The sequence below is a fragment of the Peribacillus sp. B2I2 genome, assembly GCF_041261685.1.
Taxonomy (GTDB): domain Bacteria; phylum Bacillota; class Bacilli; order Bacillales; family DSM-1321; genus Peribacillus.
Genome location: NZ_JBGCCB010000002.1, coordinates 173015 through 230685, shown reverse-complemented (window position 1 = coordinate 230685; position 57671 = coordinate 173015). Strand labels below are relative to the sequence as shown.

Below are 57671 nucleotides of genomic sequence, written 5' to 3'. Positions count from 1 at the left end.
GGAGCAAGAAACATCATTCCAGCCTCTAAAAATACTTGGAACGAGTTTAGATATCCGAATACTTGATTGCCTAACGATTCAGTCGGAAATAAAGAGGCGTAATAAAGAGGGAATTGCTGATCATAAACACTGTATACGCATGTCACCCCAATAATGTACATCATGAAAAACCAGAAATCTTTTAATAAAAAAAGTTGTCCAACGTCTTTTAATTTAATAGAATCAGCTTTATTCATCTCTTGATCCGTCATTTCTATTTTCACAGACATAATAATGGCCACTAATATGATTGCTGAAACAGATGCAACCCAGAAATTGATATTTGGATTAATATTAAACAACTGTCCTGCAAAAAATGTAGCTGCCGCCCACCCTAAAGAGCCCCACATTCTCGATTTTCCATACTCGAAATCATATTTACGGCTAATCTTCTCAATATATGATTCAATCGCTCCAATACCAGCTAGAAAAGCAACTGCTAAATAGATTCCTCCAACAACCGCGCCCCAAAAGACATTGTATTTTAATAATGGTCCATAGATGAAGATATAAAATGGTCCTACAAATACGAGAAGCAAACTAATGAAAGATAATATTTTTTTCTTTAAACCTATTTTGTCAGATATATAACCATATAGTGGCTGCATACATAAGGCGAAGATAGCGTTTACAGAAAAGATAATACCTGTAGCTGACCCACTTAAATTTATTTCTTGTCCTAACCAAATGGAAAATAAAGAGTAACTAGAAGACCAAGTAAAAAAGAAAAAGAAAAAATACGCACTTAACATCCAATACAGATTTTTTGAAACTTTCAATTTAATTGCTCCTTTTACTAGACATGTGTAAAGAAATGAATAACTAGTTAACAATATGAAAAAGAAGAATTAGAAATGTGAATTTAAGTCCATACATGGTTGTTAATGATGATACACTCTTTATTTAATGCCTGTACCTGAACCACCAATCCCCTCTAAAATATAACGTTGAGCCACAATATAGATAATAATCAATGGAACGGTGGATATCGTCAGTACAGCCATGACTTGGTTAGTATAAACCGGATCTGTACTATTAATTGCTGTAATCGCTACTTGGATCGGAAATTTCGACTTGTCTGTCAAGACCATCAGAGGCCAGATATAGTCATTCCAACTTCCGATAAAAGCCAATGTTCCAACAGTGGCAACGGCTGGTTTAGACATCGGTAGCATGATCCGCCAGAAAACTTGCCATGTATTTGCCCCATCCAATTTTGCCGATTCAATAATCTCTGTTGGAATAGCCATAAAAAAGTTCCGGAACAAATAGATATTGAATGCCCCTGCCAACGCTGGCAAAATAACCGCAAGACGTGTATCCACTAATCCAATGCTATGAATAATGGTAAATTGAGAGATTAAGATAGTTTCAAATGGCACGATTAAAATAGCCAATAAAAGACCAAACAGCACTTTTTTTCCACTAAAATTAAGTTTAGCAAATGCATAGCCCGCCATCCCATTGATAATTATGGAACCAACTGCTACGCACAAACCATAAAACAAACTGTTGCCGATATAACCTAGTAAATGAAATCGTAACAGAACTTGCTTGTAGGATACAAACCAGTCCGATGGATGAAATGATGGCAGGAAAGCCTTAATGTTGCTCATGTCGTTATAAATTTCCGCTTCTGGCTTCATCGAGGATGCGACCATCCAAAACAGTGGAAAAATAAATAGCACTGCGAGCAAAACCAGGCAAATGTATTCTAAAATCGTTAGAGGCCCAAATTTCCGTCTCATTAGTCTTCATCCTCCTTCACCAGTTTACGTTGCGTAATCGTAACAAGTCCGATAATCGTCCCAAACAAGAGAGCAATTGAACTGGCATAACCCACCATACGGTCCGTAAAACCAGTTTGATAAATATAATAGACAACCGTCATGGTGGAATTCACTGGTCCACCTTGCGTCATAACCATTGGTTGAACCAACAGCTTGAATGCGCCAATTAATGTGGTAATAAATATAAATATTGAAGTTGGTTTCAACAAAGGTAACGTAATGTATATAAAACTTTGCCATTTATTCATTCCGTCTAACTGTGCCGCCTCATAAACATCACCAGGGATATTCTGCAGTCCTGCTAGAAAAATCAGCATCTGAAAGCCAGCTCCTTGCCAAGCTGAAACCACAACAATTGTAAATATCGCCTGCTTAGGACTTGTCAAAAACGGTTGGGCTGAAATTCCGAAGTATGTGAGTACGTTGTTAATAATCCCTTCATTTGGATTTAACAAATACAACCATAGAACAGAGATAACGACAAGTGACATGACAACTGGACTAAAGTAAGCTACTTTAAAAAACGTGTTTGCTTTACGTTGTTTATTTAATAGGAGGGCCAGCCCAAGAGCTGCCCCTATCTGTAACGGAATCACCCAAACGACAAATTCCAGTGTGTTCACCAAGCTTTTCAGAAAAATTGGGTCCTGGAATAGATTGATGAAATTGTCCAATCCGACAAATGTACGCATATCTGGTGTCAATAAATAGTAATCCGTAAACGAATAATAGACTGACATAATAGACGGAATAACAAGGAACATCGATAAAATTAACAACGCCGGTCCCAAAAACGTATATGCAACTACATTTTCTTTCCACCGAATTCTATTCTTCGTTCTTCCCTCTGGTCTCAGAAATGTATAGACATTCCTATTTTCTTTCCATCCAATTTTACTCATAGTTCCTCCTTTTAATTGGCCTTATCGATAGCTGATTGCATTTCTTTCGCATGTGTATCCAATACTTTTTGGATATCTTTATTTTGATCATAGAAGCTGATGTCATCGATTGTTTGTTGGAAAGCACGCGTGACTTGCGGATAAGCCGGTGTAACGGGACGTGCGTGTCCTGTTTCTTTCAATTGTTTCAGGAAAACATTCATTTGATCTGAGAACTCTTTTGCCATCACTTTTTCAGAAGAGTATCGGACTGGCAGTGCTGCAATCGTACGGCTCAGTTCCACATTCGAATCTTTGTTTGTCATCCAGTCAACTAATTTTGCAGCCCATTCTTTATTTTCGGACGTTTGGGTCATCGCAAATTGCCAACTACCTGAAGGAGAAACTAGTTTCTTTGTTTTTGGTGATACTGGATATGGCATAACGCCATAATCTACCTTTTGGTAGTTTGTTTTCATATCAGTTACTGTCCATACTCCACTAAACTTCATTGAATATTTTTCCGTTTCAAACGCTTGTTTGACTGGCGTTCGTGTCGTATAACCTTCTTTCAACATTGTTTGAATAAAAGTCATCGCTTCAACAGTAGGTTTTTTATTGAAGACACCTTCTGCTTTCTTTCCATCTTTCGAGATGATATCCCCATCAGCTGACCAGACAAACGGAGTTAGCGCATACGTCAACATTTCGTCTTTCGACTGTAATTGCATATCAATAGCTGGTTTGTCGTATTTATCTTTCAACGTTTTACAAAGAGCAAGGAATTGGTCCCATGTCCATGGATTATCAACTGTTGGTAGCGTATTCAAATCTACGCCCGCCTCTTGTAACATTCTTTTATTGTAGTAAATCCCAACAGATGATTCACTAACACCAATTGCATACAGCTTGTCTTTATAAGTTCCTTGTTGCTTAATACTTGGCAGCAAATCCTCTTGATCTTTTACATACTCATCCAATGGTGCAATGACACCAGATTTCGCGTAAGCAGCTGTATTTGGTCCGTCCAAAGTAATAACATCCGGCAACGTGCTAGTTGTAAGGGCCGCGTTTACTTTGTCTTCATAACCACCGCCATTTCCGCTACGTGGAATAAATTCAATTTTAGCTTTGATATTGTCAGAAGAATACTTCTTATTGAAGGCTTCTAGCCGTTTTTTATACACTTTTCCTTCTTCATTATCATCAGATATGTGTACCCACATCGTAATCGTTTTTTTACCATCACTATTAACGCTTTCGCTTTTGCTGCAGCCCACCGCAGCAAACATCAGTAATAAAGATATACTTACTAGTAGCCATTTCTTCATACCTTTCACTTCCCCCTCATATGTCTTTCGTCTTAAAAAAACTCATAAAAGCGCTTTCAACAGTAGTTTATGTCAACCGGTTACATATGTCAACCGATTGACAGTTATTTTTTGAAAAATCAGACAATAATTTTCGTGTAATCTGTCTCTAACTCTTGCACATATTAGTACTTTTCTCTAAAATGGGTGCGTGATCAGACTAATCTGAAATTATTTTATTATAGGGTTTTCCTAGTAGGTGACAGATTATGATATGCTATTAAACAGTTTATTAATGGATTTTTCATTTTTAAAACCTTCGCTCTTTATACAATATTGATGCCAATGTTTAATAACTCTGTGAACCAACTGAAAAAATCTCAGTATCCAATCAATGGACAAAAACATGAAAACTTTATTCAAATGAGTATAAAAAATAAGGTAGGAGGACATGAAATGAAGCCTAACATTCACGATGTGGCAAAAATAGCAGGTGTTTCATCAACAACAGTTTCCCGTGTATTAAATAACCGCGGTTACATAAGTGAAAAAACAAAAGAAAAAGTTTATAAAGCGATGGAGGAGATTAATTATTTTCCAAACGATTTAGCCCGTTCTTTATTTAATAAACGAACTAATTTAATAGGACTAATTATCCCAAATTCAAGTAACCCATTTTTCGGTGAACTTACCTTTCATATTGAAAGTATCTGTGCTTCATTAGGCTATAAATTGTTACTTTGTAACAGCTTAAACCGTATAGATAAAGAAGAAAAATATTTAGAAATGCTCATACGTAATCAAGTAGATGGAGTAGTCGTAGTGACATATAACCGAGGTATACTAAATTATGAGAAGCAGAATCTTTCTGTCGTGGCAATTGACCACTACTTATCGAAAAACATCCCTGTTGTTGGCTCTGACAATTATAGCGGAGGGAAAAAAGCTACAGAATTATTAATAATGAAAGGTTGTCAGTATATTGTTCATATAAATGGACCAATTGAGCTGCAAACACCAGCAAACTTAAGAAGAAAAGCGTATGAGGATGTTATGAAGGAACAGAGTAGACTTCCAATTACATATGAAGTTTCACATGGTCAAAGTCATCAAGAAGTAATCTCTAAGCTTTTTGATGAACATCCAGAAGTAGATGGGATCTTTGCAAGTGATGATTTAATCGCGGCATCTGTTATAGCTGAATCTAAAAAGCGCGGAAAAGATATACCAACGCAATTAAAAGTTGTCGGTTATGATGGAACAGAAGCAGTTCAAGTTTTACTGCCAGAATTGACAACCATACAACAACCAATTGATTTAATTGCCAAGACAGCAATTGATATTTTATTAAAAGAAATTAAAGGTGAATTTAACGATTTTCCGTTGGAGACATATCTGCCTGTTAAACTTTTAGAAGGTGGAACGACTTAATTTATTGTCTTTGTATGATGTTTTTTAGTGTGGGAATTTTGTGATAACTCCAATTAATCTCTCTTTTATTTTTAACGAGACTGAAAAGTCCCTTTAAATGGAAAATTTCCACTAACCCCTGTGAAGCCCATAGAATGCATTAACTCCATGGGCTCTTCTTGTTTAAAAAACTTCTCATTCTTTGCTGATTGATCGACTGTTAACTCTCGGTGACCAGTTGGTGATTCTGCGGAACTCACAATTTTAAGCTGCATTTCAAATTTTTATGTCACTTCTTTAATAGTGACAATTGATCCAATCCCTACTTCTTGTATATTTGTATTTTTAATTGTTGCGAAATCATCCACTGAAATTTGATATTCCTTTTCGTCAAGTAGTAAATATTCCTCTTCTTTAAAAGTGATAGTATTTGAAAACTTTAACGCACGTTAAAAATAGGTGATTTAATAAAAAAACAAAACGTTCGTAAAAGTGTTCTTTTACGAACGGGACTTTTCTTCCCATATAGGTAAAACAGTTGAATATTTTATTTCTCTGAGAGCTAGGCTAGTTTGAATTTTTGTAATGCCTAGTTTATTTAACTTTCTAATAAATATTTCTAATTCCTTCCGATCTTTGTTAGCCACTTTTAGAAGATAATCATACTCACCTGTTAAACAATGACACTCTAATACTTCTGACATAGAAGCTAATGCCTTTTCCAAAACTTCCAGTTTTTCAGCTTGATGTATATTCGTACTAATAAAAATGAAACATAATAAATCAAAACCTAGCTTCTCCTGGTTTAAAATTGCTACTTGTGCATTAATAAACCCTTCATTTTCCAAACGTTTTATCCTTGAATGTATAGCTGGTGGAGATAATTTGACACGCTTTGCAAGCTCAGTATTGCTTAACTGTGCTTGCTTTTGTAGTAAATCTAAAATTTGAATATCAACATTATCTAGAACCTTGCTTACGATAGATTCCACTTATAGTCACCCCTTTTACAATTGTTCCAAAAATAGTATCACTCCAATAGCAAAACAAAATTTAATTCTGTTTATCGGCAATATTTCTTTATATTATTTTAAGTTTCTTCTATTATACAAAATAATATATTAAGTAACGATCTAAAATGTTAAAATTATTAATAAATAATTATGAAAATTGAAATGTCATTGTGCACAATGGCTTCGATCTTTTTACTTAAACAGTGAAAGATGTAAAGGAGCAAAATGAAATGCAATATTATTATTTTTCGTTATTACTTTTAACAAGTTTGTTATGGGGTGGAAACTTTGTCGTTGGAAAGTCGCTTGTCGAACATGCTTCTCCGATGACGTTGACGACTTTAAGGTGGATCATTGCTATTAGTTGTCTTTTGCCCATTGTATGGTGGAAAGAAAGAAAGATATTTCCACCTCGTAGTGCAATCCTTCCATTATTTTTGATGGGGATTACAGGTGTCGTTCTATTTAATCTATTACAATTTGTAGCATTAGAGAAAACTTCCGCCACTAATGTTGGGTTAATATCAACATTAAACATGATTTCAATTGCAATTTTTTCATTTTTCTTTTTAAAAGAAAGAATTAATATTCTACAAATATTTTCTATGTTTTTTTCGCTTTTTGGTGTAATACTTGTACTTTCAAAAGGAAATATTAATCTATTCCTTTCATTGAGTTTTAATACAGGTCATTTATATATGATGGCTGCTGTATGTGTTTGGGGGATATATTCCGTTTGTAGCAAATGGGCAATGTTAACAACAACACCCATGATGTCAACATTATATTCTGGTATATTTGGACTTATAGTTATTCTCCCGTTTAATTTTTCTAATTTTGCAGTGTCAAATATAAATACTTCTTTCATACAATCTATTTTATATACAGGTGTTATCTCAACTGTAGCATGTATGGTACTTTGGAACATTGGTGTACAAAAGTTAGGTACAACTACATCAGGTATTTTCTTGAATTTCAATCCTATTTTCACTGCAATTTTAGCTTTTCTCTTATTAGGTGAAAAAATGACGTGGGTACAAGGAATTGGTAGTTGTATTGTGATTATAGGTTGTTATATGTTCTCACATTTTAAAGCGAAGGTGATTTTCAAGAATTCTAGTCAATCGCAATTGCAAGCATGATTTTTAATCAAAGTCCTAAAACGTAATATTTATCGTGATTAATTTTGTTATATACAAAAAAGCCTGATCCACGGTGGATACAGGCTCGTTTGTTCATTAATAATACTAGAAGGCAGCCTCCCCTTACCCCTACTTCAAAGTATTCAATGAAATCGAAACGAAATCCTAAATGCCGTATACCAACTCAGTCTGCAATGTATGAAGCATGGTCAATGAATTGGTCAATCCCCGGGCGTGTAGGATCTACATTACTCAGAATGCATTTAGTCCAATCATTCCATCCCGTTCAGCAATTGCTTTGACTTGATCGTCCGAAAGATTTCGCGGAAGTTGCACAAAGATCTGGCATTGGGGTGTGAGGCAAAGTATAAAAAAGAACCGTTCCCTTGAAAAAGGATTCATATTTGAACAAGCCGAAAAATAAAGGTCGGCTTTTTTCTTACTATTTTTATCAAAAGGGGACATAGCAGTAACGCATCCGAATCGAAATAAGAGGTACTTAAATTGGTTATTACATGTTATGCTCTAAATTTAAAAATGTCAGCAATATTACAATTTATGAGTACTTTTATATTGGCTCCTAACATGATGAATCTACATTTTAATTGTGCGATTTCCTTTATCCTTCAACGTCCGATTTACCTCCTTTACCTTTCCCCCGTAAATATTTGACTCCTTGATCCGCAATGTGATTTCTGCTTGTTTTTCCTCAGATGTCACCTCAATCTTTTCTCCCCGTTATCAAGAGAGAATATGTATTTAAAAATGTTCTGTGTTTAAAAATGGGTGTTGTTATTTGGTTTTATCTAATCCAAAAAAATTCTAGATTCATAAGATAAAGTAATGTTTTATAAAAGGAGGGTACAAAGTTGGGTAAGGTAAAAAAGTGTAAGGATTGCGGTCATAGTAAATGCAAATGCTCATCTAAACAAGAACAAAAGGTAGAGCAAAACGTTGAAGTGAAAGTAAACGTAACTGATAATGATAAAAAAGGTAATCAAGGACCTCAAGGTGGTGGAGCAAGTACTATCTATTTAGCTTCAGATGACACACTTCCCAATAATCAATTCTTTGGACTAGGTGTAGATGACCCGGATCCTACACGAACAAATGTAGTTATAGCACAGACATCAACTATTACAGGTTTCGTTTTCAGTATCCGTGATGAACCATTAACCGCAGCACAATCTATAACTGGTACAATATTTAGAAGCACCGATTGTGGTGTTACTTTTGTCAACACAGGCATTAGTGTAACGATAACAGGTCCAAATCCAGGCAATTGTTGTGGATCTACAACCGCTAGTTTAGTTGTCAACCAATGCGATCTATTAACTGTACAGGTCACTAGGGTCGGCTCAGCGGCAGCCTTAGAGGAGGGTGCAGCAGCCACCATCTTATTATCTACCCCTTAATGACGGAAAAGAGAATCTCTAACGTACGCTATGGTTTCAAAAACAAAGGGTTAAGTTGCGTAGGTGTTAACGACGCCATATTTACTGGGGTACCGCTTTATTCGGTTTTACACTGTTGATGGCATTCTATCGGTTAATCTACTCGACATCAATGGTCCAATTGTATTTGCTGGCAGGGTTATCCAGTATAGATATCAAATCTGCAAATAGGTATTAGAAAAAACCTTTGTTTGCAGGATAAACAAACGTTTTTTCACATTTTAGTTCATTTATAGTTTTCCACAATAAATGAAAGTACAGCTTTAAATCATAGGCTAACTGCCATTTCAGGTGTCTTGTTCAAAATTCCCACCCTACTTCAGGCACCTTTTTTATATCTAAAGGAATAAAGTATGGAGCGAATGGAATGATTGCACTAGCGCATTGAAGTCCTTGGTCTCCTATTTAATTATTTAACTATTCAGAATTTCTTCATAGACCAGTTATCATTAGGATTATTTTACATTTTCAAATGGTTTTAATGTAACGGTATATGTATGCTGTTCCATGTTCTAGTTTTACTTTTTGAGACTTCACTCTTTTAAGGCACTTTTCTTATAGGGCATTTCTATTGGAGATGGCCTATAAAGGGGCGCCATAAGGACCCTTTAAAAAACCTCCCTATTTAGCACCTTTCATAAGGCCCATCCTAGGGCCTGTACAACTGTACTACGCAACGTCATACGGTATCAGCAAGGCTACTATCATAGGGGGTATTGGAAGGATTGGAATAGTATATTATATGCTCAATGCTCCAATCAGTGCCGAATAGTAATACATCTCAGCACCAGCCCGCGATACCCGACACCCTCATACTCAACCATGTTGGGGTAAGTACCCTGTTCAGCCCCGAAAGGCAAGACGACCTACGGGAAATCTTGATTTCTAAGAAGGGTATTTATGACTCCGAGAGGCTGGGCGCTAGATTTAGAAAGCAGTAATAACCTATAGATAGACAAAAAGGGTCCGCATTTCTTTACATAATGAATGCTGACCCTAGTTATTTTACGAAGATCCTCTGAATGAGAGTCTTTAAAGCAAATTATTGATTCTTCTCATAAAGTCTTCCATAACGGTGGATAATTTCCCCTTGGCTTCGTTCATTGAGTTTCCTTGAACACCGAAATAAAATTTAATTTTAGGTTCAGTTCCGGAAGGTCGTAAACATACCCATGTGCCATCTTCAAGAAAGTATTTTAATACGTTCGATTTTGGGAGCTTTATGGCCTCTTCCCTATTTGCCCCAAACGTGTATTTTTTCCCACTGAGATAATCCTCTTGAACCACTACTTTTTGGCCAGAAATTTGATCTGGTGGATTTTCACGGAATTCATTGAGAATCGCTTGAATTTGTCTGGAACCTTCAATTCCTTTTAAAGTCAACGATCGCAAACCTTCCAAGTAATATCCATATTTCTCAAAAACATTCAGTAAACCTTCGTACATCGTTTTCCCTTGCTTTTTGTAATAGGCACAGACTTCCACTGCCAGAATGGTCGCCTGTATGGCATCCTTATCACGAGCAAAATCTTTGATTAGATATCCATAGCTTTCTTCATAACCAAACAAGAAAGAATGTTCTCCACTTGTGTGGTATTCATTGATTTTTTCAGCAATGAATTTAAATCCAGTTAAAACATCTACCGTTTTTAAACCATTTTGCTCAGAAATCGCCCGTCCTATTTCTGAAGTCACGATGGTCTTTAATACGACTCCATTTTCTGGAAGGGTCCCTTTCTTTTGTTTTTGGGAAATTAAATATTCCAAAAAGAGAGCGCCTGTTTGGTTGCCTGTTAATACGACATAATCTCCAGCATTATTTTTCACGCTAATTCCGAGCCTATCCGCATCCGGATCGGTGGCAATCAATAAATCAGCGTCGACACGGTTTCCAAGCGTGATGGCTAATTCAAAAGCAGCATGTTCTTCTGGATTAGGCGATTTAACAGTAGGAAAGTCAGCATCGGGCATTTCCTGTTCTTTAACAATATGGACATTTCGATATCCTAAATCATGCAAAGCACGTTTTACGGATTTATTGGCTGTACCATGCAGCGGTGTAAACACAAGCTTTACATCGATTTCATCTGCTAACTTTGGATCTTCCGGAATAGTGAGCAAATGCTCATTATAAGCAGTATCCAGCTCTTCCCCAATGATTTGAATGAGCCCTCTGTCCTTTAGGATTTCTTCTTCCTCCACTACAATGGAAAGCTCATTTTCAATCGCGTTCACGTAATTAATGACCTGATCCGCCGCTTCAGGAGGTAGCTGTGCCCCGTCTGATCCGTACACTTTATATCCATTATATTCAGGCGGATTATGGCTTGCTGTAATGACGATACCGGCAAATGCATTCAGTTTACGTACGGAAAAAGAGAGCTGTGGGGTAGGCCGTAATTCATCAAATACATAAGCTTTAATTCCCTTTGTTGCCAAAGTCTTGGCTGCCTCCAATGCAAATTCTGGAGACTTATGTCTTGAATCGTAAGCAATTACGACTCCTCTGGATTTTCCCTCGTTTCCAAACGATTGAATATACTCAGCAAGTCCTACAGTCGCTTTTCGTACGGTATATATGTTCATCCTATTCGTACCTGGACCAATTTCCCCTCGCATCCCCCCCGTCCCGAATTCCAAATTTTTATAAAAGGCGTCTTCAAGTGCTATTTCATCATCCTTCATTTCTTCAAGCATTAAACGCATTTCATTATCTAAATTTCTGTAACTTGTCCAAATAGAATATAAAGACTTCCAATCCATTAAAAAACATCTCCTTCCAGCCTGTATGTTTTGCTTTGTTTGTCACGTCTTCGATCTTTAACCTTAGTAGACATTGTAGGCGATCAATTGAGTATGGTTTCCTAAAGGACATTTTAGCTTCCTTGTGTAGTTCTCCATCATGCAACTGAGTTGTAGAATCGCCAAACATCCTCCCTTCCAAAGTAGGTTGATTCATTCATATTCCCAACCAGTACTTTGGAAAGAGCGTCATTTGTTCTTCATTAATTCTTTGGAAGAAGAGCGAAAATACGGCTGGTTTCGAAAAAATTCATTTGCCAAATCTTAAATAATTACAAATTTCTTTTTTAATATCGGGATCCATATCTTTTGGCAGCTGATTGATTGGAAAAAAGTGTACAGCACTTCCTTCTTTACCATCAGGTTTCAAGGTTCCTTCGATAATTTCATTTGTTGTATAAAAAGCGTTAACAGAATAGAATTGATCTTCATTTGGTAAGTGAATAAAATAGTTTACGCCTGATAAAACTTTTAGAAATTGTAATCGGCCAATCGTTAAACCTGTTTCTTCTTTTACTTCACGCAATGCTGTTTCCTCTAATGATTCACCTAACTCCATTAGTCCCCCTGGTAATCCCCAAACCTTTGTATCTGTTCGAAATTGCAATAAAATCTGCCCAAGTGGATTAAACACTAATACTTTTGCACCTGTTAAAATGACTGGCCTTTTTCCCACAAGCTTGCGTAAATCTTCAATATAGCCCATGTCACTCCCCTTTCTACTTAAATGATAACTATTGGTATCCGCTTGTTTTTTCGTTATGATAAATATTGTTTTTAAATTTTCCTTACTTGATTTATTTTTTCTTTTTCTTTTTTTTAGTTTTTGTTTTAGTTTCCGTTTTCTTTGTATTAACGAGAGAATATAATCTTTGTTGCTCAATAATTTGTTTGTTTACATCAAATTTTTCTTCAATGACTTTCCGTGCTCTTTCCGTATAGTCGTTCCAAATCTCTGGATGTTCTAAAAAGAATTGTATGCCTTTCGCTAACTCAATATCATTTTTTTCTGGAGCTAGGTATCCTGTTCTCTGGTGTTCAATCAATTCAGGGATTCCCGCGTGTTGAGTGGAAACGACAGGTAAACCGCTAGCCATTGCTTCTTTTAAGGCGTTAGGAATGCCTTCGATATCACCATTTTTAGCTGTTTGACTTGCTAGACAAAAGATATGAGCTTTTTTTAATTCGTTCGAAACTTGTTTTGAATCCATAGCTCCTCTAAGAATCACAACATCTTTAAGGTTATATTCTGCAATGGCGGATTTAATTTTTTTCTCATCTTCACCTGCTCCAATAATATGGAGTCTAGCATTCGGATATTGTGTATAAATCCGTTTAAATGCTTTTATAAGAGTAACAAATCCTTTTTTGTCTACAAGTCTACCTACAGATAAAATTCTTATTTCGCCTACTATAGGAAGAGTGCGGTTAGAATAGGGGAAAAGATCTAATTCGATACCACCATATAACACATGCATATTTTTAGCCGGAATTCCTAAACTTCTTAATCCTTCTGCAAGATATTGGCATACAGGGTAATAGTGTGCACCATGTTTATTTAATGCTGAATATCGCTTAGCATTTTTTTCGAAAATTTCTGGTCTGTCAGAACCATCACGTCCTCTAATGCTAACAATCAAAGGGATATTATATTTTTCACATACAGGCAAAATTTCTTGTCCGTGTGATCCGTGATGAGCATGAATGGCTATGATATCTTGTTCTTCGAAGAACTTTTTTAGATCTTTAATTTTGTTTAAATTATAGTAGTTTTCAAAGGGGAATTCTGTACGGTTGGTTTTGTCGAATGGGCCGATTACGATTGAGCGATATTGACTAATTTTTACGATTTGATTATATATAAAACGTTGATGTGTTTTGATGTTTTCACTCACAAAAAAAGCAATGGTTTTCATCCCACCTCACTCCCTTTCATAAGATATTCATATTTGCTTTTCTCGGCTGCTAATTGAACTAATAGTTCTTGATATCTACCTAATTTTTTAATTTTTTCTTGATCTGCAAGTTGTTTCACTTGCTTGTGAAATTCATGTGGGAACATAGAATCAGCTTTATAAATGACTTTGTATGGTAGGTCTTCAGAACAAACTTTAAAGGAGTTTTCAAACAGAGGATTTAATTTGGATAGAGGATCTTTTGTAGAATTACGTGTAAGGGACATCGTGAGAAAAACTGACAATTGATACTCCTTAAGAACTACCACTGAAGTTTTCGTTTTTTTAGGGTTCAAATTACTTTCTCCTTTTATTAACTTACATATTTTAATATTCATTTTGCTTGCATGTAATTCACCCGTATACCCATCTCTTTTTATTTGATTTGGGGTTTTTGCTCATTATATTGATTTGCTGTCATGTACTCTTCAAATCCACTAATATCGAATCTGTCGTCAGCAATCTTTTTCACATATGCACTTTCTAATAACAGCATTTCATAAATGGGATTGATCTGTTATTTTAATTTTCCCATCACCAATTCGAGGATGTATCATTTCGACAGCTGAAATTTGACGGTGGTTCTCTTGATGGTTTTCCTCGAATTCTTTATTACTTCTTTTTTCCTTATTTATTGTACTTTTTGTACCAATTTACAAAATGAGTTAAACCTTCTTCTATTGTTGTTGAAGGATAGAATCCCACTTCAGCATGCAAATCGGAAATATCTGCATAGGTCTCCTTAACATCTCCAGGTTGCATTGGTAAAAATTCAATTATTGCCTTTTTGCCGATTAGTTTCTCTAATGTATTAATGAAATCCATTAATTTAACTGGATTATTGTTACCGATATTATAAATTTTGTATGGAGCATAGCTTGAACTTGGATCAGGATTAGCTCTATCCCATTCACTGTTATATATCGGTGGATTATCGAGTAATCGGATTATTCCTTCAACAATATCATCAATATAAGTAAAGTCTCTTCTCATTTCGCCATTATTAAAAACCTTTATTGTATTCTTTTCAATAATATTTTTAGTAAAAGAGTAATAAGCCATATCAGGTCTCCCCCATGGACCATACACCGTAAAGAAACGGAGTCCTGTGGTTGGAATATTATATAAATGACTATAAGTATGAGCCATTAATTCATTAGCCTTTTTAGTGGCAGCATATAAACTTACTGGATGATCCACTGGGTCTTTGGTTGAGAAGGGGATATTGATATTTGCTCCATATACAGAACTAGAGGATGCATAAATTAAGTGCTTTACATTATTTTGTCGACAGACCTCTAAGATATTTACAAACCCAACTAGGTTTGAATTAACATAAGAATCCGGGTTGTCTATGCTATAACGTACTCCAGCCTGAGCAGCTAAGTTGATGACTATATCAATCGTTCTGTCTTTAAATAATCGATTTAATTTTTCTTTATTTGACAAATCCATTTTGTGAAATTCGAAATTAGTGTTTTCTTCTAATAACCTGAGACGATTGATCTTTAAAAAAACATCATAATAATCATTAATATTATCTACACCAATAACATTGATATCTTGAGCTAACAAACGTTTTGTTAGATGGAAACCAATGAAACCTGCGGCTCCTGTTACTAAAATGTTCATATTATTAATTCCAATCCTTCCTTTACAATAGAATCTTTATATTTTTTCTGGAACACGAAGTAAAGTTTCATATTCATTGATACATTCGACACTTTACTGCGACAGAGTAAAGTTCAAGTAAATCATAGTCCTCTGTCACTACATGGGCAGTACAATACAATGAGGGCCGTATACTATTCCCGACTGAATGAGGAAATGAAAAACAAGGTTTTCCATTTTGGAAATGATGAACATAGCGGAACAAGTTTTTCACCTTGTTTTTCACCTGGGTTATAATTTTCTCTTTAAAAGGCAAGTGTTGCCTTTCATTCAATTCTGACACCATGGAGATTTATTTTAAAATCAATTCCTACAACTAAATAGGCATGATACTCTCAAGTTACATAACTATGACTCTACAAGCGTATTATCATTTTCATCTAATGGAATTGGGGTTTTTGTCCATTCAGCATGCGTATCAGGATCTATCCCCCTCACTTGTTCTAGAAAAGAATCTAAAAAATTTCTTTCTCTCAGGTCTTTAAATAACTCGAGAGGTCTTTTTTGTTCACGTGTGAACGAGTAGACATGATCGACTAATTTAAAACCATCCCTAGTAACAATAATATGCCTTAATGGGGCATCAATTTGTTTGAAACCTGATTTTTCCATTGTTTTCAATATATAGAGTAATCGTCTTGTAATCTCCTCAGAAAGTACAGACTGTTTTTTTAGAAACGTGTTTAAATCTGGTCCTAATAGATATTCCATTAAAATATAATTGGGTCCAGTTTCAAAGACTTTCGGGATAAAAGGCAAGTCTTGACTTGATAAAAGAACCTTTTTTTCTTCATTTGCATGTTCCGTTTTCCCGTAAAGTTTTACGCATTTGTCTTCAGACACTCGATAAACAGCACCTTGATGCCCTTTTCCAATTAGTGTTTGTGTAATAGCGCTATCCACTTTTACTCCATTACCTGACCCTCCAGAGAGGACGGTAATGTTTCTAAAGTCCAAACTATTTTGATTGAAATAATTGTCCCACTCATTGAAGGTGTCCGGTTCGAGCTTTTTCACTTGGGCTAAGAACGAGTCCTTTAATAGGATTATTTTTAAGTCTCGTAATAATTTTAATGGTACGGGGTGCATTCTTTTGAAGGAATTAACATGATCAATCACCTTAAGTTCCTCATTACCAACGACAAATATATGGCGTAGAGGGGCATCGATCATGGTGAATTTTGCTTGTTTTAATTCCTTTAATATATAGAGAAGTTTCTTTACTATAGAATCAGGGATATACGTACAATTTCTCAGGTATTCTTTTAAAGTTGGAGCATTAAAATATTCCATGACTATATAGTTTGATCCTGTATCATACACCACAGGCATAAAGGGTAAATGTTGTCCAGCTTTAAGTGCTTCTTCCTCCATTTTCGCTTGTACCGGGTCTGAATAGATTTTCACACATTTATCTTCTGATAGTTTAAATACTGCACCTTGAGCACCCATTCCAATCAGTGCATGGGTAGTGGGATTGTCAATTTCCAAAGATTTTTCACCTTTGGTTACAGTAATGGTTTTAAAATCCTCCATAATCTCCTCCTAACTGCTCATCTATAGACTTCTGTTGAAGCTGTTGAATTTTATTAAGCGCTTTTTTGATTTTTTCGGCTTTTTGAACCTTGTTTTCCTTTTTACGAGATGTTATTGTTTCATCCACAACTTTAGCCTTCTGATGAATTTTATCTTTTTTATCTTTTTTGTCTTTTTTATTGGATGCTACAAGTTCATCTTTGACTTTATCTTTTGTCTGCTGTTGAAGCTGTTGCATATAAACAAGGGCTTTTTTAGCTTTTTCGGCTTTTTTACTAGGTTTTATTGATTCGCGATCATATATAACTTGTTGTTTAGTCTTCTTATGGGTTTTTTTATCATTTTTATTCTTTTTATCTTTTTTGCGAGGTGTTGCTGAATTTTGTTTACCTTTTTTATAAGGGGCTACAAGTTCATCATAAAATTCAGCTTGTTGTTGAAGCTGTTGGACGAGGTCAAAGTTTTGTTCGATTTTTTTACGGGCTGCTACTGTAAATGTTTCCCACAACTCTCTATTTGTTAGCATAAATTCAAGCGCCTCTGCCAGTTCATCTACATTGTTTTCTTGTACTAAAACTCCCTCTTTGTGATTTGTTATTAATTCAGGGATTCCGGCATGATTGGTCGAAATCACTGGTACGCCAACCGCCATAGCTTCTTTTAATGTATTAGGTATTCCTTCTACATCTCCATCGGCAGCTTCTAAGCTCGCGGCGCAAAATATATCGGCATTGGTCATTTGATCTCGTACTTGATCTTTAGGGAGATGTTTTAATAAACGAAAGGAATCTCCTAAATTAAGTTGATTTGCCAAAGAATTGAGATGTTCTTCAAGCTCCCCTCTTCCGATAATCGTCAGGGTTGCATTTGGAAATTTACCTCTAATCTTTTGAAAAGCTTGCATTAAGATGTGATGTCCTTTTTTTTCCACCAACCTACCGATGGATAAAATGTTTTGAGAGCCACCTTTATGTGGAGTTCGGTATTTGAATTGGTTAAGGTCAACCCCCCCATATAACACTCTAATTTTTTCTGGAGGACAACCCCAAGCAATTAACTTATCAGCTAAATACTGACAAACTGGAAAAAAACGCTCCCCTCGATCAAATAGCATTTTCATGTTGTCTAGATAGCCAATGGGCTGATTAGCCAGGGTTGCATCCCTGCCTCGAATACTTGTTACCAACGGAAGGTTCGTTTCCTCTTTAATCGGAAGTAATAACATCCCTAATTGACCATGATGAGCATGTAAGAGGGAGATATTATTTCTTTCCACATATTCTTTTGGGGAGAAAATTTCATTGAGATAATGAACCTTCTCATTCAAAAGGGAAAGATCTATCATATACTTAGGTTGTCGTACCATATGAATATAATCATAATCAGGAACTTCTCGAATCTGTGAGATATATTGGGTCGGGTCAACCCTTAAATTCAAATGCATAACTGTGTGCAAGTAAATGCTCTCCTTTCAAGCATAGTAAATAAATTTTCTGGTCCTTTTCAAGTATATTATGTATGAATCTATAGGTACGCATGGACTAAATGGAATCGAATTTCCTTGGAATCATTAAAATTGAGATGGAAGTTGTGGAAGGTCATTAGCTATAGGCTGATAAAGCTAAATGACAGTGAGTATGTGTTTGAAACATACAAAGAGGATTAAAGTAAGTGAATGACACAACATTATTGGCAAGCAATGATAATCATTCTACATGCATAGTTGAAGTTGATCTATGGCTCTAATGGTCGGTGTAGATTTTTCTTTAAAGAAATATAAAAAGCACCTAAGAACGATCAAAGGTGCTGCATTGAGGTTTGCCCGCCTATATAACAACCCACCCTTTGAATGCGTGAGCTTTTATCATATGGCTTTAAAGAATCATGTTCGAGTTAATAAAGATGTTAGTAAATGCTAACCATTTATGTCATTCCAATAACAATTGCTGGTCTTCCTATTGGATAATATTCAATTTTCTTGCAAGCTCTGATTCGATCTTCCTCAAGACAATTTCTACCATCAAAAATAATTGGTTGGCTCATTGTGTTCATCAATGTCTCCAGATCTAAATGTTTAAACTCATCCCATTCCGTGACAATAAATACAGCATCCGCATCCAATGTCGCTTCGCGGACTGAGCTGGCAAATCTAATTGTATCCCTTAATATGTTCTTGGCATTATCTATTGCAACTGGATCATAAGCTACCACTTCTGCTCCCAGTTTGGTTAATGAACGCGCAATTTTGATTGATGGTGCTTCCCTCATATCGTCTGTCTCTGGCTTGAAAGCAAGACCAAGCATTGCAACCTTTTTCCCTTTTAAATCCCCCAAGCGATTTATCGCTTTCGTTACAAGGAGTTCCTGCTGAAAATCATTTATCGCTACTGTTTCTTTTAACAGGGAAAAATGTACTCCATTTAAATTGGCAGTATGAATCAAAGCTTTAACATCCTTTGGAAAACAAGACCCTCCATAACCAATACCGGGCTGTAAAAACGCTTCTCCAATCCTTTTATCTTTTCCCATTCCCTTTGCTACATCTTTAACATCTGCACCGACTGCTCCGCATAAATTGGCAACCTCATTGATAAAGCTAATCTTAGTCGCCAAAAAAGCATTAGAAGCATACTTAATCATTTCCGCACTTCTAATACTTGTTAGTATAAATGGTACATTTAACGGACGATACATTTCTTGTACTTTCTTAGCCGCCTCTTTATTTTCAGAACCTATGATGATTCGATCTGGTTGCATCGTATCCATAACAGCTGACCCTTGTCTTAAAAATTCAGGATTCGAAACCATATTAAAGGTTACCCTTTCGTCACAATGTTCATCTATAATTTCCTTGATGAAATCATTCGTACCAACTGGCACAGTACTCTTTATAACGACTACAGAACTCTGTACTAGGTTCGCAGCAATATCCTTCGCGGCTTGCACAATATACGATAAATCTGCTCCCCCATCCTCCATTTGCGGTGTTCCTACAGCAATGATGATAATCTCGGCACCATTTAGCGCTTCTCGATGAGATGTTGTAAATAGCAGTCTACCCGCTGTAGCATTTTGAGCAAGCAAATTCTCCAGACCCGGTTCATAAATTGGAGAAATCCCTTGACGCAGACTTTTAATTTTCTGTTCATCAGTATCGATACAAATGACACTATGCCCTATTTCTGACAAACAAACACCAGTGGACAGCCCGACATAACCTGTACCCAAAACAGCTATTTTCATATTATTCAAGCTCTCTCGTTATAATCTGGTTTTCTTTCTTATTTACATCCCTTAAATAGGAAAGTACCTCGTCTCTTATATCATCCCTGCGCAAAGCAAAGTCTATTGTTGCCTTAATAAATCCGACTTTATCACCAATATCATATCGATTTCCTTCAAAGTTATATGCTAATACGGCCTGCTGCTTATTTAGCTCATTTATGGCATCGGTAAGTTGTAGTTCATTACCATGTCCAACTGGAAGCTTTGATAGTGTTTCAAAAATCTCAGGCCTTAAAACATAACGCCCCATTATCGCATATCTGGAGGGAGCCTCTTCCCTTTTCGGCTTTTCCACCAAAGAATCGATATGGAAAAGGTTAGGCTCAATCATTGTCCCTTTTGGCTTAATAATGCCATATTTACTGACATCCTTTTCCGGTACGTTCTGAACAGCTACGACGGAGCTGTTGCAATACTCAAAAACATTGATGATTTGTTTCAGACAAGGTGTTTCAGACATAACGATGTCATCTCCTAACAAAACAGCAAAAGGTTCATTTCCAATGAAGCTTTTCGCGCAAAGAATTGCATGTCCTAGCCCCTTCGGTTCCTTTTGGCGGACATAATAGATATTTGCCAAACTAGATATTTTCTGAACTTCCTCTAAAATATCGAGCTGATTTTTTCGTAAAAGTGCATCTTCCAACTCATAGGATTTATCAAAATGATCCTCTATTGATCTTTTTCCTCTACCGATTATGATAATAATTTCCTCTATACCCGAAGCTACTGCTTCTTCTACAATATATTGAATCGTTGGTTTATCAACAATCGGCAGCATTTCCTTGGCCTGAGCTTTTGTTGCAGGCAAAAATCGAGTCCCGAGGCCTGCGGCCGGAATAATGGCCTTTCGGATTTTCATAAGCTGCCTCCCTTTTGTCATTCATTAATCCTTTATATGCAAAAGGACAACTTCCGGTCTAGTTAGTAGCCCTATTAGTCTCATTTTTATTTAACAGGGACTAGAGGCTGTACATAAAGAATCCCAATCTGGCTGTGACCGAGCCTCTCAACCTGTTAGTTACGTGCCAAATTAAAAAATCCATTACACTTTTCATGCAATGGAGTTACCATTCGTTTTGGTGTAATGGTCGATATACGGTTTGAATAAATATCTGTGGTGTGAGCTTTGAAAGAATATTTTTTGCAGCGGTTTGGGTACCGTCTAACACTAAATAAACTAGATTTGATTTCACATTAAAAAGGTCCACATTTGAACACGGGCATGCGTTACCTCGCTGAAGTGTTTATAGATGTAGCAATCTGAACAAGCACCCGACTTACAACGGAGCATAAACTAAATGGTAATGCCTTAAGTAACGCAAAAGTAAGCACAGCGACTTACAGGATAATAGAACGGAAATGTGATGAAACCCTTTCTAATTTAACTAATTCCACAGATTCCTAATCACCGCAATGCAGACGGTACAAGAAGGTAAGAATGACGAAGCAAGAAATTGGTTGTATAAAGCTAATGCAAATCGCCACAAGGATGCTTAGAACTGCACAATTTATGATTTTGGTGCAATAAACTGTTAAAAATTTGTGGTTTTTTCAAAAGCTATGAATTTGCAAAGATTGATGCAGAATTAGCACCGGATATAAACGATTAAAAAACAACCTAAAATTATAGAAAAAGAGTGGGTTTTAAAGAAGGCTCAATAGGGGTGATGGTAAATATGTATACAATAAGTCTTTGTATAATAGTTAAAAATGAAGAAGAAGTATTAAATCAATGCTTGAATAGTGTAAAGGAAATTTGTGATGAAATTATTGTTGTTGATACTGGTTCAACAGATCGTACAAAAGAAATCGCTAGTGAATTTACAGATGAAATTTTTGATTTTGAATGGATTAATGATTTTTCAGCTGCAAGAAACTTTGCTTTTAGTCATGCAACGATGGATTATATCTTATGGTTAGATGCGGATGACATTTTACTTAAAGAAGACCAACAAAAATTTAAAACATTAAAGAATGATCTAGATGCTTCAATTGATGCAGTTTCCATGATTTATAATATTGCTTTCGATGAATATGGTAATCCTACCTTTAGTTATAGAAGAAACCGTTTAGTTAAAAGAGAGAGAAACTTCAAATGGGTGGGTGCTGTCCATGAATATTTAGATGTTTATGGAAATATTCTTCCTGCTGATATAGCCATAACTCATCGTAAATCCGATAAATCGATCCAATCTGTTCAAAGTGATCGCAACCTTAAAATTTATGAACAACGTTTGGAAAAAGGAGAAGAATTTTCACCAAGGGATTTATTTTATTATGCAAATGAATTAAAAGATCACGCTCAGTACCGAAAAGCTACAATTTATTATCGAGAATTTTTAGCTACCAAAGGGTGGGTAGAAGATGAAATCCGTGCTTGTATAAATATGGCGGAGTGTTATAGAAATCTTGAGATTTTAGAAAAAGAAAAAGAATCACTTGTTATGTCAATTATGTATGATATACCACGACCAGAGGTTTCTTGTCGATTAGGGGACATTTATAAATCCCAAGGACAAATTAAAAAGGCCATTATATGGTACCGCTTAGCTATTGACGTAGAGGAAGATAAACATCAAGGATTTAGACAAGAGGCTTATTCAACATGGTATCCACATCTTCAGTTATGTGTTTGCTATTGGGAAACTGGAGACAAAGAACGATCTGTAGAACATAATAATAAAGCTAAAAAATATCGTCCAAATGACTCACAAGTGTTAATCAATGAGGAGTTTTTTAAAAATCATTTTAAGAAATAAAGAAATTTAAGATTTAACAAAAACATGGTCCCTCCTTTGTTCAAGTGAGGGTTAACAGCAAATAACATGATAATAGAGAACAGTTTGTCTCTACAAACTGTTCTCTATTATCATTTTTAACTAAATACTAAAAAAGTATTTATGGTTTTATTTTGGATTTTTGTCATTGGTTTGTTCCTCATTAAGAATTTCTTTAATTATTTTTATGAAATCCTGAACTCTTTTTTTCGTTGAGTGTTTTTCGTGGGACATTCTCATTCCGTTTAACGAGATAACTTTTCTCTCCTCTTCATTTTGAAGATAATAATACGCTTTTTCCTCAAAATCATTTTCATTTATAGATACAAAATTCACACCAGGGATAAAGCCAAGATCACGTAATTCGGCAGATAAAGGGGCCAATAATAACGTATTACATGCAGTTATTTCGTAATACTTATTGACAGGGTACTTATAGATAGAATCGCAGGTTAAGAAAATTTTTGCTCTATTAATTTCCATTGCATACTTCTTCCCGACAAACACGTTCTTTTCATCTTTTCCGAAATCTCTATAACCTGGATGGCCATGAAAAACAAACTCTGGTCTACTTTTGAACCGCAATAAAATACTTTCCCTTAAAGGATAATAATCTAACCGCGTAGCCCCCATCATTAATAATTGAATATCTTTTTTTTGGCCATAATCTTTATATATATCTGTAGAAACATGGTGGGGCAGCCATCTCATCCTTTGAGAAAACTCTGGAAACCACTCTAAGAATTTATCCCTGTAACATGTAAAAATATACTTTACTTCTTCTCTTGATAAGTCCTGTTTTCTATTTTGATAATTATAATGTAAATCATATAATCCAACACCAAAAGGGATTCTCAAATCCTTTAATCCAGTTATGGAGGGGAAGCCCAATTCTCCGTACCCATTAATGTATATAAATTCCGGGGAAAAATTAATATTTCCTATAATATCATCAATGTGGCCTGATTGATGATATACCCGTAAATCTGTAAATTTACTCAATTCGTCTATAAAGTATGCAGAAGCTGGAACAATATAGTTACTTTCATCTCTGTTTATATACAGTAGTTTTATTTTATTCAATCCTTACCATTCTCCTTTTTTGTTACATTACTCAAAGAATGCAATTATCGGAGTATTCAAATCTTTACCTAGTATTGGTCCCACAGCAACAACAGGCTTGAAGTAGCAACTTGGGAATACGAAATTAAGATAGAAGATTGATAAACGTCTTCTAACCTATGTTACCTTCAGTAGAGGGCTACATCGTTAGCATCGAATCATAAAGGTTGCTCTTTCCTGTTGTCTTACTCATGTATTTACTTCTTCATTTTAATCACGTATTCAGTCATTTACTCCCTAACTTTCTTTTAAATGTTGAAACCTCCTATGGAAACTATGTGTAGTCGTCGTAATTTTAAACCCTGTAGATAAATAAGTCCTTATAGCATTTAAATTATTCAGTTGAGTACCGACGACCATCTTATTTAATTTTTTCGAGTAATGATTTAGGGTGAATTTAATTAATTTTTTACCTATTCCTTTTCCCTGATGGTCCGGATGAACTCCGACCAATTGAATGGAAGATGTACCTTCTAACATATGTTTACAAGTTACAAACCCTACTAAAGTATTGCTTTGTTTTAATATTAAAATATCACAATTTTGATCTTTACTTTGATTCTCTATCCAGGAACTATATAATTCGTCACACTTTTTATTATCCAAATTCGGATCTGTATGAAATCTATCTGTAGTGTATATTTGCTCGGATAATTTCATAATTTCGGCTATATGATCAACATCCTTCGTACAATAGAAATCATAAATGTCTGGAACTTCATATGATTTGTTTTTGTCAAAATTATGTTCAAATGTAATCAATGTGTCCATTAAATTAAAATTTATATTTTCTAACCCATGTATATATGAATGCATATGTGTGTTTACTTTACAGAACAAGATATCGATTGATAATTTTACACATATCTCCTCTAAAGGAGACATAAGATGGTTAACCATGGAAGGTTCTAGCTTTTGGTTATTAACATGATAATCCAAGCACCATATATTGTAATTAAAATGATTACTATCCCATTCAAGCTTTTTTAAAGATATAAGTTCTACAAGTTTGTTATCTACTCTTAAAAAAATATAGATATTGGTTACACTTTCATTTATCTCGGTACTTAGTGGAATAGGATCATCAGATATTAATTTACCAGAAATATCATCTGCTGCCCCCCATGTAACTTCCACTTTATTCATAGTACACTACCTCCTTTGAAGCTGCTGGTGCTTCTTGTCTAGGTGAGTTTAAAGGTTTCCAAGAATGGATGTGTTTTTAATAGGAAAAATAGTGGTGGCCAACAAGTGGAATATTGTAAAATTGGACGACATTTCATTGTAAAATTTTCTTTATACAATGAATGACTTTTTGTTGATCTCGATCTGTCATTTTTGTATATAAAGGCAAACTTACTACATTATTATAAATGCTTAGAGAATTAGGGAAATCACTTGCCTTAAGCTGATAGGTGTTCTTCCAATAAGGGTGAAGATGTAAGGGTATAAAGTGGACGCTAGATCCTATACCATTTTCGGACAGCTTCTGTATAAATTCATCTCTTTTAATTTTCAGGGTATTAAGTTGTATCATATATAAATGCCAAGAATGTGTATCATTTTTTGATTTTGGCGGTAATATTATCGGTAATTCCGCTAATTCACTGTCATATAAAGCTGCCATTTTTTCTCTGATCCTTTGAAATTGCCAAACTTTCTTCAATTGATGAATTCCTATTGAAGCGGCAATGTCAGTCATATTGTATTTAAATCCTGGTGCAATTACTTCATAATACCAAGAGGGTTTTGTTGAGGTGTATCGATCAAAAACGTCTCGATTAATTCCGTGTAGACGCATATGCTTACATCGCTCTGCAATATTTTTGTCCTTTGTTACAAGCATTCCCCCTTCACCAGTAGTAAGGGTTTTAGTAGCATAAAAGCTAAATACCGTAGCGTCGCTATCTAATGTACCAATCAGGTTGCCATTGTAACTAGTTGGTAATGCGTGTGCAGCATCTTCAATTACTTTAAGATTGTATCTTTTGGCTATGTGTAATATCTCATCCATTTCACATGATAAACCTGCAAAATGAACTGGCATGATTGCTTTCGTTTTAGAAGTTACGGCCTTTTCAATTTGATTTACATCCATATTAAAAGTTTTAGGGTCTATATCTACAAATACTGGGTTAGCACCGAAATAACGGATTACTTCAGCAGTTGCAGTGAACGTATAAGGTGTGGTAATGACTTCATCTCCATTTTTAATCCCGATAGCCTCCAACGCAAGATGCATTCCTGCAGTAGCAGAGTTCACAGCAACACTATACATTCCCTTTCCTAAAAATCCAGCAAACTGATCTTCAAATAATTTAGTCTTTTTCCCTGTGGTTAACCACCCAGATTTTAATGAATCTACAACTTCATCTATCTCTTCCTTCCCGATATCTGGCAAATGAAATGGTAAAAATTCCTTCAATAAAATCACCTTTCTTCCTTTTACCAACTTAAAATGCTTCATCATTCCAAATTTATATCCCGTTTCTACATTATCAGGTTATTAATATGAACATAATCTTTGTCCGATACCAAAGAAAGTTGTTTATTTCTAAAACAACTAATGAAGCAAAAAAAGATGTATTAGATTTAAGATGCTGCTGCAACATCCATTTTCTATAAGAATAGATAGCACAAAAAAACCGATAAAGTTATACGTTATCGGTTTTTTTGTCTTCTCAAACAGGGATCAATAAGTACCTTCATGAAGGATTTTAAGAATTGTAAACTCCTGACTTGCTTATTTTACTTCATTTTGCAATATTTCACTTAGTATTGGGCGTATGGTCCCCGGTTCAATCTGTTCTAATTTTTCAATATTCATATCTAAATGTACCATTTTATTATTGTGGGGAATTGCAATCACAATATTAGGGTGATTCGTAGGCTTTATTTTTTCATCCTCATAAAATAAAGATTCATTTAATTTTTCACCCGGCCGAATTCCTGTGTATTTAATGGGGATATCGAGGTCTGGTTCATAGCCGTATAAACGGATTAAGTTCTTGGCTAAATCTGAAATCTTTACAGGCTCGCCCATGTCTAATACAAATACTTCTCCGCCTTCTGATAAGGCCCCTGCTTCCAAAACAAGTTGAACGGCTTCTGGAATTGTCATGAAATAACGGACCATATCTGGATGTGTAATTGTCACTGGCTCACCACGCTCAATTTGTTTTTTGAAAATGGGGATGACGCTGCCTCGGCTTTCTAGAACATTTCCAAATCGTACAATCGAAAATTTGGTTGAACTTTCTTTTGAATAATATTGAACAATCAGTTCCCCTATTCGTTTAGTCATTCCCATTATATTTAAGGGGTGAACTGCTTTATCCGTCGAAATTAATACAAAACGCTCAACACCAAAACGGTTAGATGTTTCTGCAACAATTTTTGTACCGAATATATTGTTTTGTACAGCTGCCCCTTCGTTTGATTCCATTAATGGTACATGCTTATGTGCTGCTGCATGGAATACAATTTGAGGAGAATATTGTCTAAATACCTGTTCAATAAGGTGTTTATCTTGAATATCCGCAATAACTAATTTTGTATCAATATTAGGAAACCTATCCTTTATTCTCAATCCTATGTCGAAGATGCTGTTTTCCCCATGCCCTAGCAAAATGAGGAGTTTAGGTTCACATTGAGCAACTTGGTTGGCCAGTTCACTCCCAATCGATCCACCAGCACCCGTAATAAGTACGGACTTATTTACGAGGTATTCTTTTAATCTCTTTGTTGGCTGAATAATTTCTCTTCCAATAAGGTCCTTTAAATTAATTTCACGAATTTGTTTAAGTGATATTTGGCCGTTAATTACTTCTTCTACGGGAGGCAAGATATTAATTTTAGCTTTTGTTTTTTTGCATATTTTTACAATTTCTTGAATCTCAGATTTAGCTACTGTAGGCATCGCAATAATTATATCCGTTATTTTATTCTGACTTACCACATTCTTTATATCGGATCTTTTCCCTAACACCGGTATCCCTAGAATTAGCAAGTTAAGTTTTTTAGTATCATCGTCAATGAATCCAATAGGGTTATAATCTAATTCCTTTGATGACATAATTTGATCAACTACTCTTGTACCTGCTTCGCCAGCACCAATGATCAATGTTCTTTTTTGAGAAATTTTATGAGGAAAAAACATTTGATTTTTTGAAATCAAAAAAACCCGAAATCCGCTGATGGCAGCAGTGGAACAAAGATATAGGATTAGCATGAAAGTAAATGGCCATTGGTTATTTAAGAAAAACAAGTAATAAATAAAGTACAGTAAATTAGCAATTATAAGGGATTTCACTACTGTTAGTATTTCCCGAAGACCGGAGTAACGCCACAATGTTTTATAAGACTTTGAGGTTAATAGAAAAAAATAACAAGTAACAACATATACAAACATACTAATTGTATGAAAACTAAATGAGGTAAACCCTATTTTTTCCCCTTGCACAAAAAAGAATGATAATAAAAAGGTTCCACTAAGTATAATCATGTCAATCAAAGATAATAAAGTAATCCTTAAAGGATAATATTTCATAATTTTATAAACCCCCACCTTAAAATTCCAGATAAAACATACTATTCAGAATTAAAATTTACGTACAGATTTACATCAATTTTAATAAAACAAATAACCCTCCATATTGATTTCAGTTTTTTCAGTTAGATTAATGGATAGGTTTAATAAAACTCTCCATGGATTTTCAACCTTTCATTTGTGGGATAACCGTTCCTCTATACAGGTCTAGAGTAAAGTAATCCCATTATTGGAAGCAAACATAGAACTAGCCGTTTCAGACGGTCCTTTTACAGTTACCTCTTGATGTGTTGGGGCTAATTATTATGTGCATGGTTTTATTAAGTTAGGAATAATTCCGTCCATTGCTTGATTGTTCGGTAACCTTTAGCGAAGAATCCGATAAAAAAAAATAGAAGGATTACTCAAGAGTAATCCTTCCTCAATATAAAACGCAGTTACTTTGCAACTAAATTTAAATGTTTTCCTATTTTTAACAGTTATTGATTTTTACTCGATGTTAAGACCCGCGCTTGCAAAACCTTCAACAGTAAGACCTGTAGTCGTCGCTGGATCTATATCAAACACAACTAATATTTTATCACCAGCAAGAACCGGGATTGAAATCGGCGAAGCAAGACCAAAGCTATTGGATAATGTGGTTGCAGGGGGTGCTAATGTCTGAGTAAAAGCAAGGGCAAATGAGTTGCTTAATGCTGGTGATGCAATATATATACTTGCTCTAATTGGTGCAGCTATTACAGCCAACACAGTACGGAAGTAAGCTGCAAATGATGTGATCGTTCCGGCCCGTGGAACAACAAAAGCAAAATCAAATAGCAACGTTCCGACACCAGCACCCAAAATGATAGGATTAGTTACACCAACAGGGGTAGAACTTCCAAACCCAATTGCTGCTCCTGTGTCTAAACCAACACCTAGTATGTCGTTAATGAGTGTAACCGGTCCACCGGATGCTAATGGGATAATCGCACCACCACCTGTGGCTCCTGTTGGTCCTGTTGGTCCTGTCGGTCCTGTCGGTCCTGTTGGTCCTGTTGGTCCCGTTGGTCCCGTTGGTCCCGTTGGTCCTGTTGGTCCCGTTGGTCCTGTTGGTCCCGTTGGTCCTGTTGGTCCTGTTGGTCCCGTTGGTCCCGTTGGTCCCGTTGGTCCTGTTGGTCCCGTTGGTCCTGTTGGTCCTGTTGGTCCTGTTGGTCCTGTTGGTCCTGTTGGTCCTGTTGGTCCTGTTGGTCCTGTTGGTCCTGTTGGTCCTGTTGGTCCTGTTGGTCCTGTTGGTCCTGTTGGTCCTGTTGGTCCTGTTGGTCCTGTTGGTCCTGTTGGTCCTGTTGGTCCTGTTGGTCCTGTTGGTCCTGTTGGTCCTGTCGGTCCTGTCGGTCCTGTCAGCCCTGTCGGTCCTGTTGGTCCTGTCGGTCCTGTCGGTCCTGTCGGTCCTGTCAGCCCTGTCGGTCCTGTTGGTCCTGTCGGTCCTGTCGGTCCTGTCGGTCCTGTTGGTCCTGTTGGTCCTGTTGGTCCTGTTGGTCCTGTTGGTCCTGTTGGTCCTGTTGGTCCTGTCGGTCCTGTCGGTCCTGTTGGTCCTGTCGGTCCTGTCGGTCCTGTCGGTCCTGTTGGTCCTGTTGGTCCTGTCGGTCCTGTCGGTCCTGTTGGTCCTTGAGGTCCTTGAGCACCTTGAGCACCTTGAGCACCTTGAGCACCTTGTGCACCTTGAGCACCTTGAGCACCTTGAGCACCTTGAGCACCTTGAGCACCTTGAGCGCCTTGAGCACCTTGAGCGCCTTGAGCACCTTGAGCGCCTTGAGCACCTTGTGCACCTTGAGCACCTTGAGCGCCTTGAGCACCTTGAGCACCTTGAGCACCTTGAGCACCTTGAGCGCCTTGAGCGCCTTGAGCACCTTGAGCGCCTTGAGGTCCCTGAGGTCCCTGAGGTCCTTGAGGTCCTTGAGGTCCCTGATTACCTTGATTACCTTGAGCAGGTACGTTTACTTTCACTTCAATGTTTTGCTCTACCTTTTGTTCTTGTTTAGATGAGCATTTGCATTGGCTATGTCCACAATCCTTACACTTTTTGTGATCACATTTGCATTTACTATGTCCGCAATCCTTACACTTTTTGTGATCACTTTTATGATCACATTTGCATTTACTATGGCCGCAATCTTTACATTTTTTATCTTTTTTATCCTTACCCAATTTTGTATCCTCCTTTTCACAAAACATTACTTTATTCTATGAATCTGGAGTTTATTGGATTGGATAAAGTCCGCCCAATTGTTAAAATCAAAGAACCATTTTAAAATCCCTGAGTATATCCGCCTAGAAACATGAAAAGACAACAAGGCTTCTTGAAGAAGAAAATTGCTGCCTTTTGTCTCTTTGTTACTGAGGGAAAAATCAATAGTGTTTTCTTAGGAATTTATAACGTGATACAACTTCATCCATTTACTCTTATTTTGAATTACGTTTCATTTGACTTTCAGGAGTCATTTGATGGCCAAGATTCGATGTACTCCTTCATCTAATTTCGTCCCCATTATTTATCGTGAAAACGCTCCGGTTGCTCCCTTGGCCCCGTTTCCTTGGTACACTAAATTTGCTGTACAACAATATATTCAGTTCTATAATCAAAAGGTTTCAACAAAAATTAAACAACCTGAGTCCTTTTAATAGATCTCAGGCTGCTTAGTTTGCTTTTTTATAAAGAGTCACTCAAACTAGACGGATATGTGAGGTGACACTTTCAGGAAAAAAATCTTAAATCACATAAATCAGCTGATTTTTATTGCTATGCCTAAACCTCTTGAGAAAAAGTAAGGTTCATATTGAAATAGTCAAGTATGGGCAATTTTTGTTAACCTATAGCAGCAACAATTATCATCCTATAAGTGGTTCAGGTAACACGACAACTTTCTCCAAACATGAAGAGCAAAATTTGGCATATTGGATACACGTTTCTAATGGATCATTAGGCTCCATTGGCCACCACCGGATGGCTCCCATAGGCGCCTTCGCCGCAAAGGTTTCGATTTCTGCAGGAACACGACCTACAACAACTACTTCGATCTCTTTAAAGTTGGTTTCTATACCCTTTTGAAGAGTCTCAAATAATTGGGTATGTTCATTTGTAGGACATGAGTGGGGAATAGGAAATAGGATCGAAACTCTGGATAATTCTTCATGAATGATATGGGCAGTTTTCCGCGCAGGATTATCTGTAGTTGTCTCCCATACACGACTATATGGCACATCCTCGGGTAAACCCAGTTCTTTCACCCTTGTGTAGATTCTGTGACTATAATAACTGTTTAGTTCTTTTACAAGGATCTGAATCTGCTGATTTCTACTAAAAGTAGAGTTATCTCCATTTTCATTCCGATATTGAATATAGAGTAAATCGGGAATCGCTACATACTTTGTACAAAGAAAAGTCCGAACTAGCATGTCGTAATCGTCTGCAACTAAAAGCTCTTCGCGATGTCCTCCAATCAGATGATAAAAATCCCTCGTCCACGCACGTGGATGATTTGGTAAACCGACCAAATGACGGATGGTAATCCCATTGATGGTAGTGTTTTTTTGCACATTCTGCCATCGATTCATTTCATGTACCCAGACTCGATAGTACATACAGGATCCAAAACCACAATCCCAACCATACCAATGTGCATGGTGGCTCCCTACGTACACCTCTGAACAATCTCCATAAGCGAAGCCACATTCGGGGTGTTGTTGAAATGTATCGACAATCTTCTTTAGACAGTTAGGAGTTAGCTCATCATCATGATCTACTTCTACTAAAATTTCCCCTGTACATAGACCTGCTGCATACCGTTTGATTGCCCCTATGTAACCATTGCGGGAATCTTGGCGATATCTCCTTACACGGGGATCGTTTAGAGGGAGTAAGTCTTGATTGTATGTCTCATCCTCATCACCAGAATCATCTACAATAACCCATTCCCAATTGGAGTACGTCTGATTTAATAGAGAGCGATAAGGTCGTTGAATCTTTTCTTTAGACTTGTAGCTAGCTGTGAAAATGGACACTAAGGGAGTATCTGAAGAAAAACGAGTAGAAAGTATAGTTTTATTTTCAGGGAGTGGATCGGTCCGTCTGAGCCAGCAGTAAAATAATTTGGATGGTTGAATTTCTGCAGGAGAATTGAAATGTAACCAACGTTTTCTCTCGTGTACAGGTAAGCCATTTAGTGTACTAAATTCTTCCCATCCCGTTCCCAATGAGACATAGACGCGAGGATTTTTAGGATTTATATCCAATAATGCATCATCAGGTCCATACAACTTCACAGTGATGCCACTTTCAGCCAATCTCATTAACATTTCTTCAAATCCATCCCTTTTATTCTGGTTTGAAACAAATAGATGAGTTGTCAATAGTGGAGTTTGATCCGATGACATATTCATCCCCCTTTTATCCAACACGACCATAGATTCGTGTTGATTCTTAAGTGAATTTTATAATCCTTACCCATTTCCTTCATCATCTCAATTTTTTATATCGATTTATATATATATAGTAAAAAATAGAAAATATTACTCTATGAAAACTCACCATGTTGAACAACAACATTACAATATAACAGAGGCTATGTTCAGCCCCGTTCCCTCTAAGAACACCGAGCGAAGAACGCCTACGGTCACATTCAACGCGACGTCACGAGTGAGTTTGGACTCGGTGGAAGAGAAGCGTTCATTTTCATGGAAGATCTATATAATTTTTCATCTTTTGGGATCGTTCTGACTACTCCTCTTATTTCGAGTCGGTGTTTTAGCCCTAAATATTTATTCAATGTTTTTCTAACAAGCAAAAATTCTCTAATCAAACACGATTTGCTGACATTCTCATTTTAGATAGCGAGCTTGTACATGTTGAATGAGTTCCCTTTTTTCTTGATCACCAGCGGTGAGTGTTTCTGTTCTTACCAAAGGGGGTTGGTGTTCTGAATTGACGTTATAGAACGAGGAAATGGCTGTTTTAAGTACTGTTCCACTTTTTTTGTCAGGTTATGAAACAAATTGCAGCGATCGGTAATCTGAACAGCTTGAGGAAAATCCTCAAGAATTTCTTTTTTTCATATTCGCCAGAACCATCCCTCATGGCTTTGTAGCCTTTTCATATTCATAAACCTCGATTTCGTAAGAAATCTATATATACCTTTAAAAATCGCACTCCATTTGAACAAAATCCAATCACATTCATTCTTCGCGCATATGATGAAAAGGATCTTTTTTTCCCATGAAATTAGAATCCGTTAATATTTAAATTCATTTTGTTTTTTATCATACTGTTCGAGGAGTTGAATAATAATGAAAGGAATCATATTAGCTGGCGGATATGGCACTAGATTATATCCGTTAACGAAAGTTGTCTCAAAACAATTATTACCTGTTTATGATAAACCATTAATTTATTATCCATTGTCCGTACTTATGCTTGCTGGAATTAAAGATATTTTAATTATCTCCACTCCTACTGATTCACCTAAATTCGAACATTTATTAGGAGATGGATCACAATTAGGAATTAAACTAAGTTATGTATCGCAGGAAAAACCAGATGGCATCGCACAAGCTTTTGTAATAGGAGAAGATTTCATAGGAAAAGATTCGGTATGTTTAATATTAGGAGACAATATTTTTTATGGACATAATTTCACTAAGATACTTAAACAAGTCGTTACTCGAAATAACGGTGCAACTATATTCGGCTATCATGTTAAAGATCCTGAACGATTTGGTGTTGTAGAATTTGATGAAAATCACAAAGTAATATCCTTGGAAGAAAAACCTGTTATCCCTAAATCTCACTACGCCATTACGGGCCTTTACTTTTATGATAATAATGTTATTGATATTGCTAAAAGTATTCAAAAATCTGATCGTGGAGAATATGAAATCACTTCAGTCAATGAATGGTACCTCAAGAAAAAATCAACTGAATGTCGAGTTACTTGGCAGAGGATTTAGTTGGTTAGATACAGGCACTCATGAATCACTACTTGACGCTTCCTTATTTATCCAAACTATTCAAAATCGGCAAAACGTTCAAATTGCATGTTTAGAAGAAATAGCATTCCGTAAAGGGTTTATAACACCACAACAACTTCTTGCCTTAGCTAAACCATTAGAGAAAAATGAATATGGGCAATACCTTGTAAGATTAATAGAAAATTAACAACGACTCAATGAAAGGAGGGCAATTATGAATCTTCTAGTTACAGGCGGGGCTGGTTTCATCGGTCTCAACTTTGTTCACTATTTGCTAAAGAATACTTCATACAATATAACGGTTATAGATTCTCTTACGTATGCAAGTCATCCTAAAGAGATACGTACCTTAACATCTGATTCTAGATTACGCTTTATTAAAGGAAGCATTGTAGATGAGAAAGATATTGAAGCTGTGATGGATCAAAATTATGAAGCAATCATTCATTTTGCCGCGGAGTCTCATGTTGATAATAGTATTCAAAGTGCAGATAAATTCATACAAACAAATATTGTAGGTACTTATCAATTATTACAACAATTAATCAAAGGCTATGCTAAAAAAATGATCCATATTTCCACAGACGAAGTATATGGTACTTTAAGCCCGACTCAACAACCATTCACAGAAGAATCCCCTCTTTCACCAAACAACCCCTATTCAGCTACAAAAGCAAGCTCAGATTTATTGGTGCGCTCTTACAATGAGACATTTAAATTACCTTTAATTACGACAAGATGCAGTAATAATTTCGGTCCTTTTCAAAACATGGAAAAATTCATCCCAACCATTGTAAATAGGGCACTTCGTAACCTTAAAATCCCTGTTTATGGGGATGGTCTACAAATAAGAGATTGGCTGTTTGTAGAAGATCATTGTAAAGCAATTTCTCTTATTCTTGAAAATGGAACATGGGGTGAAGTTTATAATATTGGTGGCGGAAAATGAAAGAAAAAATATCTATGTCGTAAAACAAATTTTAGGAATAATGGGTAAGCCTGAACACTTGATTGAATTTGTTGAAGACAGAAAAGGTCATGACCGAAGATATGCCATTGATTCTTCCAAGTTACAAAACGAGTTAGGCTGGAAACAAACCTCTAATTTTGATCAATCGTTAGAAAAAACAGTGCGATGGCACATGAACAAATTTAAAGGGACTCCCTCATGAAGATTGTCATTACGGGTGCAGGCGGCCAATTAGGAAAAGAACTCATTCAGCTATTTAAAGAGGAAGGTTATGTGGTATATCCATATACTAAACAACAATTAGATATTACCGATCGTACGAAAATAAAAGAAATGATTGAGAAAATCCAGCCGGATTATCTTATTAATACTGCAGCCTTTACACACGTTGACCTTTGCGAAGCGGATATAGATCAAGCTTATTTAATTAATGGTATTGGACCTTATTATTTAGCGAGTGAAGCAAAGGAGAAAAAAGTGAAGTTTTTTCATATTAGTACTGACTATGTATTTGATGGAGAAAAAAGTGAACCTTATGAAGAAGAAGATGCTGCTGACCCCCAAACGATTTATGGAAAAAGCAAACAACTCGGCGAAGCATTAGCACTAGCTGCTAATGAAAGTTCCACAATTATTAGAACGTCATGGTTATACGGACATGAGGGGAAAAATTTCGTCAATACCATAAAAAAGTTAGCCCGTCATTCACAAGAAATCCGTGTTGTTCAAGATCAATATGGTTGTCCTACTTACACGAAAGATCTTGGAATAGCGATTAATAAACTACTAACAAAACCGCATGGCATTTATCATGTCACAAACTCTGGAAGTTGCAGCTGGTTTGAGTTTGCAACCGAAATTGTAACATTCTTAAACTCACAAACTGTAGTCATCCCTGTTTCTACGGAAGAATACGGTCTTAAAACACCCAGACCCATGTATTCGGTTTTAAGTCAAAAAAAGTTGAATTCCAATGGGATCTCTTTGCGAAATTGGAAAGAAGGATTACATGAATACTTAAAAAAGGAAGATGATGAAAATGGCCATTGAAGGTGTCATTTCTAAGAAATTGATTAAGCATTGTGATGATAGAGGATTTTTTGCAGAAGTGGTAAGAGATGATGACCATCTTTTATCTCATTTTGGTCAACTTTCATGGACTACATCTTATCCAGGCGTCATCAAAGCATTTCACTACCATGAAGAGCAAGACGACCTTTGGTTTTTCCCATCAGGTAATGCTCAAGTCGTTTTATATGATTTAAGAGAACACTCTGCTACCAAGGGTGAAACCAATGTTTATTATATGGGCGAAAACAATCCTAGTATTTTACTTATTCCCAAAGGTGTGGCTCACGGTTACCGTGTGCTTGGTGAAAATCCAGCAACAGTTCTGTATTGTACGACAAAGTCGTATAACCCTTCCCAACCAGATGAGAAAAGAATTCCTTGGGATGATAAAGAAATTAATTTTGATTGGGAAACAAAACATAGATAAGTACCTATATGAGCTCATACAACCTACAGGGAACCAGCGATTACACCTGGAAAGCTGCTCAATAAAGAGCAGCTTTCATAATTGACGCTGGTCTATAAAAGCCTTGGGATTATCTCCCTGTGGGTACGTGAATCATAACTTAACACGTGAGGCTCAATTAGCTAAAAAAGGGTTGGACTTCAAGGGATATTCGGATAAATGAAGAAATCAGTAATGATATAGAAGGAAAGTAGGTTACTAGATAGATTGAACGAGTACTTGAATATTTTTACAAGAGTTAACCCTTATGTGAGATCATAGATCCTATGTGACTGTAAAGAGATTTGCTGGCGATAACCTAATACAAAATGTGCTAAAGGTAGTAAACAAAAACCGTGTCCTTTTAGAAAAATGATAATATGCTATATTACATTGGTTTTTTAGACTTAAAAAGACTAGTCTCCACAACTAATGATTATATAAAAAGGATGTGCTATATATGAGTCACGAAGAAAGTAGCTCTTCGGAACACTTTGAGATTCTTTCAACAGGAGTATTAAACACAGCTGTAGGACAAGCCGCAGCCCATATAGAAATAGTTAACCTTAGTACGACTGCTCAAACTATTAGATTCCAGATTATCAACTGGAACACTGGAAGTCCTGTCGCAACTACCCTGACTGTAACGATACAGCCTAACCGACTAGAAACGCGTAGTATCCCGGTAGTTCCGTTCCATTATGAATTAAGAGTTGAACATCCTGGCGATCCTGATCTGTTTATTAATCACTTTGCTGTTGATGCTGGAACATTTACAGTACCAGGCTTAACATTCCTTCAAAAAGACTTGGTGGAAATCAAACGTCCTTTAATTGAAGTTATATAGAATCATTAGAAACACTACCTTTCATTGAAAAAAGAGACAATAAAATATTTGGGTATTTTTTCCAAATGTTTTATTGTTTATCAGAGAATTAACTTATAAAAAAAAGATAGTAAACACTGGATGTATGATTTTATAAACAGTCATACAAAAGGCCGCCAATTGGCAGCCTCATTCTTCTATCTGTATTCATATAATGGCCCTTATTGAAGGCTAGCAAAACTAAACTTACCTCCCTCCGTAAAGAGGATTAAACAGACCAGATGGATACTCTTTGCAATGCTATTAGGGAACACCATCAAGACTTATTCCTCTTATATAAATGAGTGCTTATAAGCCTGTTTGCCATGAAACCTATATAACTTTCTCTTTATTTTCTCTTGTTTTCACAAAAAAATAAGCAGTAATCAAGGCAGTTATAGGAATTATCAAGGCTACACCTGTTCCAGCACAAAATATAGTGATCATTTCAGCACTAAATATTTTTGAGTTTACGATTTCTCCAACAGAATAGGATAAATCCTTAAACCATATCAGCAATGCCAAATAGCCACCAAAGAAGGCAAAAAATAATGTATTCGTAGTTGTTCCTAAGATATCCCTCCCCATACTTAATCCAAATGTAAATAAATCTTTCTTGCTAATGGATGGATTGTGATGAAACATTTCTCGCATGGGAGATGAAATGGCCATGGCTGTATCGATAATGGCGCCAATAGTACTCATAATAATTACTGAAGCTCCAATTTTAACAAAATCTACTCCAATATATAGGGAAAAGATGCTAAGCTCTTCTATTTCTTCCTCACCAAAACCTTGTATCATCGCATTTTCAGTCACAAGAACAATAAAAAAGAGGACAATAACAATCGTGATAATAGTAGAAATGAATGCTGTTTTTGTTGTACTGTTCACTTCGTTAATAAAAAATAAATTAATATAACTAATCACCGTACATGCAATCAATGTTACGATATACGGATCATTATTTGGATTTGTCATAAAAATGATGGTGAAAAGTACCACACCAAAATTTAGAAAAAAAGCAAAAAATGAACGTGCTCCTTTTTTTCCACCTATCAAGATCATCAATATTAATAATATGAACGCTAGCAACACTAATACATTCATTATCTTTCCCTCTTTCGATTAATGAAAAAAATAGAAATATATAGACCTATCGGAATAGTTAACACGATTCCAATACCCCCAGCTAGGGCACGGGCCAACTCCAATGTAAGATTCATGGAAAGGGTAAATCCCAATGCAGAAGCATTTTTCAAATACAAAATAATCATAGGTATGGAGCCACTTATATAGGCAAAAAACAAAATATTTGTCATGGTTCCCATAATGTCTTTTCCAATCTCTAATCCTGAAGTTTTAAGTGCTTTTACTGATATGTGGTTGTTCTTTTCATATAACCCAAAAATCGAAGAAGACATGGTAATGGCTATATCCATTACGGCTCCTAAAGATCCGATAAATAACCCTGCCATAAACACCATTTTATAAGGACGAGTGACAAATTGCATTTCTTCATATCGAAGGCCATTTTCGGAAGTTAACCACATAACAAGATAAGTAATGAACAGCGATAAAAAAGTCCCTAACAGTGTCGCAATAATAGCTGCATATGTTTTTTCATTAAAACCATTAACGAGTAAAAGGGAAAGGACCGTAAATAGAATGATACTTATACTGCATATCAATACCAAACTAATGTCTGATGTATTCAAATAAAAATCTAATGCATATGACAACAAAATGGCATTTACTGCCAAACTTATAATTGAAAACAGTCCTTGCTTTTTACCAACGATAAGTAATGTCACGATAAAAATCCAAGCTACAATCAACACAAATTTATCACGCTTTACGTCTTTTATGGTTCCAGTTAACTCTGAATTTTCTTCTGTCTTCGTATCAATCGAAACAAATAAATCATTTCCAACTTGATATTCTTGATCATAAGCTCCGGATGAGGAATATTCATTCTTTAAATGGATAAGCTGTCCTTTTTCTTCTCCATTTTGTAATTCGGCTATTATACTTTGGGTAAATAGTCGATCTTCATTTTGATACATATCATTCAATTCAGTTGTATTTTCCAGATTTGTTTTAATGACTTTCGCTATTGGAAGTTCATAGAATGAATAATTGTGATTAACAAAGAAAACAGAGGCGACAAAACAAAGTGCTATGATGGCATACAAAGAAACATGCTTGTAACCCATTTTTTTAAATTTATTTACGATAACATTCAAAAAAAAACCTCCAAAATATCGGGTGGGCAATAAAGGCAGGAAAGAGCCAGAATTGATTGACTCCCTCCTTCCTTACTAGTATTTGATTTTTTTTATCTTATCATGAATAGAATTTAATTTGCGAAATAATAAATTTCCACTGATTAACCATGGGGATGTTTCTTTTCGGTTTTGAAAGTATGATAATTGTAATTTTCGTGAAAACAGAACATTGATTTCATTGGCTTTTTATGATTTTCTCTTTTTACTGAAAAAAGAAAAAAATCGGACATTCAAACAAGGTTTTAAGGGGGAAGGAGCCGGGTTTAAAATGAAGAAAGAAAGGTCGATCAAGATGACTAACCAAAAGTTCTGCAGCCAATTCGTGTTCAGCAGCAGTTAGAAGATATGAAATGGGCGTTGAAGCGCCATTGTTCGAACGAGATTACATCCTGTTTGTTGTAGGCTGCGAAACCGCCCTGCGTGTCAGGGACCTTCTCAAACTTACCACACAACAGATCCTGGACCTCAAAGGCAAACAAAACAAGATTCTCCGGGTCATAGAAGGGAAAACACAAAAAATCCGTGACATGTATATCGCGAATTAATTTCAGGAGTTCTATAACTAGCAAAAAAAACGTCCAGTGCCCCTTATTCCCGTCTAGGAAGGGAGAACAGCCCCAAACATCCTACTAAAAACATTTAGCTTTTCATTTTTAAAAATAAAATGACGCATTCAAAACGTTCGTAAAAGTCAAAGTAAGTTCTTGAAACTAGTTCGTACTTTAACGTCACTGTTCGAAAGTGTACATTTACGAACCCTATGGCTTTTTTTACTTCTATTTCTAGTTTAAAAGATAGTTGATAAATTCATTTAATTTCACTCTGATTCCTCATAGTGAATACTGCAACAATGAAGGATAAAAATGGAGCGTTTCTCTTGAAATAGGAATCAAATTTGAAGAAACCGACCAATACAGCTCGGCTTATTATATTGACTCTCTAACTTAATGAATCTGCATTTTAATTGTGCTATTTCATTTCCCATAATCTTCAATGTCCGATTTCCCGCCTTTACCTCTCCCCGATAAAACGGGAAGAAGAGATTTAGGTGATATCTGAGGAAAAACAAGCAGAGATCACCTTGCGGATCAAGAAGAAACTCTTGCCAGTAACAACCCGCTGACTCAACACCCATTCACGCATAAGTGGACAAAGAAAGTTACCAGAGATGTTCTTGTCTTAACTTTTTTGTTGTTTACACTTGGTACTCCGTACATATTGAATTCCTAAACGAAAACATTATGCAAGGGTATCTACAAACCACCACTTTGTGTATATATTAAATTAAAATATTCTAGCGAGGTCTATATCTAAATACATATAATTTATTTGTCACTATTATAATTGTTAGGGAAAATAACATTTTTGATAGTAAGAAAATGACCAGGCATATTTCCTGAATTTATCAGAACCTTCTTTTAAATTCATTGAAACAATAGCTTGAACATAACAATGTCTCATTTTGATAAAGACAATAAAGTCGTTTCAGATGTGAAAAACTAAGGGCAATACTACAATTCGTAAGTAGTATTGCCCTTAAATTCGTATCGTTTAATAAAAACGGGAATGTTTCAAAAATACAAAGAAGATACTTTTAAAATCTAGTATCTCCTTTTTTCAGATGGGAGATGCATGTTGGATTTCTAGTAATTGACTACTTCCATCGCTCTAACTTTGGGATTCCTCTAGTAAAAAACTTTGCAATAAATTTAGGCATTTTCATATTCTTCATCAAATGATTTTGAACAAATTCTTGCATTTCTATCGCAGTAATATTTTGAGTAAATTCACCATTTAAATAACAATGACTACAATATTTAGTACTTGTACTACCGTCATTTTCAGTTCCTCCACCTAATAAATCTTTAGATAGCGGCATTCCACAACTCTGACATGTTTTATATGGCTTCATTATAAATTCCCCTACTAATGGTATTCTAAAAACAAGTTATCTAACTAAACAAAGATAATTTCAGCTTCATTTCTAAGATCTGTGATGGTAATGCCCGTACCTTTATTTGCATGTCACGAATTGGACTATTTAAGACAATTAAAAATATCAAATCGCACTCTGCAAATGTTACGATCAATGCAACTGCTTAATGGTACGAATCCACTGTAACAGGGCAAGTTAGTTGAACTAATGACAATGGTTGCTAATTTAGTTCTTCTTGTTTCGCCTTAATCATTGAAGTGATTTTCTCCCTATACTTCTCATTCGTGAAAATTTCCAGCGTAGTCGTTGAGTGTAGTTTTGCATGTCTAGAAAAATTAGTAGACACCAGCCATCGACCACAATATGGACATGGAAGCTGTCCATTTACCTGCCATTGTGTCGTTATGAATCTATTTGTATTTGAATTACTTCTTCTTGCGACCACTTTGACTACTTCCGTATCCATTTCGACTACATCATCATTCATTTTGTATTCATCCGAAGTTGCAAGTTCTTCTGATACTCTCCCTTTCCCACTCATTTCACGCTCTACTAGTAGACAAACAGCTTCACTGATAGATAGACCGAGTTCGGCGCAATAACCTTTAAAATCATAGTACAAGCTTTCTGGAAGGCGTGCGGTTAATACTTCTGTCTTTTCTTTTCTTCTCCGATTCCGTGCGAATTGTTCTAAGTATGTTGTCATGTAATCCCCTCCTAAACCTCTTACTGATTTTATTCGGTATACATCATCCTATTACCTTCACATCACCATGTATTCAACTCATGGCTATACAAATCCTTATGTAGTCTTATAGATATATAAACAAATATACAAACGTTGGTAATTTAGTAAATGTTTTATATTCTGCTAAAAACGGTTTCACATCCTGTTTGTTGTAGGATGTGAAACCGGCCTTCGTGGCTTAAGTTGACCACGAAGTAGATCCTGGACCTCAAAGGCAAACAAAACAAGATTCTCCGAGTGAAGGAAGGCAAAACGCAAAAAATTCGCGACATGTATATCGCGAATTGCTTCCAGGAAGTCTATGAGTGGGCTAAAAACGTCCAGAGTCCTTTTTATTCCCGTCCAGGATGGGAGAACACCCCATCCCCCTACCAGAGGCCTCCCGGCAATTAAATAAGGCTGCAGACTTCGCTGGCGTGGAACATGTCGGCAACCATATTTTAAGAAAAACGTTTGGCTACTGGTTTTACAAAGCTAACAAGGATATTGCGATGCTTCATCATTCTCATCCATCCGTTACCCTGCGTTATATCTGTATTACGGAAGAAGAAACGAACAACGTATTGAAACATTTTAGCGTTTTTCACTAATCCGTGATATGGGGATGTACAAAAGATATTAACAACAGTACAAATATACAAAAGGGTGGGGACATTTATTTTTTTGTATTATCATAAATCCCTAAATAATAAGGGGCCATTCTAATGAATGACACCAACAAAATACAAAATAATAATCTGCTATTTGTTCGTTTTTATAATATCCTTAAGCTAGCTCAATTATGGCACAGGACCAATACTGGCTGCTATTCTATCTAATGCTTCTTGTACTGTTGTCGAGGAGGAGCCACCCAATCCCCTGGATTAGCAGGTGTATAAGCTAACCCGAAAGCGTCATCGACTCTAACCAAAGATGTACTAGTTCCTACAAGTGTTACTCGAGAACGAATAGGTATCGAATCAACTGTTGCTCTTACCCTAGTAATGACATTATTAACACCATTAACAATTAGACTCATAACCCATAACCTATAAAGAAGCGAACGTAAAGGAGTTAGAGAACATGAATAACCTGGAAACTGAATATAGTTATAGTCAGGAAGAATGGGTTGAGCAAACCTCACAACGACCGGGAAGACTTTGGAAACATACCCCCACTGGTTATTGGTACTTTGATAAAAGTGAGTTGATGGCTATGGACACCGGATTATACCCTTATGAACCTATTACCTGTTAGGGACCAGTACCAAATGTAGCTGGAAATTGGGATACTACACGTGGAAAAATCAAATTCAGACGATTTGGTTATTTTGTAGATGGAGGATCCCCAGATGGAAATATAAATTTAGACGGGTATCTTTATTTCGACTTCAACAGATCTCTGTGGTTTTTAGATGGTACATGGTGTAATCCCGTGAAATGTGGAAAATATAGGGTTTTATTTTGCTTCACCTAACAAATTCTCTGGGAATTATGGTACTGGTGAAGAATCTGTATACACTAATTCCTGGAGTGGTACTCGTATTAGTTAAGGGGAATGAATGTGAAAAAGTAAAAGAAAGGAGTATGAACAGATATGATATATAACATTCCAGAAAACTGTATGAATAAGTGGACAACAATCAGGTTGGATCTTGCAAATCAACCGCCTTCAACTTTTTCGTTTCTTCCCGTCAATGCTGGATATTTAAAGGATAGATTTTTATATGGATATATTTACACCGCTGAATATAAACCTACTGAATGTATAACACAGCAGCAACAACTTATAATAGGATGTCAGAATAAATGGGTTTATATGTTTCCAGTTGGTGGAGGAGATTTTTTGTTTTGGCCGACGAAGGTTGAAGCTCATAATCCTAAATTGATATTAGGTTGGCTCAACATCACAAATAATATGAATCTTCAGTGTGAGGCAGCACCTCAACTAGCTGTACCGAATGTTACTGGGGAATATGAAACAACTTTCGGAAGAGTGACATTAAGACAGACTGGAAATGATATTACTGGGACATTCCCACAACCAGGAGGTACAATTAAAGGTACCCTTACATCTAGTGCGGGACGATTGATTTTGGAAGGCAGATGGTTTACATCTGGCCACGCGGGTGGAAAGATCCAATTTAAATTTAACCCTGATTATACGACTGGTTGGACTGGGGCTTTAGGTTATGCGGAAGCTACACCGAGTATAACATGGGATGGTAAACGAGTCGGATAAGTTGAAGTTCGGTCCTATGAAAACAAGAGAGCACACCAATTGATGTGCTCTCTTGTTTTCATAGGTCTAAACCATTTGTTGCCTGTATGAAGGATAGCATCCCCTTGAAGTAATCAAGCAGCAAAAAGCCAAGCTTTTTTATATCGCTTATTTACTGATTGAATAGCTAATATGATTTCATTTACCAAATTACCTGACATGATTACCTACATAAGTATGGTCATAACCATAAGAGTCATGAAGTTTTCCTGTAAACGAATCTTTATCAGCTTTATCAGCTTTATCAGCAATATATAGGTCTATGCTGAATAGTATTTATTGTACCTTTTATTTTCACTGTCTTTTTTGTATATCCTATACAAATCTAGTTTACATAATCAATAATTATCGGAAATTGAAAAGGATCTTCGATTGAAGATCTTTCTTCTAATCAAAATAAGACCTTGCCTCTTTAAAAAGAAGCAAGGTCTTATTTTGATCTTTATCTTTTTTTACATTCGAATTTGTATCCATTTGCTGATTTAGCTGCACCACTGTTGGTTGTTCCATTTACTCCTGAACTATCACGGCTATCAATTACCGGATAACCTTTATTAGCATAACACTTATTAATTAAATTCTGTTTTTCTTTATGATTGAAGTAAAGAGCTGTAAAAATTAATGCACCTGTTGCTAAAAGCGCAATAATAATTACTGGTACAAACCAAACAATATTTGCGTGAGCTAAATCTGAATCAATTTTCACTTCTTCTAAAGAATAACCGTTCGCTACAAGAATCTGATCAATGTCTTCATCAGTTAGTGATTTTAAAAATTTCTTTACTTCTTTAATTTCTTTCTTTTCTATGTTTGAATTTGCAGATAAAGCCTCTTTTTCATTTAATACAATTTCATGATTTTTGACTGAATAGTATGTAGAATTTGCAATAGCTTCGTTTTTGCTTCCTGATTCTTGAGCGTTAGTAACTGGAGTTAATAAACTACTAAAAATAAGTGCAAAAACTAATAGACCTGTAATGAATTTAAGATTTTTCATTGCTTTCTCCCTTTCCCTTTCTCTTTCGAGATTTTTTATTGTCTGACATTATTCATTGTATATTAATCTCTTAAAATTTCTACCATTATTTTCAATAATTTCAAATTTTAAATCATTTTTCTTTAATTCATCTTCCGTAAATTGACTCATTAATTCTCCTACAAAGTAAGCAGCTGCTATTGAAGAACCACTTTCTTTAACTTCATTTCCTTTGTTATCTAAAGTCTTAATATCAACACCTGGTGCAATGAAGTCTATTTTTCCAGTTGAAGAAAAAGAAAATAAATTATTATCGCTGTCTGCTGCAGCAATTGAAAGTATTTCTTCATATTTAGCAGGATAATCGGTATCAGTGGATAGAGTGTCTCCACTAGCAGCAACAACAATTATATTTTCATCTACAGCTCTGTTAACACAATTATGTAATATTTCACTATCATTATTAAAACCTAAACTCATAGATATAATATCAACGTTAAATTCAATTGCTTTATCTATCCCGTTGCAAACATTTTCAATTGAACCTAAGCCTTTGTTATTTAATACTTGAATATCATAATATTGGACTTTTTGATTTTTAGGAGCTACGTTGCGTATGATATTATAAATCTTTGTTCCATGATTAAATATATCGCTTGTTTCTTCAGTATTCGTAAAAGTATTATATTTTTTATGAATTAACTCATCTTCAGTGATTCCACTATCCAGAATTGCTATTTTTACATTTGAATAAACGATACTGTCTTTAACTAAAAAATTATAAACTAGAATAGATAATAAAAATAAGCCTAAAAAAGATGCAGATACAATTAAAATTTTTTTTTGATTTTTCATTAAAAAGGGCTCCTAGTTCTTTAATATTTTTGTTTTAAACAAAAAAAGTTGAAAAGAAAGTCTAAATGATTAGAACGTCTTTCAACCAAATAAATGAATCTATTCCATTAAACTCCTAAATAGTATAATGTAAGAATAAAAGGATTTAAACTTATTTTAAAATTATAAGGAGGAAACATCACTATGCTTTCTAAAATATCTATATCAGGAGGACAATTAATACTTTTAATAATGTTATTAATTATTGTTTTGGCTTTAGCATTAACGGTTGTTCAAAGTTATTTTAATTCTTCTGAGATGAATTTATTAGTAGAAAAAGCAGAAGAACATGATCTTGAATATGAATTAGTAATTCATAACCAATTTACTAACTCATATAGTTTTGATGTTTCAAAAGTAGAATAAGAATAAATAAGAAAAGTCGATTTATTTAAAAATCGACTTTTCTTGGTTGTAATACGACTTTTTATAGGTATTAAAAAGGATCTTCGATTCGAATATCCTGCAGATGGCAATATCCTTCGTGGCTTTGTAAAACCAATAGCCAAACGTTTTTCGTAAGGTGTGATTGCCAATACGGATCCTGCGTTATATCGGCATTACGGAAGAAGAAACAAACAACGTATTGAAACATTTTAGCGTTTTTCATTAATTCAACTTCTTTATTTTCTTCAAGTAATTTTATTCATTTTGATGCAGCAAGAACGTTACTCTTAAAAAAATAGTCAGCCCAATATCAGCCCACCTGAGAAAAATCAGGTATCCCATGTCAGCCCACCTATGTAAATCAGGTGTCCCACATCAGCCCACCTGTTAAGAATTCATGTACCCATTAAAACACTAGGCTTTGCCTAGTTCCGCAACGTAGTTGGGGACATTTTTTCCTTATGCTCTTTTCTTCTATGGGGAGATAAAAGTCAGGACAAATAAGAATACCCTCATACCAGCTGCTTTATGGCTGATACAAGGGTATTTGCAGTTAATAATACAAGGTAGTAATTAATATGCCATCGAATGGGAATTATTATTCAAATTCAATGATAATTGTTAGGATAAATACCCCCCGTAGTGAAAAGGTTTCTGACGCTATAAGGCCTTTAATGGGTTTTAAAAAGCCTTAAGGATTTGAAAAATTGTTGTTAAAGGAGTGATGATATGAAGAAAGAAAAAGCTGATTTTCTTGAATTAAATAAACTGTTAAATCGGGTTGAAAAACAGCATGAAGAGCTTCGTAAACTAACTGGCGAAGGAGAACCTTATCAAAACTTAACGAAACAAAAACACGTAACTGTTTATACCGATGATAAAAAAGCTATGAAGTTCTGGGAAGAGTGAGGAAAGAGAGAAAGAGCATAAGGAAAAACTGATATCACCTAGGGTGATATACTAGGCAAAGCCTAGTGTTTTATATGATATCGTTAATTTCTTTCAGGTGGGCTTACATGGGATACCTGAACTTTCTCAGGTGGGGCTTAAATGATAATTAAAAAACAGTTATTTAGTGATATCACTAAATGTTAATCAATGTCCCCTTTGTGTCCCCCTATAAAACATCAATGTCCCCTTCACTTCCTCCTCTTTGGATACCCCGAATAGTAGATTCATTAGTTGGGGGAATATACATATAGATGATCTTCTCAAATTAGTTTGTAAAGCGAATGGCCTCTGTTCCCCGCCTATTTCCAAGGTTGGTTGCAGGGGTATTTTTATACCTTAGCAAATCAAAAACAATGTGAATAAAAATACAATCCAGTGCCACAGGTCATTTTGCGTTATAACACTAATTTACAGGTACAAATATGAAAATTTATTCCAATGACTTTTTGATAATCTCATTCACTATATCTGATACCGAGCGCTTTTCTCTGATAGACTTGATTTTCAATTCGTCGTGCAGCCGTTCTTAAATCTCATAAGTTACCTTTTTCCTAGCTAGTTTACTGGTTTTATTCTTGGTTTGTTGGATTGTTGGTTTTCCAACTTGTTTATTATCTGGTTTATTGGAAAGTTGGGAACTTGGGTTATTTAAAACTGTGGCTTTTTCTAATGTTACAGAAACCTCTTTTTTGGCACTGTCTAATCCTCGTCTGCTTGGTGTTGAATATTCATAGATAGATTGGTTTAATACATTTTAGTCACCATTAAAATGCCACCCACGTTTTCCACTGATTGAATAACAGCCGGCTTTTTTGAGTGCTTCAACAGTCTTCTTTTCACCTATTTCAAGACTTTCCTTTGCTATATCAGCTATTTTCTTACTTTGGGTTAACTCTAGTAATTCAGATATTTTCATAAGATCACCTCTGGTTAATTATTCGGTTTAGCTTTTGCGATTCCCTTCTAAATTGGAGTTTATCCTCTTTAATCGGGCCAGAACTTGTCCGTCTAATTTAACCAACGTTTCGTCCACCGAATCAAACCGAGGTAGTTACACCAAAATAACCCCCTTGGAAGCCAAGAGGTTTATCGTCTTTCACTTTTATGGTTTATGTATGATTTTATTCAGCTAAAAAAGGATATTTTCTCTAAGTCCTCTTCCGATATCGGCCCCGCCTACGCCAGATACTATGACAGCCACACATGCCATCCAACCCATTTTCATTATAACAGAAAACGCTTACATTTCCAAGGATTACTAGAAAACATCTTTGGACTTCTTATTCTACGATTTAGTGTTGCATGGTTGTTCCTCTTAGTAGTTTCTCATCTTCAATGATAAAGGAACCCTTATCATGTAGGTATTCAAGTGAGATGCCCCTTCTTAATGCTGTTTGTTCAATTAATCTAACTTCATGATACATAGCATCAGTCAAGATTCCTTTTTCAATGTTCTTATTTATTTCAAAATAAAACCCAGCCAATAATCCTAACGTTAATTTATCGTAAAGGGAACTTTTTTCTTTTTCCATAAGTCACCTCCTAATTAGACAATACAAAAAACTAGCATACATTGAAAGATTTTTTAAAATTAAAACATAATTGACCTTAAGGAAAACTTCCAAGATCTTCTTTGGAACTACCTTCAATCGTAAAAGCCATAATAAATTCTGAAGGTTCATAAAATCCTTTAAAAGGACCATTTTGCCGTTTTTATTTTTTTATTAGTTTGATACTCAAAGAAATTTTAAACACCTGTAAAGGCCAATCACTGGAACCCTCAAATGCCTATAATTCCTAATTTGAAGTGTGAGTAAGAATAAAAAAAGAGGCTAATTCAACACCTTAGCCTCTTAAGATATCAGTGCTATAATAATTTAAAATTTCCATTTATCCCTTTAAATTGGTCATCTTCCCCAACTTCAATAGTTTAGAAAGGGCTTCAGATTGACCCTTACCTTCCTTAGTATCTTCTTCATGATTCACTTGCCCTTCAGATAGACTAATTGGTGAGGAAGCTAGCTTACTTTTCTGGGATACCGGCTGCACCATTTGCTGGGCAAGCGCCGCCCCTTCGGGATTCCCGACAATTAAAGAAACGATATTATAAAGAATCTTCTGCCCTTCCTCTGTTTTCAAAATTGCTAATTGTTCATTCGCAAAGGCGTCTAGTGGAAGGTAAATACCTTGTTCCTTATATGATCCATTCCGAACCTTTAATCCATCTTCAATAAGTGCGCTAATAAGTTCATTTCTGCTTTTAAAGCTGTCTGCCAACTCATTAAATTCATTAGCCCATTTTATCGAAGTTTTTGGGGTATATTGAATACCTCGACCTGGAGTGATTTTTCTATTGGACAACGTTACCACCACCTTGTATCACAACTAAATAAAGATGTTGCTCTCATTTCTTTAATTTTCAAGCTTCAATTGATTGCTTTTCAATTTCAGCAATAATATTTTTCAAGAGATATGCCTTACTAGTAAAGAAACTGGCTTGATCAATATTCGGAGGAAATAGACAATCTTCATCTTTAAGTTCAGCTAAGTATTGATAGGCGAAGAGAAGTCCTCCCCCAACAATAATCATTTGCCCAACGTTTGTATCAACAAAATACCGGATGACTTTATCTTTCACTTCTTCGGCATATTCTTTCGTGTATTTATCAACAATCTTTGTGATATCTGCTGTTTTGGACTGCCATGTCGCTTTAAAGACAGGAGAATATTTAGGTTTTATAATCATTTTATCGATTTCTGGCTTAATGAACTTCCTCATGAATTCTTCACGTGTAAAAGAAATCTTAGGTGTTTTACCCACCCTTTCAAAACGGCTTCGTATGCTGTCAAATTCCTTTAGTTCTGCTGCTTCTTTCATAATTAAATCAATATATTTATTTGTACCTATCAGATGATTTGTAGATTTAGTTGAATTTAAACCATTTTCATCATAAAGAGCTAAATCCAATGTTCCGGCTCCTAAATCAGCAATGGCAAACTCGTCATGGATTTGTGATGAAAATTCGGTTTCCACCACTTCCCCATCTACTAAATCAAAGGCCAATGCCAAGTAGCTCGTTACGCCTTCCACATTAAGCTGAACATCCGTAATGTTAAGGGTTATGGTTTTTCCTTTATATGGCCCTTTTATTGCTGTTATTTCATGCTCACCCATATACAAGTTTATTTTTTCCGAAGACGCCTGTTTGGCCTCTTCTATTGGAAGTCCAAAACTCAATGGTACGTCTACCTTATCGGTCTTACCCGATTTCCAAGCTGCTAAGGCTAATCCCGCTAAAGTTGTTACTACATGGATTTCATTCCCTAATTTATCTCTTGCATCACTGCTGGTTTCTCTTAAATTATTTTTGTCATTCGTTGAAATTTGAGCATATTCCCCTACTGTATAATAAGCATTTGTTCGATTCTTAGGTAAGGCTTTACTTTTAATATGTAAATGTAGAATCATATCATCGGGAAAAGATTTATCTGAGCTCTCATCTGGCATATCTTCGGCAGTAGTTTCAGCGTTTTCCCCGATTATACTAGCTATATTTATTGAAACAACATTTCCATTTTGATCGATATATGTAATTTTATTAGAGATGTTCCCACTATCTACTCCTGCGATTAAATAATCCTCTTTAAATAAAAAACCAAGTTTTGTCATGATTTTCCTCCTTTAAACTAATCTAGTTTAATCTATTCTACTTACATCCAATATATAGAGAATTTTCATTAAAGTCAATAATAAGTTAGCGTTAAATTAGCGTTATCGGTGTTCTATCGCTAATCTTTCATCGATAAACTAGCGCTATCTAGATCTTAATCTAGATATTAACACAAAACCATTAAATATTTGGTTAATGTTCATTAAGTATTTGGCGATAAGTTGTCGTTGTCGGTGTTTTAACTACCTTTTTCAAACTATAGATCTCCGCAAATTACCGCTAAATGTTTTTATACCGCCGTTGTTTATCGTTAAATTGACGTTATCGGTGTTTTAACTTAATTCACAAAGGAGAAATCCACTTATTAATCTAGACTAATCTAATTTATTCGTTTGATACTTTTAAAATAAACTAGATTAGATTAGTTTAAGTTGGATTCACTTCATTTTTCTATTAAAGCCAGCAAACGTAGTTGATTAGTCTTTATCTAGTAGGTAAACTATAGATACAGATAAATTGACGCTTAGCGATAGGTAGATAAAAATAAGCTATAGTTAAACTAGCGTTAAGAGGAGGGTTATCGTGACAAATAGAGTCCAGGCTAATAAGGATTTAATTAAAGAAACACTTCGTGACGATGCATTATATACTTCGTTGGTCCTTGATAAGGAATACAGTGGCAATCTATTTAAGAAAGATATATTAGAGTTAGATCCGAATGCCATGTATTCAACTACTGATTGTTCCGATAAAATCTTTCATATAGCTAATTCGACCCTAAGGTATTACGTCAGGATGCTAGAGGGATACTTAGAGATATATGTAGAGGGCAGGAAAAAACGATTGCCGTACCTCAGCGTTTTTAAAATCCATATGACTTTACTGGCAATTGAGAGGGGCGAAACAATCTCCGATATCCAAGTTAAGTTATCGCTAAAATCGATCCCTCAACAAAATAGCGGGAAAGCAAAAGGGAGCAAATATAATGAAGAAACCTTAGATCAATTATTCTCAGAATTTGATAGAAGGCAGAATGTAATGATGAGAACCTTTACTCTACAAAATACGATCAATCTAATTGAAGTGGAGTTGCTAAGACGGAGAACGGGAATAGCTGATAGACAAAGACAAATTGAAGTTATCGAAGAAAAGATTAAAAATCATCGGTTAAATCGCAAAATGGATCGACAAGCAGCGAATGTGTTACGTAAAAGTTTGGAACAAAAGAAAAATACAGGCTTTTTCTCATTTTTTGCAAAAAAAAATACAGAAGATACTCTGAATTTAGAAGCTGAAATACTGGTGGATGAAAGAGACATTAAAGCTGACCATATTGAAGTGGAGTTTCTTGAAGAAATTGAAACAATAAGGCAGAAGATTAATCAAATTGAAGAAGAGTCACTCGCTTTAGAAAAAAGGTTAAAATCTGAAACAGCACATCTAACAAATGAAAGTAAAGTTCTAGAACAAACCATGGAAGATTAATGAATCCTTTTTATTAATTTTTGTTCCAGAAAAAAATTGGCTGCATTTTATCGCAAAATGACTTTTTTACATTTCATTGTTCTGATTCAAATTAGGAATTAAAGTGTCCTTTTGCTTTATGAAGATCAAAGATGGTCTATAGCTTCTCATTGGCTCTCTATACATTTATAGCAAGTAAGGGGGGAAAGGGAAGACCTTTCCCCTTAATAACGTTGAATTGAAAAGGATACAAGTTTAGGGCCCCATCTAAGGGGGCCTAAACTTGTATCCTTTTGATGGTTTAGAACTAGAATATTGGTAAAATCGATTTTCGTGAACGGTTCTCTAGGATGGGGTCCGTTTCACAGCTTAACATCTATATTCTGGATATCTATTGGCGATTGTATAAAGATAAATGAATAAGCCATAAATTCAATATGTAATCTTTTGAAAGACAGTTTATTTATATTTATATTTCTTCATATAAATCTAATATTTAATTGTTCAGTTTGAAGGGATTTCTTCGTAAATAAACAAATTTAATAAAAAAGCATATTTAATAAGAGAAAACAAATTTATTAAAAGAAACAGAACTAATAGGCAATTTTCAATTGTTAGGTCTATCCCTTGTGGCACAAGAGTTTTAGCCATTCTTAAGTGTTGCTATAACAGAGTTTCCACGTTCCCACATATAGAATGCAAAAGAAGTCACATATACACAGGGCTTTTTTTAAACTATTCATAAATACACAGTATGATATTTATAATATCCACTATTACACAAGGCAACATTCGGAAACAAATAGACGTAAAAAAATAATCCTTCTCAATAAATCTGCCAAAAACTGTTGCAGATGTGGGAAGGAAAGACTTTTGTTATAAGTAAATGCTTTTCTGCTTTTTTGGAGTAAATTCGAATAGCCCTGTGAATGTCCTATTTTTTCACAAGGCTGGTTAAGCTATTAAATTACACCGTGCAGCTCTGGCGCTTGGCCGGTTTTAGTGTATTCTTTGATTTTGGCTTCATGGATTAATTCATAAGGAATCTTTTTTAAGGCCCCAGGAAGGTACTTTCTAAAGGCCATTCTGAAAAAGGCGCCAATCGAGTAGAAATGGAAAGACCCTTTTCGTTGTTTTTCTGTATGTATATGAATTCCTATCTGATCGATTGTTTGTAAAAAGAAATTTTTTATGAATCGATCACGTATGGTGAAGCTTTCATAGTCCTCATCCATAAGATAGTTCAGTTTATTCATTACTTCCTGTTTATAGGAAATCATGACATCGATTTGGTCCCTTGGTTTAAATTTAATTTGATGTCCATCAAAGAAGTAGGTGAGCTCCTTGGAAAGTTTCGCCATTAGTGAGTTGACATTGAATTCATCCGTGTTTTCTTCCACACATTCCGGCTTCAAGGAAAAGGAGGCTTTTTTTATCCATATTTGCTTGCCACGAATCTCCACCCCTGTAAATTCGATGGAAAATAGAGCTTCTAAAACGCTTAAAGTTTTACGAACCCCTTTTGCATTTTTGTTTAGTTGAAGTTTAAGTGTCTTCATAGTCCGTTCTTGTTTGATTTTCTCCATTTCACCTGTCTTGCTGAAAGACAGACCAGTCCGGAACTGGTTTAGTAAGGATAAGAGAAGTTCAATTCCTTCCGGGTTGGAGGTACGTACGAATTCTGCTAAAATATTCGTTTCAAAAAGGGCATGCGGTATGATTAGGTAGTTGAGAGATACACCATTAAGTTCAGGTGTATTATACTTTTCAACATCTTTTAACACGATAACAGGTAACCCTTCGTGGATTTCCTCTTTCACAAAATGATGATCTTCTAAGAACTTTCTTCCTCCCCATAAGGTAGAATAAGAAATTCCAAGTTTCTTTGCCCAGTAAGAAAGATTATATTCCTTAAGCATGCCTCGTTGGTTTTGTTCTACGTGTAATTGATTTAACATGGTCATATATACGACATAGGCAGAAGCAGGAGGGCGCTCAAATGACTGATCACGAAGAAAATGGAATTCTTTTAAGATAGCGTGATGCATTCTAAAACCATGGATTCTTATTCTAGATTCTTTCATTTTTGGCACTCCTCTCGCCTATTTTTCTAGTTTAAATTATAGCAGAATGGAAAAACAGGAAATGGTGTCCTTTATTAAGGGATTTTCAAAGTTGCACAACGGGTGCTCATCCCTTGGGGGGCAAGGGATTGAAAAAAACTCTAAAAAATTTTGTGTGAGAGCAAACGTCATTTTTTCACAAGGTTTGTGCATGGTGTGAAAGGAAACGTCATGAATTTATAGGGGAGGGGATTCGGAAAAACGTTGATATATCAATGTTTTTATAAAATAGTCCATCCGAAAATGGGCATGAATAAAAAAACTTGCACAGAAATGTGTGCAAGTTTGTGTGAGAGCAAACGTCATTTTAATCATTTTAGAACAAAAAGAGATTATTTTGGCACTATTTTGTATGGTGTTCTTAATTTTGGCTGAAATTTTTGTTGGTAATTTAGGGGTGTAATTGGATGTTTATCAAAATGCATTTAAAAATTTCAGATCAAATATAGGGTATTGTGCACATTGTGAAAGGAAACGTCAAACGGGAAAAAGTTGCACAGCTTATTATGGATGTATGAGATGTGCAAGATGATGTCGAGTTTATAAGATGTTTTGTTAACGGGAGATAAACCTGTATCCCCTTATCATTGTGCACATTGTGAGAGGAAACGTCATGTCGAAAAGAACAGATAAGATTCCATATAATGGTATGCGCATTGTGAGAGCAAACGTCATGTCGAAAAGAACAGATAAGATTCCATATAATGGTATGCATATTGTGAGAGCAAACGTCAAATGAAAGAATAGATGCAATCCCAAATAATGGTGTGCGCATTGTGAGAGGAAACGTCAAGAGGAAGAATAGATGCAATTCCATATAAAGGTGTGCGCATTGTGAGAGGAAACGTCAAATGAAAGAATAGATGCAATCCCAAATAATGGTATGCGCATTGTGAGAGGAAACGCCAAGAGGAAGAATAGATGCAATTCCATATAAAGGTGTGCACAATGTGAGAGGAAACGTCAAGAGGAAGAATAGATGCAATTCCATATAAAGGTGTGCGCATTGTGAGAGGAAACGTCAAATGAAAGAATAGATGTAAACCATATAAAGGTCACATTGAAAAAGGAAACGTCCCTTAAATGATAGAGTTGAAAGAAATGCTGATATAACCACATTCTCATCAAAAAACGGATCATCTATAATGGAACGAAAATTTAAAAACTTGCACAACAACGTGTGCAAGTATCCGGTCATGTTCCCTTTTATTGAACAGAAGGAAATAAAAATTCACGTAAGGATTTGGTTGTAACTTTTATATTTATAATAAAAGCCCAATCTCTAGCTTACAACACTGAGAATTTGGGCTTTAGTTAATTCACAAACGCACCCTTTAATTGAATAACCATTAGCTGCTATCGTTCAATAACTCCTTTTCGCATTATCAATTATTGATACAAATAAGGACTTTTCTGATTATGAGTCACAAACAGTTATTTTAGATTGATTCATAGGCCATTTACTCAAATTGAACGTATTCACCGCAGAAGTTGTACAAGTTGCACAAAACCAGCTTAGTGATTGGACGTAAATAATAACGAAACCCAACTAATCTTCTCTTGTGAAGGTAGCTGAGTTTTAAAGTGGAATATGCAAAATAGGCACCGAAAGTTATAGATTTTAGTGAGAATACACACAAGAAAATCCATACAAAGAGACTTGTGCATATTGTGAGAGGAAACGTCAACTTGAAAACATGATAAGCTGTCAAGATCCCAGTCTGGAATTTAAATTTGGCAATAGAGTTAGACTGCTACAGAGAAGAAGTTTTATGGTGCACATTGTGAAAGCAAACGTCAAAACTAAAAGATGTTGCTCTTTTAAAGCGTATGTTGACAAAAGCAACACTACTCACTCATAATTACCATATTACTAGATTA

Annotated in this window: 45 protein-coding genes and 5 pseudogenes (1 of these 50 cut by a window edge); 17 read left to right on the top strand and 33 right to left on the bottom strand. The window is 35.5% G+C overall.

Going from position 1 to position 57671, the window contains the following annotated elements:
• From ABIE66_RS29030 to ABIE66_RS29015, 4 genes are all read right to left on the bottom strand, one after another.
• Positions 1-818, bottom strand: partial view of an MFS transporter gene (locus ABIE66_RS29030; RefSeq protein WP_370017290.1) — the 5' portion only. 424 nt of this gene lie to the left of the window's left edge; only the first 818 of its 1242 coding nucleotides appear in the window; it begins with the start codon at positions 816-818; its stop codon lies off the left edge, out of view.
• Positions 819-938: 120 nt separating this feature from the next.
• Positions 939-1787, bottom strand: a complete 849-nt coding sequence (locus ABIE66_RS29025) for a carbohydrate ABC transporter permease (RefSeq protein WP_214795553.1) — start codon at positions 1785-1787, stop codon at positions 939-941.
• Entirely contained in the window at positions 1787-2731 is a 945-nt protein-coding gene (locus ABIE66_RS29020) for a carbohydrate ABC transporter permease (protein WP_370017289.1), read from the bottom strand. The genes ABIE66_RS29025 and ABIE66_RS29020 overlap by 1 nt, the downstream gene beginning before the upstream one ends.
• 11 nt (positions 2732-2742) lie before the next feature.
• Positions 2743-4041, bottom strand: a complete 1299-nt coding sequence (locus ABIE66_RS29015) for an ABC transporter substrate-binding protein (protein WP_289323234.1) — start codon at positions 4039-4041, stop codon at positions 2743-2745.
• Between the two features lie 435 nt (positions 4042-4476).
• Between ABIE66_RS29015 and ABIE66_RS29010 the strand changes: the two genes are divergently transcribed.
• Positions 4477-5451 (top strand): LacI family DNA-binding transcriptional regulator, encoded by a 975-nt coding sequence (locus ABIE66_RS29010; protein ID WP_370017288.1) that lies wholly within the window; start codon positions 4477-4479, stop codon positions 5449-5451.
• Positions 5452-5930: 479 nt separating this feature from the next.
• Here ABIE66_RS29010 and ABIE66_RS29005 read toward each other — a convergent pair whose 3' ends face one another.
• The gene (locus ABIE66_RS29005) at positions 5931-6422 is read right to left on the bottom strand and encodes an Lrp/AsnC family transcriptional regulator (protein WP_370017287.1); all 492 of its coding nucleotides are present in this window, start codon (positions 6420-6422) and stop codon (positions 5931-5933) included.
• Between the two features lie 251 nt (positions 6423-6673).
• On the opposite strand from ABIE66_RS29005, the gene ABIE66_RS29000 reads away from it, so the two are divergent.
• Both ABIE66_RS29000 and ABIE66_RS28995 read left to right on the top strand, forming a co-directional pair.
• Complete coding sequence (locus ABIE66_RS29000) at positions 6674-7585, top strand: DMT family transporter (RefSeq protein WP_370017286.1); 912 nt, start codon at positions 6674-6676, stop codon at positions 7583-7585.
• Positions 7586-7731: 146 nt separating this feature from the next.
• A complete protein-coding gene (locus ABIE66_RS28995) occupies positions 7732-7887 on the top strand; it encodes a hypothetical protein (protein ID WP_370017285.1) in 156 nt (51 codons plus the stop codon).
• Here the strand turns inward: ABIE66_RS28995 and ABIE66_RS28990 are convergent.
• Positions 7847-7947: pseudogene (locus ABIE66_RS28990) on the bottom strand (membrane dipeptidase); the annotation flags it as partial. The gene ABIE66_RS28995 and the pseudogene ABIE66_RS28990 sit on opposite strands and share 41 nt — an antisense overlap.
• A 507-nt stretch (positions 7948-8454) precedes the next feature.
• Here ABIE66_RS28990 and ABIE66_RS28985 point away from each other — a divergent pair.
• Entirely contained in the window at positions 8455-9000 is a 546-nt protein-coding gene (locus ABIE66_RS28985) for a hypothetical protein (protein ID WP_370017284.1), read from the top strand.
• Between the two features lie 1071 nt (positions 9001-10071).
• Here ABIE66_RS28985 and ABIE66_RS28980 read toward each other — a convergent pair.
• The 9 genes from ABIE66_RS28980 to galU form a co-directional block, all read right to left on the bottom strand.
• Positions 10072-11802, bottom strand: a complete 1731-nt coding sequence (locus ABIE66_RS28980; RefSeq protein ID WP_370017283.1) for a phospho-sugar mutase — start codon at positions 11800-11802, stop codon at positions 10072-10074.
• 289 nt (positions 11803-12091) lie between these two features.
• On the bottom strand, positions 12092-12547 hold the full coding sequence (locus ABIE66_RS28975; protein WP_370017282.1) for an NUDIX hydrolase: 456 nt from the start codon (positions 12545-12547) through the stop codon (positions 12092-12094).
• Between the two features lie 91 nt (positions 12548-12638).
• A complete protein-coding gene (locus tag ABIE66_RS28970) occupies positions 12639-13757 on the bottom strand; it encodes a glycosyltransferase (protein WP_370017281.1) in 1119 nt (372 codons plus the stop codon).
• On the bottom strand, positions 13754-14134 hold the full coding sequence (locus tag ABIE66_RS28965) for a hypothetical protein (RefSeq protein WP_370017280.1): 381 nt from the start codon (positions 14132-14134) through the stop codon (positions 13754-13756). Before ABIE66_RS28965 ends, ABIE66_RS28970 begins: the two co-directional genes overlap by 4 nt.
• Positions 14135-14423: 289 nt before the next feature.
• On the bottom strand, positions 14424-15428 hold the full coding sequence (locus tag ABIE66_RS28960; RefSeq protein ID WP_370017279.1) for an NAD-dependent epimerase: 1005 nt from the start codon (positions 15426-15428) through the stop codon (positions 14424-14426).
• A 387-nt stretch (positions 15429-15815) separates the two neighbouring features.
• Entirely contained in the window at positions 15816-17003 is a 1188-nt protein-coding gene (locus ABIE66_RS28955) for a hypothetical protein (RefSeq protein WP_370017278.1), read from the bottom strand.
• Positions 16990-18447, bottom strand: coding sequence for a glycosyltransferase (locus ABIE66_RS28950; RefSeq protein WP_370017277.1), 1458 nt, complete (start codon positions 18445-18447; stop codon positions 16990-16992). Before ABIE66_RS28950 ends, ABIE66_RS28955 begins: the two co-directional genes overlap by 14 nt.
• Before the next feature lie 479 nt (positions 18448-18926).
• Complete coding sequence (locus tag ABIE66_RS28945) at positions 18927-20246, bottom strand: UDP-glucose dehydrogenase family protein (protein ID WP_370017276.1); 1320 nt, start codon at positions 20244-20246, stop codon at positions 18927-18929.
• 1 nt (position 20247) lies between these two features.
• The gene (galU, locus tag ABIE66_RS28940; RefSeq protein ID WP_370017275.1) at positions 20248-21150 is read right to left on the bottom strand and encodes a UTP--glucose-1-phosphate uridylyltransferase GalU; all 903 of its coding nucleotides are present in this window, start codon (positions 21148-21150) and stop codon (positions 20248-20250) included.
• A gap of 817 nt (positions 21151-21967) precedes the next feature.
• Between galU and ABIE66_RS28935 the strand changes: the two genes are divergently transcribed.
• A complete protein-coding gene (locus tag ABIE66_RS28935) occupies positions 21968-23050 on the top strand; it encodes a glycosyltransferase (protein ID WP_370017293.1) in 1083 nt (360 codons plus the stop codon).
• Positions 23051-23197: 147 nt separating this feature from the next.
• Here ABIE66_RS28935 and ABIE66_RS28930 read toward each other — a convergent pair whose 3' ends face one another.
• The 6 genes from ABIE66_RS28930 to ABIE66_RS28905 form a co-directional block, all read right to left on the bottom strand.
• Positions 23198-24151 carry a glycosyltransferase family protein gene (locus ABIE66_RS28930; protein ID WP_370017274.1) on the bottom strand — a complete coding sequence of 318 codons (954 nt, stop codon included), beginning with the start codon at positions 24149-24151 and terminating at the stop codon, positions 23198-23200.
• 276 nt (positions 24152-24427) lie between these two features.
• On the bottom strand, positions 24428-25336 hold the full coding sequence (locus ABIE66_RS28925; RefSeq protein ID WP_370017273.1) for a GNAT family N-acetyltransferase: 909 nt from the start codon (positions 25334-25336) through the stop codon (positions 24428-24430).
• A gap of 133 nt (positions 25337-25469) precedes the next feature.
• Positions 25470-26642, bottom strand: coding sequence for a DegT/DnrJ/EryC1/StrS family aminotransferase (locus tag ABIE66_RS28920; protein ID WP_370017272.1), 1173 nt, complete (start codon positions 26640-26642; stop codon positions 25470-25472).
• A gap of 291 nt (positions 26643-26933) precedes the next feature.
• Positions 26934-28739: a polysaccharide biosynthesis protein gene (locus ABIE66_RS28915; RefSeq protein ID WP_370017271.1), complete on the bottom strand. Its 1806-nt coding sequence runs from the start codon at positions 28737-28739 to the stop codon at positions 26934-26936.
• Between the two features lie 489 nt (positions 28740-29228).
• The gene (locus ABIE66_RS28910) at positions 29229-30926 is read right to left on the bottom strand and encodes a collagen-like protein (RefSeq protein WP_370017270.1); all 1698 of its coding nucleotides are present in this window, start codon (positions 30924-30926) and stop codon (positions 29229-29231) included.
• A 681-nt stretch (positions 30927-31607) separates the two neighbouring features.
• Positions 31608-33152 (bottom strand): glycosyltransferase, encoded by a 1545-nt coding sequence (locus ABIE66_RS28905; protein WP_370017269.1) that lies wholly within the window; start codon positions 33150-33152, stop codon positions 31608-31610.
• A gap of 909 nt (positions 33153-34061) precedes the next feature.
• Here ABIE66_RS28905 and rfbA point away from each other — a divergent pair.
• From rfbA to ABIE66_RS28880, 5 genes and pseudogenes are all read left to right on the top strand, one after another.
• Positions 34062-34929 (top strand): annotated as a pseudogene (rfbA, locus tag ABIE66_RS28900) (glucose-1-phosphate thymidylyltransferase RfbA).
• A 27-nt stretch (positions 34930-34956) separates the two neighbouring features.
• A pseudogene (gene rfbB, locus ABIE66_RS28895) lies at positions 34957-35914 on the top strand (dTDP-glucose 4,6-dehydratase).
• Positions 35911-36762, top strand: coding sequence for a dTDP-4-dehydrorhamnose reductase (rfbD, locus tag ABIE66_RS28890; protein ID WP_370017268.1), 852 nt, complete (start codon positions 35911-35913; stop codon positions 36760-36762). Before rfbB ends, rfbD begins: the two are co-directional and overlap by 4 nt.
• Complete coding sequence (locus ABIE66_RS28885; protein ID WP_370017267.1) at positions 36752-37210, top strand: dTDP-4-dehydrorhamnose 3,5-epimerase family protein; 459 nt, start codon at positions 36752-36754, stop codon at positions 37208-37210. Before rfbD ends, ABIE66_RS28885 begins: the two co-directional genes overlap by 11 nt.
• A 478-nt stretch (positions 37211-37688) precedes the next feature.
• On the top strand, positions 37689-38075 hold the full coding sequence (locus ABIE66_RS28880; RefSeq protein WP_370017266.1) for a hypothetical protein: 387 nt from the start codon (positions 37689-37691) through the stop codon (positions 38073-38075).
• Between the two features lie 351 nt (positions 38076-38426).
• Here ABIE66_RS28880 and ABIE66_RS28875 read toward each other — a convergent pair whose 3' ends face one another.
• Both ABIE66_RS28875 and ABIE66_RS28870 read right to left on the bottom strand, forming a co-directional pair.
• A complete protein-coding gene (locus tag ABIE66_RS28875) occupies positions 38427-39203 on the bottom strand; it encodes a YibE/F family protein (protein ID WP_370017265.1) in 777 nt (258 codons plus the stop codon).
• The gene (locus ABIE66_RS28870; RefSeq protein WP_370017264.1) at positions 39203-40339 is read right to left on the bottom strand and encodes a YibE/F family protein; all 1137 of its coding nucleotides are present in this window, start codon (positions 40337-40339) and stop codon (positions 39203-39205) included. The genes ABIE66_RS28875 and ABIE66_RS28870 overlap by 1 nt, the downstream gene beginning before the upstream one ends.
• A gap of 351 nt (positions 40340-40690) precedes the next feature.
• On the opposite strand from ABIE66_RS28870, the pseudogene ABIE66_RS28865 reads away from it, so the two are divergent.
• A pseudogene (locus ABIE66_RS28865) lies at positions 40691-40906 on the top strand (site-specific integrase); the annotation flags it as partial.
• A gap of 1129 nt (positions 40907-42035) precedes the next feature.
• Here the strand turns inward: ABIE66_RS28865 and ABIE66_RS28860 are convergent.
• Entirely contained in the window at positions 42036-42293 is a 258-nt protein-coding gene (locus ABIE66_RS28860) for a zinc ribbon domain-containing protein (protein WP_370017263.1), read from the bottom strand.
• Positions 42294-42537: 244 nt separating this feature from the next.
• The gene (locus tag ABIE66_RS28855) at positions 42538-43023 is read right to left on the bottom strand and encodes a hypothetical protein (RefSeq protein WP_370017262.1); all 486 of its coding nucleotides are present in this window, start codon (positions 43021-43023) and stop codon (positions 42538-42540) included.
• 389 nt (positions 43024-43412) lie between these two features.
• Here ABIE66_RS28855 and ABIE66_RS28850 point away from each other — a divergent pair, with 389 nt between their 5' ends.
• Positions 43413-43655, top strand: a complete 243-nt coding sequence (locus ABIE66_RS28850; RefSeq protein ID WP_370017261.1) for a site-specific integrase — start codon at positions 43413-43415, stop codon at positions 43653-43655.
• 189 nt (positions 43656-43844) lie between these two features.
• On the opposite strand, the pseudogene ABIE66_RS28845 reads toward ABIE66_RS28850, so the two are convergent.
• Positions 43845-44080, bottom strand: a pseudogene (locus ABIE66_RS28845) (exosporium leader peptide); the annotation flags it as partial.
• A gap of 47 nt (positions 44081-44127) precedes the next feature.
• Here ABIE66_RS28845 and ABIE66_RS28840 point away from each other — a divergent pair.
• Together ABIE66_RS28840 and ABIE66_RS28835 are read left to right on the top strand one after the other, a co-directional pair.
• Entirely contained in the window at positions 44128-44301 is a 174-nt protein-coding gene (locus ABIE66_RS28840) for a hypothetical protein (protein WP_370017260.1), read from the top strand.
• Between the two features lie 339 nt (positions 44302-44640).
• Positions 44641-45285: a hypothetical protein gene (locus ABIE66_RS28835; RefSeq protein ID WP_370017259.1), complete on the top strand. Its 645-nt coding sequence runs from the start codon at positions 44641-44643 to the stop codon at positions 45283-45285.
• Positions 45286-45766: 481 nt separating this feature from the next.
• Here ABIE66_RS28835 and ABIE66_RS28830 read toward each other — a convergent pair whose 3' ends face one another.
• Entirely contained in the window at positions 45767-46321 is a 555-nt protein-coding gene (locus ABIE66_RS28830; protein ID WP_370017258.1) for a hypothetical protein, read from the bottom strand.
• 48 nt (positions 46322-46369) lie between these two features.
• Positions 46370-47155, bottom strand: a complete 786-nt coding sequence (locus ABIE66_RS28825; RefSeq protein WP_370017257.1) for a S8 family serine peptidase — start codon at positions 47153-47155, stop codon at positions 46370-46372.
• A gap of 183 nt (positions 47156-47338) precedes the next feature.
• On the opposite strand from ABIE66_RS28825, the gene ABIE66_RS28820 reads away from it, so the two are divergent.
• Together ABIE66_RS28820 and ABIE66_RS28815 are read left to right on the top strand one after the other, a co-directional pair.
• Positions 47339-47560 (top strand): hypothetical protein, encoded by a 222-nt coding sequence (locus ABIE66_RS28820; RefSeq protein WP_370017256.1) that lies wholly within the window; start codon positions 47339-47341, stop codon positions 47558-47560.
• A 750-nt stretch (positions 47561-48310) separates the two neighbouring features.
• Complete coding sequence (locus tag ABIE66_RS28815; RefSeq protein WP_367411922.1) at positions 48311-48490, top strand: hypothetical protein; 180 nt, start codon at positions 48311-48313, stop codon at positions 48488-48490.
• Positions 48491-49286: 796 nt separating this feature from the next.
• Here ABIE66_RS28815 and ABIE66_RS28810 read toward each other — a convergent pair.
• The 4 genes from ABIE66_RS28810 to ABIE66_RS28795 form a co-directional block, all read right to left on the bottom strand.
• Positions 49287-49448 (bottom strand): hypothetical protein, encoded by a 162-nt coding sequence (locus ABIE66_RS28810; RefSeq protein WP_370017254.1) that lies wholly within the window; start codon positions 49446-49448, stop codon positions 49287-49289.
• 376 nt (positions 49449-49824) lie between these two features.
• Positions 49825-50064 carry a hypothetical protein gene (locus tag ABIE66_RS28805; RefSeq protein ID WP_370017253.1) on the bottom strand — a complete coding sequence of 80 codons (240 nt, stop codon included), beginning with the start codon at positions 50062-50064 and terminating at the stop codon, positions 49825-49827.
• A 358-nt stretch (positions 50065-50422) separates the two neighbouring features.
• A complete protein-coding gene (locus ABIE66_RS28800) occupies positions 50423-50893 on the bottom strand; it encodes a hypothetical protein (protein ID WP_370017252.1) in 471 nt (156 codons plus the stop codon).
• Between the two features lie 58 nt (positions 50894-50951).
• The gene (locus ABIE66_RS28795; protein WP_370017251.1) at positions 50952-52202 is read right to left on the bottom strand and encodes a ParM/StbA family protein; all 1251 of its coding nucleotides are present in this window, start codon (positions 52200-52202) and stop codon (positions 50952-50954) included.
• Positions 52203-52785: 583 nt separating this feature from the next.
• Here ABIE66_RS28795 and ABIE66_RS28790 point away from each other — a divergent pair.
• On the top strand, positions 52786-53688 hold the full coding sequence (locus ABIE66_RS28790) for a hypothetical protein (protein WP_370017250.1): 903 nt from the start codon (positions 52786-52788) through the stop codon (positions 53686-53688).
• 941 nt (positions 53689-54629) lie between these two features.
• Here the strand turns inward: ABIE66_RS28790 and ABIE66_RS28785 are convergent.
• Positions 54630-55751: a hypothetical protein gene (locus ABIE66_RS28785; RefSeq protein WP_370017249.1), complete on the bottom strand. Its 1122-nt coding sequence runs from the start codon at positions 55749-55751 to the stop codon at positions 54630-54632.
• Positions 55752-57671 lie beyond the last annotated feature (1920 nt).

Coding starts and splice junctions, on each gene's coding strand:
- ABIE66_RS29025 (WP_214795553.1), bottom strand. CDS start 1,787: ATGAGACGGAAATTTGGGCCTCTAACGATTTTAGAATACATTTGCCTG.
- ABIE66_RS29020 (WP_370017289.1), bottom strand. CDS start 2,731: ATGAGTAAAATTGGATGGAAAGAAAATAGGAATGTCTATACATTTCTG.
- ABIE66_RS29015 (WP_289323234.1), bottom strand. CDS start 4,041: ATGAAGAAATGGCTACTAGTAAGTATATCTTTATTACTGATGTTTGCT.
- ABIE66_RS29010 (WP_370017288.1), top strand. CDS start 4,477: ATGAAGCCTAACATTCACGATGTGGCAAAAATAGCAGGTGTTTCATCA.
- ABIE66_RS29000 (WP_370017286.1), top strand. CDS start 6,674: ATGCAATATTATTATTTTTCGTTATTACTTTTAACAAGTTTGTTATGG.
- ABIE66_RS28995 (WP_370017285.1), top strand. CDS start 7,732: ATGAAATCGAAACGAAATCCTAAATGCCGTATACCAACTCAGTCTGCA.
- ABIE66_RS28980 (WP_370017283.1), bottom strand. CDS start 11,802: ATGGATTGGAAGTCTTTATATTCTATTTGGACAAGTTACAGAAATTTA.
- ABIE66_RS28975 (WP_370017282.1), bottom strand. CDS start 12,547: ATGGGCTATATTGAAGATTTACGCAAGCTTGTGGGAAAAAGGCCAGTC.
- ABIE66_RS28970 (WP_370017281.1), bottom strand. CDS start 13,757: ATGAAAACCATTGCTTTTTTTGTGAGTGAAAACATCAAAACACATCAA.
- ABIE66_RS28965 (WP_370017280.1), bottom strand. CDS start 14,134: ATGAATATTAAAATATGTAAGTTAATAAAAGGAGAAAGTAATTTGAAC.
- ABIE66_RS28960 (WP_370017279.1), bottom strand. CDS start 15,428: ATGAACATTTTAGTAACAGGAGCCGCAGGTTTCATTGGTTTCCATCTA.
- ABIE66_RS28955 (WP_370017278.1), bottom strand. CDS start 17,003: ATGGAGGATTTTAAAACCATTACTGTAACCAAAGGTGAAAAATCTTTG.
- ABIE66_RS28950 (WP_370017277.1), bottom strand. CDS start 18,447: ATGCATTTGAATTTAAGGGTTGACCCGACCCAATATATCTCACAGATT.
- ABIE66_RS28945 (WP_370017276.1), bottom strand. CDS start 20,246: ATGAAAATAGCTGTTTTGGGTACAGGTTATGTCGGGCTGTCCACTGGT.
- galU (WP_370017275.1), bottom strand. CDS start 21,150: ATGAAAATCCGAAAGGCCATTATTCCGGCCGCAGGCCTCGGGACTCGA.
- ABIE66_RS28935 (WP_370017293.1), top strand. CDS start 21,968: ATGTATACAATAAGTCTTTGTATAATAGTTAAAAATGAAGAAGAAGTA.
- ABIE66_RS28925 (WP_370017273.1), bottom strand. CDS start 25,336: ATGAATAAAGTGGAAGTTACATGGGGGGCAGCAGATGATATTTCTGGT.
- ABIE66_RS28915 (WP_370017271.1), bottom strand. CDS start 28,739: ATGAAATATTATCCTTTAAGGATTACTTTATTATCTTTGATTGACATG.
- ABIE66_RS28905 (WP_370017269.1), bottom strand. CDS start 33,152: ATGTCATCGGATCAAACTCCACTATTGACAACTCATCTATTTGTTTCA.
- rfbD (WP_370017268.1), top strand. CDS start 35,911: ATGAAGATTGTCATTACGGGTGCAGGCGGCCAATTAGGAAAAGAACTC.
- ABIE66_RS28885 (WP_370017267.1), top strand. CDS start 36,752: ATGGCCATTGAAGGTGTCATTTCTAAGAAATTGATTAAGCATTGTGAT.
- ABIE66_RS28880 (WP_370017266.1), top strand. CDS start 37,689: ATGAGTCACGAAGAAAGTAGCTCTTCGGAACACTTTGAGATTCTTTCA.
- ABIE66_RS28875 (WP_370017265.1), bottom strand. CDS start 39,203: ATGAATGTATTAGTGTTGCTAGCGTTCATATTATTAATATTGATGATC.
- ABIE66_RS28860 (WP_370017263.1), bottom strand. CDS start 42,293: ATGAAGCCATATAAAACATGTCAGAGTTGTGGAATGCCGCTATCTAAA.
- ABIE66_RS28855 (WP_370017262.1), bottom strand. CDS start 43,023: ATGACAACATACTTAGAACAATTCGCACGGAATCGGAGAAGAAAAGAA.
- ABIE66_RS28850 (WP_370017261.1), top strand. CDS start 43,413: ATGGGAGAACACCCCATCCCCCTACCAGAGGCCTCCCGGCAATTAAAT.
- ABIE66_RS28840 (WP_370017260.1), top strand. CDS start 44,128: ATGAATAACCTGGAAACTGAATATAGTTATAGTCAGGAAGAATGGGTT.
- ABIE66_RS28835 (WP_370017259.1), top strand. CDS start 44,641: ATGATATATAACATTCCAGAAAACTGTATGAATAAGTGGACAACAATC.
- ABIE66_RS28830 (WP_370017258.1), bottom strand. CDS start 46,321: ATGAAAAATCTTAAATTCATTACAGGTCTATTAGTTTTTGCACTTATT.
- ABIE66_RS28825 (WP_370017257.1), bottom strand. CDS start 47,155: ATGAAAAATCAAAAAAAAATTTTAATTGTATCTGCATCTTTTTTAGGC.
- ABIE66_RS28820 (WP_370017256.1), top strand. CDS start 47,339: ATGCTTTCTAAAATATCTATATCAGGAGGACAATTAATACTTTTAATA.
- ABIE66_RS28815 (WP_367411922.1), top strand. CDS start 48,311: ATGAAGAAAGAAAAAGCTGATTTTCTTGAATTAAATAAACTGTTAAAT.
- ABIE66_RS28810 (WP_370017254.1), bottom strand. CDS start 49,448: ATGAAAATATCTGAATTACTAGAGTTAACCCAAAGTAAGAAAATAGCT.
- ABIE66_RS28805 (WP_370017253.1), bottom strand. CDS start 50,064: ATGGAAAAAGAAAAAAGTTCCCTTTACGATAAATTAACGTTAGGATTA.
- ABIE66_RS28795 (WP_370017251.1), bottom strand. CDS start 52,202: ATGACAAAACTTGGTTTTTTATTTAAAGAGGATTATTTAATCGCAGGA.
- ABIE66_RS28785 (WP_370017249.1), bottom strand. CDS start 55,751: ATGAAAGAATCTAGAATAAGAATCCATGGTTTTAGAATGCATCACGCT.